The organism is Devosia sp. Root105 (genome assembly GCF_001424865.1).
Classification (GTDB): Bacteria; Pseudomonadota; Alphaproteobacteria; order Rhizobiales; family Devosiaceae; genus Devosia_A.
Genome location: NZ_LMCR01000016.1, coordinates 330,559 through 386,573, shown reverse-complemented (window position 1 = coordinate 386,573; position 56,015 = coordinate 330,559). Strand labels below are relative to the sequence as shown.

At 65.1% G+C, this 56,015-nt stretch carries 55 protein-coding genes (2 of these 55 only partly in view); 25 read left to right on the top strand and 30 right to left on the bottom strand.

What is annotated here, in order from left to right:
• Window positions 1–1,071 carry the 3' portion of a recombinase RecA gene (gene recA, locus ASC68_RS18045; RefSeq protein ID WP_082528255.1) on the top strand. Its footprint begins 6 nt before the window's first position, so only the last 1,071 of its 1,077 coding nucleotides appear in the window; the start codon falls outside the window, past its left edge; the stop codon is at window positions 1,069–1,071.
• Between the two features lie 446 nt (window positions 1,072–1,517).
• Entirely contained in the window at window positions 1,518–4,157 is a 2,640-nt protein-coding gene (gene alaS / locus ASC68_RS18040; protein ID WP_082528254.1) for an alanine--tRNA ligase, read from the top strand.
• Window positions 4,158–4,445: 288 nt separating this feature from the next.
• Here the strand turns inward: alaS and ASC68_RS18035 are convergent, their stop codons facing one another.
• From ASC68_RS18035 to ASC68_RS18000, 8 genes are all read right to left on the bottom strand, one after another.
• Window positions 4,446–5,405: a DMT family transporter gene (locus ASC68_RS18035; protein WP_055882269.1), complete on the bottom strand. Its 960-nt coding sequence runs from the start codon at window positions 5,403–5,405 to the stop codon at window positions 4,446–4,448.
• Window positions 5,406–6,389 (bottom strand): DMT family transporter, encoded by a 984-nt coding sequence (locus ASC68_RS18030; RefSeq protein WP_055882268.1) that lies wholly within the window; start codon window positions 6,387–6,389, stop codon window positions 5,406–5,408.
• Between the two features lie 110 nt (window positions 6,390–6,499).
• On the bottom strand, window positions 6,500–7,477 hold the full coding sequence (locus ASC68_RS18025) for a glycerophosphodiester phosphodiesterase family protein (protein ID WP_055882265.1): 978 nt from the start codon (window positions 7,475–7,477) through the stop codon (window positions 6,500–6,502).
• A 62-nt stretch (window positions 7,478–7,539) separates the two neighbouring features.
• Window positions 7,540–9,081, bottom strand: a complete 1,542-nt coding sequence (locus tag ASC68_RS18020) for a hypothetical protein (protein WP_055882262.1) — start codon at window positions 9,079–9,081, stop codon at window positions 7,540–7,542.
• 85 nt (window positions 9,082–9,166) lie between these two features.
• Window positions 9,167–9,568: a DUF6855 family protein gene (locus tag ASC68_RS18015; RefSeq protein ID WP_055882260.1), complete on the bottom strand. Its 402-nt coding sequence runs from the start codon at window positions 9,566–9,568 to the stop codon at window positions 9,167–9,169.
• Between the two features lie 106 nt (window positions 9,569–9,674).
• Window positions 9,675–10,889: an NADP-dependent isocitrate dehydrogenase gene (locus tag ASC68_RS18010; RefSeq protein WP_055882258.1), complete on the bottom strand. Its 1,215-nt coding sequence runs from the start codon at window positions 10,887–10,889 to the stop codon at window positions 9,675–9,677.
• 123 nt (window positions 10,890–11,012) lie between these two features.
• The gene (locus ASC68_RS18005; RefSeq protein WP_248310557.1) at window positions 11,013–11,486 is read right to left on the bottom strand and encodes a DUF2269 domain-containing protein; all 474 of its coding nucleotides are present in this window, start codon (window positions 11,484–11,486) and stop codon (window positions 11,013–11,015) included.
• Window positions 11,486–12,763 (bottom strand): SDR family oxidoreductase, encoded by a 1,278-nt coding sequence (locus ASC68_RS18000; protein WP_055882255.1) that lies wholly within the window; start codon window positions 12,761–12,763, stop codon window positions 11,486–11,488. Before ASC68_RS18000 ends, ASC68_RS18005 begins: the two co-directional genes overlap by 1 nt.
• Before the next feature lie 104 nt (window positions 12,764–12,867).
• Here ASC68_RS18000 and ASC68_RS17995 point away from each other — a divergent pair, with 104 nt between their 5' ends.
• The 3 genes from ASC68_RS17995 (at window position 12,868) to ASC68_RS17985 (ending at window position 15,678) form a co-directional block, all read left to right on the top strand.
• Entirely contained in the window at window positions 12,868–13,260 is a 393-nt protein-coding gene (locus ASC68_RS17995; RefSeq protein WP_162247960.1) for a MarR family transcriptional regulator, read from the top strand.
• Between the two features lie 63 nt (window positions 13,261–13,323).
• Complete coding sequence (gene fabF, locus ASC68_RS17990; RefSeq protein WP_055882251.1) at window positions 13,324–14,595, top strand: beta-ketoacyl-ACP synthase II; 1,272 nt, start codon at window positions 13,324–13,326, stop codon at window positions 14,593–14,595.
• Between the two features lie 351 nt (window positions 14,596–14,946).
• Window positions 14,947–15,678 carry a GntR family transcriptional regulator gene (locus ASC68_RS17985; protein ID WP_055882248.1) on the top strand — a complete coding sequence of 244 codons (732 nt, stop codon included), beginning with the start codon at window positions 14,947–14,949 and terminating at the stop codon, window positions 15,676–15,678.
• A 110-nt stretch (window positions 15,679–15,788) separates the two neighbouring features.
• On the opposite strand, the gene ASC68_RS17980 is transcribed toward ASC68_RS17985, so the two are convergent.
• Window positions 15,789–16,727, bottom strand: coding sequence for a dihydrodipicolinate synthase family protein (locus ASC68_RS17980; RefSeq protein ID WP_055882245.1), 939 nt, complete (start codon window positions 16,725–16,727; stop codon window positions 15,789–15,791).
• Window positions 16,728–16,880: 153 nt separating this feature from the next.
• On the opposite strand from ASC68_RS17980, the gene ASC68_RS17975 reads away from it, so the two are divergent.
• The 8 genes from ASC68_RS17975 to ASC68_RS17940 all read left to right on the top strand — a co-directional run bounded on the left by ASC68_RS17975 (window position 16,881) and on the right by ASC68_RS17940 (window position 27,577).
• Window positions 16,881–18,149, top strand: a complete 1,269-nt coding sequence (locus ASC68_RS17975) for an ArgE/DapE family deacylase (RefSeq protein ID WP_055882242.1) — start codon at window positions 16,881–16,883, stop codon at window positions 18,147–18,149.
• Between the two features lie 174 nt (window positions 18,150–18,323).
• Window positions 18,324–19,556 carry an amidohydrolase family protein gene (locus ASC68_RS17970; RefSeq protein WP_055882239.1) on the top strand — a complete coding sequence of 411 codons (1,233 nt, stop codon included), beginning with the start codon at window positions 18,324–18,326 and terminating at the stop codon, window positions 19,554–19,556.
• Entirely contained in the window at window positions 19,553–20,098 is a 546-nt protein-coding gene (locus tag ASC68_RS17965; RefSeq protein ID WP_055882236.1) for a GAF domain-containing protein, read from the top strand. Before ASC68_RS17970 ends, ASC68_RS17965 begins: the two co-directional genes overlap by 4 nt.
• Before the next feature lie 97 nt (window positions 20,099–20,195).
• Window positions 20,196–21,185: a sugar ABC transporter substrate-binding protein gene (locus tag ASC68_RS17960; protein WP_055882234.1), complete on the top strand. Its 990-nt coding sequence runs from the start codon at window positions 20,196–20,198 to the stop codon at window positions 21,183–21,185.
• A 73-nt stretch (window positions 21,186–21,258) separates the two neighbouring features.
• A complete protein-coding gene (locus ASC68_RS17955) occupies window positions 21,259–22,794 on the top strand; it encodes a sugar ABC transporter ATP-binding protein (protein WP_055882230.1) in 1,536 nt (511 codons plus the stop codon).
• On the top strand, window positions 22,794–23,768 hold the full coding sequence (locus tag ASC68_RS17950; protein WP_055882228.1) for an ABC transporter permease: 975 nt from the start codon (window positions 22,794–22,796) through the stop codon (window positions 23,766–23,768). The genes ASC68_RS17955 and ASC68_RS17950 overlap by 1 nt, the downstream gene beginning before the upstream one ends.
• A gap of 68 nt (window positions 23,769–23,836) precedes the next feature.
• Window positions 23,837–25,906: a hydantoinase/oxoprolinase family protein gene (locus tag ASC68_RS17945; protein ID WP_055882225.1), complete on the top strand. Its 2,070-nt coding sequence runs from the start codon at window positions 23,837–23,839 to the stop codon at window positions 25,904–25,906.
• A 6-nt stretch (window positions 25,907–25,912) separates the two neighbouring features.
• Window positions 25,913–27,577, top strand: coding sequence for a hydantoinase B/oxoprolinase family protein (locus ASC68_RS17940; protein ID WP_055882222.1), 1,665 nt, complete (start codon window positions 25,913–25,915; stop codon window positions 27,575–27,577).
• Window positions 27,578–27,605: 28 nt separating this feature from the next.
• On the opposite strand, the gene ASC68_RS17935 is transcribed toward ASC68_RS17940, so the two are convergent.
• The 3 genes from ASC68_RS17935 to ASC68_RS17925 are packed head-to-tail and all read right to left on the bottom strand — an operon-like array spanning window position 27,606 to window position 28,738.
• A complete protein-coding gene (locus ASC68_RS17935) occupies window positions 27,606–27,950 on the bottom strand; it encodes a TfoX/Sxy family protein (protein ID WP_055882220.1) in 345 nt (114 codons plus the stop codon).
• A 15-nt stretch (window positions 27,951–27,965) separates the two neighbouring features.
• The gene (locus ASC68_RS17930) at window positions 27,966–28,295 is read right to left on the bottom strand and encodes a TfoX/Sxy family protein (RefSeq protein ID WP_055882217.1); all 330 of its coding nucleotides are present in this window, start codon (window positions 28,293–28,295) and stop codon (window positions 27,966–27,968) included.
• Entirely contained in the window at window positions 28,292–28,738 is a 447-nt protein-coding gene (locus ASC68_RS17925) for a GFA family protein (RefSeq protein ID WP_055882214.1), read from the bottom strand. The genes ASC68_RS17930 and ASC68_RS17925 overlap by 4 nt, the downstream gene beginning before the upstream one ends.
• Window positions 28,739–28,818: 80 nt before the next feature.
• Here ASC68_RS17925 and ASC68_RS17920 point away from each other — a divergent pair, with 80 nt between their 5' ends.
• The 7 genes from ASC68_RS17920 (at window position 28,819) to rpsD (ending at window position 35,335) form a co-directional block, all read left to right on the top strand.
• On the top strand, window positions 28,819–29,388 hold the full coding sequence (locus ASC68_RS17920; RefSeq protein WP_055882212.1) for a GNAT family protein: 570 nt from the start codon (window positions 28,819–28,821) through the stop codon (window positions 29,386–29,388).
• Window positions 29,306–30,112 carry a GNAT family protein gene (locus ASC68_RS28395; RefSeq protein WP_082528251.1) on the top strand — a complete coding sequence of 269 codons (807 nt, stop codon included), beginning with the start codon at window positions 29,306–29,308 and terminating at the stop codon, window positions 30,110–30,112. Before ASC68_RS17920 ends, ASC68_RS28395 begins: the two co-directional genes overlap by 83 nt.
• 202 nt (window positions 30,113–30,314) lie before the next feature.
• A complete protein-coding gene (locus ASC68_RS17910; RefSeq protein WP_055882205.1) occupies window positions 30,315–31,772 on the top strand; it encodes a GGDEF domain-containing protein in 1,458 nt (485 codons plus the stop codon).
• Between the two features lie 16 nt (window positions 31,773–31,788).
• On the top strand, window positions 31,789–32,607 hold the full coding sequence (locus ASC68_RS17905; protein WP_055882201.1) for an RNA methyltransferase: 819 nt from the start codon (window positions 31,789–31,791) through the stop codon (window positions 32,605–32,607).
• A gap of 72 nt (window positions 32,608–32,679) precedes the next feature.
• Window positions 32,680–33,918, top strand: coding sequence for an MFS transporter (locus ASC68_RS17900; RefSeq protein WP_055882574.1), 1,239 nt, complete (start codon window positions 32,680–32,682; stop codon window positions 33,916–33,918).
• Between the two features lie 123 nt (window positions 33,919–34,041).
• Window positions 34,042–34,512, top strand: coding sequence for a hypothetical protein (locus ASC68_RS17895; protein WP_055882200.1), 471 nt, complete (start codon window positions 34,042–34,044; stop codon window positions 34,510–34,512).
• Window positions 34,513–34,717: 205 nt separating this feature from the next.
• The gene (rpsD, locus tag ASC68_RS17890) at window positions 34,718–35,335 is read left to right on the top strand and encodes a 30S ribosomal protein S4 (protein WP_055882197.1); all 618 of its coding nucleotides are present in this window, start codon (window positions 34,718–34,720) and stop codon (window positions 35,333–35,335) included.
• Window positions 35,336–35,428: 93 nt separating this feature from the next.
• Here the strand turns inward: rpsD and ASC68_RS17885 are convergent, their stop codons facing one another.
• On the bottom strand, window positions 35,429–36,802 hold the full coding sequence (locus ASC68_RS17885) for an SbmA/BacA-like family transporter (RefSeq protein ID WP_055882194.1): 1,374 nt from the start codon (window positions 36,800–36,802) through the stop codon (window positions 35,429–35,431).
• A 141-nt stretch (window positions 36,803–36,943) separates the two neighbouring features.
• Here ASC68_RS17885 and ttcA point away from each other — a divergent pair, with 141 nt between their 5' ends.
• Genes ttcA through ASC68_RS17870 form a run of 3 tightly spaced genes read left to right on the top strand, consistent with a single transcriptional unit; the run spans window position 36,944 to window position 39,425 of the window.
• Window positions 36,944–37,828: a tRNA 2-thiocytidine(32) synthetase TtcA gene (gene ttcA / locus ASC68_RS17880; protein WP_055882193.1), complete on the top strand. Its 885-nt coding sequence runs from the start codon at window positions 36,944–36,946 to the stop codon at window positions 37,826–37,828.
• A 23-nt stretch (window positions 37,829–37,851) separates the two neighbouring features.
• Complete coding sequence (locus ASC68_RS17875) at window positions 37,852–38,673, top strand: inositol monophosphatase family protein (protein WP_055882190.1); 822 nt, start codon at window positions 37,852–37,854, stop codon at window positions 38,671–38,673.
• Between the two features lie 32 nt (window positions 38,674–38,705).
• The gene (locus ASC68_RS17870) at window positions 38,706–39,425 is read left to right on the top strand and encodes a class I SAM-dependent methyltransferase (RefSeq protein ID WP_055882188.1); all 720 of its coding nucleotides are present in this window, start codon (window positions 38,706–38,708) and stop codon (window positions 39,423–39,425) included.
• A gap of 81 nt (window positions 39,426–39,506) precedes the next feature.
• On the opposite strand, the gene ASC68_RS17865 is transcribed toward ASC68_RS17870, so the two are convergent.
• Together ASC68_RS17865 and ASC68_RS17860 are read right to left on the bottom strand one after the other, a co-directional pair.
• Complete coding sequence (locus ASC68_RS17865) at window positions 39,507–40,760, bottom strand: multidrug effflux MFS transporter (RefSeq protein ID WP_055882186.1); 1,254 nt, start codon at window positions 40,758–40,760, stop codon at window positions 39,507–39,509.
• A 118-nt stretch (window positions 40,761–40,878) separates the two neighbouring features.
• Window positions 40,879–42,111, bottom strand: coding sequence for an MFS transporter (locus tag ASC68_RS17860; protein ID WP_055882182.1), 1,233 nt, complete (start codon window positions 42,109–42,111; stop codon window positions 40,879–40,881).
• A gap of 175 nt (window positions 42,112–42,286) precedes the next feature.
• On the opposite strand from ASC68_RS17860, the gene ASC68_RS17855 reads away from it, so the two are divergent.
• The gene (locus ASC68_RS17855) at window positions 42,287–42,601 is read left to right on the top strand and encodes a Dabb family protein (protein WP_055882179.1); all 315 of its coding nucleotides are present in this window, start codon (window positions 42,287–42,289) and stop codon (window positions 42,599–42,601) included.
• Between the two features lie 117 nt (window positions 42,602–42,718).
• A complete protein-coding gene (locus ASC68_RS17850; protein ID WP_055882176.1) occupies window positions 42,719–43,177 on the top strand; it encodes a hypothetical protein in 459 nt (152 codons plus the stop codon).
• A 55-nt stretch (window positions 43,178–43,232) separates the two neighbouring features.
• Here ASC68_RS17850 and grxD read toward each other — a convergent pair whose 3' ends face one another.
• The 15 genes from grxD to purC form a co-directional block, all read right to left on the bottom strand.
• Window positions 43,233–43,568 (bottom strand): Grx4 family monothiol glutaredoxin, encoded by a 336-nt coding sequence (gene grxD / locus ASC68_RS17845; RefSeq protein ID WP_055882173.1) that lies wholly within the window; start codon window positions 43,566–43,568, stop codon window positions 43,233–43,235.
• 86 nt (window positions 43,569–43,654) lie between these two features.
• Complete coding sequence (locus ASC68_RS17840; protein WP_055882170.1) at window positions 43,655–44,293, bottom strand: HAD-IA family hydrolase; 639 nt, start codon at window positions 44,291–44,293, stop codon at window positions 43,655–43,657.
• A 1-nt stretch (window position 44,294) separates the two neighbouring features.
• Window positions 44,295–44,696 carry an HIT domain-containing protein gene (locus ASC68_RS17835; protein WP_082528249.1) on the bottom strand — a complete coding sequence of 134 codons (402 nt, stop codon included), beginning with the start codon at window positions 44,694–44,696 and terminating at the stop codon, window positions 44,295–44,297.
• A gap of 26 nt (window positions 44,697–44,722) precedes the next feature.
• Complete coding sequence (locus ASC68_RS17830) at window positions 44,723–44,956, bottom strand: BolA family transcriptional regulator (protein WP_055882167.1); 234 nt, start codon at window positions 44,954–44,956, stop codon at window positions 44,723–44,725.
• A 113-nt stretch (window positions 44,957–45,069) separates the two neighbouring features.
• Window positions 45,070–45,582: a peptide-methionine (S)-S-oxide reductase MsrA gene (msrA, locus tag ASC68_RS17825; protein ID WP_055882164.1), complete on the bottom strand. Its 513-nt coding sequence runs from the start codon at window positions 45,580–45,582 to the stop codon at window positions 45,070–45,072.
• A 315-nt stretch (window positions 45,583–45,897) separates the two neighbouring features.
• Window positions 45,898–48,129 carry a phosphoribosylformylglycinamidine synthase subunit PurL gene (gene purL / locus ASC68_RS17820; protein WP_055882161.1) on the bottom strand — a complete coding sequence of 744 codons (2,232 nt, stop codon included), beginning with the start codon at window positions 48,127–48,129 and terminating at the stop codon, window positions 45,898–45,900.
• Between the two features lie 69 nt (window positions 48,130–48,198).
• Complete coding sequence (locus tag ASC68_RS17815; RefSeq protein WP_055882158.1) at window positions 48,199–48,666, bottom strand: CYTH domain-containing protein; 468 nt, start codon at window positions 48,664–48,666, stop codon at window positions 48,199–48,201.
• Window positions 48,666–49,541, bottom strand: a complete 876-nt coding sequence (locus ASC68_RS17810) for a CHAD domain-containing protein (protein WP_055882156.1) — start codon at window positions 49,539–49,541, stop codon at window positions 48,666–48,668. Before ASC68_RS17810 ends, ASC68_RS17815 begins: the two co-directional genes overlap by 1 nt.
• A gap of 78 nt (window positions 49,542–49,619) precedes the next feature.
• A complete protein-coding gene (locus ASC68_RS17805; RefSeq protein ID WP_055882154.1) occupies window positions 49,620–50,258 on the bottom strand; it encodes a Pr6Pr family membrane protein in 639 nt (212 codons plus the stop codon).
• Window positions 50,255–50,902, bottom strand: a complete 648-nt coding sequence (locus ASC68_RS17800; RefSeq protein WP_156387372.1) for a Pr6Pr family membrane protein — start codon at window positions 50,900–50,902, stop codon at window positions 50,255–50,257. The genes ASC68_RS17805 and ASC68_RS17800 overlap by 4 nt, the downstream gene beginning before the upstream one ends.
• A gap of 139 nt (window positions 50,903–51,041) precedes the next feature.
• Window positions 51,042–52,448: an RICIN domain-containing protein gene (locus ASC68_RS17795; RefSeq protein WP_055882147.1), complete on the bottom strand. Its 1,407-nt coding sequence runs from the start codon at window positions 52,446–52,448 to the stop codon at window positions 51,042–51,044.
• A gap of 99 nt (window positions 52,449–52,547) precedes the next feature.
• A complete protein-coding gene (gene purQ, locus ASC68_RS17790) occupies window positions 52,548–53,213 on the bottom strand; it encodes a phosphoribosylformylglycinamidine synthase subunit PurQ (protein WP_055882145.1) in 666 nt (221 codons plus the stop codon).
• Between the two features lie 95 nt (window positions 53,214–53,308).
• Complete coding sequence (locus tag ASC68_RS17785) at window positions 53,309–54,394, bottom strand: acyltransferase family protein (RefSeq protein ID WP_055882143.1); 1,086 nt, start codon at window positions 54,392–54,394, stop codon at window positions 53,309–53,311.
• 772 nt (window positions 54,395–55,166) lie between these two features.
• On the bottom strand, window positions 55,167–55,409 hold the full coding sequence (gene purS / locus ASC68_RS17780; protein WP_055882140.1) for a phosphoribosylformylglycinamidine synthase subunit PurS: 243 nt from the start codon (window positions 55,407–55,409) through the stop codon (window positions 55,167–55,169).
• A 104-nt stretch (window positions 55,410–55,513) separates the two neighbouring features.
• Window positions 55,514–56,015, bottom strand: the 3' portion of a protein-coding gene (gene purC, locus ASC68_RS17775) for a phosphoribosylaminoimidazolesuccinocarboxamide synthase (RefSeq protein ID WP_055882139.1). It continues 263 nt past the right edge of the window; 502 of the gene's 765 nt are visible here — the last part of the coding sequence; its start codon lies beyond the right edge, outside the window; its stop codon occupies window positions 55,514–55,516.

The following is a 56,015-nucleotide window of genomic DNA, read 5'->3' as shown; positions in this document are numbered from 1 at the left end:
GCTGTTGCGCCTCTACGAGTTATTGAGGGATCGATGGATAAGGAGAAGGCGCTGGCAGCAGCGCTGAGCCAGATCGAGCGGAATTTCGGCAAGGGCACGGTGATGCGCTTCGGCGAGGGCGCCATTGCCCAGGTCGAGGCGATTTCCACCGGCTCGCTCGGACTGGATATCGCACTGGGCATCGGTGGGTTGCCGCGCGGCCGCATCGTGGAAGTGTTCGGGCCGGAAAGCTCGGGCAAGACCACGCTGGCGCTGCATGTGGTGGCCGAGGCGCAGAAGAACGGTGGCATCGCCGCCTTCGTCGACGCCGAGCATGCGCTCGATCCGATCTACGCCAGGAAGCTCGGCGTGAAGGTCGATGAGCTGTTGATCTCGCAGCCCGATACCGGCGAGCAGGCGCTCGAGATCGCCGATACGCTGGTGCGCTCCGGCGCCGTCGACGTGCTGGTGGTCGACTCGGTGGCCGCACTGACCCCGAAAGCCGAACTCGAAGGCGAGATGGGCGATTCGATGCCGGGCCTGCAGGCGCGCCTGATGAGTCAGGCGATGCGCAAGCTGACCGGCTCGATTTCGAAGTCGAAGGCGATGGTGATCTTCATCAACCAGATCCGCATGAAGATCGGCGTGATGTACGGTTCGCCCGAAACCACGACCGGCGGCAATGCGCTGAAGTTCTACTCCTCGGTCCGCCTCGATATCCGCCGCATCGGCGCGATCAAGGAGCGTGAGGAAGTCATCGGCAACCAGACACGCGTCAAGGTGGTCAAGAACAAGCTGGCTCCGCCGTTCCGCCAGGTCGAGTTCGACATCATGTATGGTGAAGGCATCTCCAAGACCGGCGAACTGCTCGATCTCGGCGTGAAGTCGGGACTGGTCGAGAAGTCCGGCGCCTGGTTCTCCTATGACAGCCAGCGGCTGGGGCAGGGGCGTGAAAACTCCCGCCAGTTCCTCAAGGACAACCCGGCGATCGCCGACCAGATCGAAAAGGGCGTGCGCGAAAGCTCCGGCATCCTCGGCGAAGCGCTGTTGGCCGGGCCGGAAGGTGACGAGGGCGACGACGGGGACGCGTGATCGGACCCGCCGGGATGTGAAGAAGAGGGCGCCCAGGTGGCGCCCTTTCGTTTTGAGCGGTGGGTTGCGTTTCCACGATCGTGCCATTCACGCCGGCGCTGGTGGGTAAACTCAATTGTGCCCATCCACCGGCCGTCATCCCGGCGAATGCCGGGACCCACTGCTCGGACAATGGACTGGGTACGAACCCCGCCGGTCCGTCACAGCAAGGTCGGATGGGTCGACGTTGGCGGAATGTTTGTTGCACTGGGTCCCGGCGTTCGCCGGGATGACGGCCGGTGCTTGTTGCGGGACTGACGACAGTGCGATCTCCGCGTCCTACGCACCCAATCTGACACCTCTCCCCACCCTGCGCTGGACACAACCGCAAGCCCCGCGATAGAAGGCCTTTCCTGTTGTTCTTGGCGGGGCTCATGGCCTCGCCATTTGTCTGTAAGAGACCCGTCATGACGAGCGTGAACGATATCCGGTCGAGCTTTCTGAGCTACTTCGCGAACAATGGTCACGAAGAAGTCGCATCGAGCCCGCTGGTGCCGCGGAACGATCCGACCCTGATGTTCACCAATGCCGGCATGGTGCAGTTCAAGAACGTCTTCACCGGCGTCGAGAAGCGCGACTATGTGCGGGCGACCAGCTCGCAGAAATGCGTGCGCGCCGGCGGCAAGCACAACGACCTCGACAATGTCGGGTTCACGGCGCGCCACCACACCTTCTTCGAGATGCTCGGCAATTTCTCGTTCGGCGACTACTTCAAGGAGCACGCGATCGAGCTGGCCTGGAACCTGCTCACCAAGGAGTGGGGCCTGCCCAAGGAGAAGCTGACCGCGACGATCTACGAAGACGACGACGAGGCGATGGCGCTCTGGAAGAAGATCGCCGGCCTGCCCGAGGATCGCATCGTGCGGCTCGGGGCCAAGTCGAACTTCTGGCAGATGGGCGATACGGGCCCGTGCGGTCCGTGCTCGGAAATCTTCTACGATCACGGCGACAAGTACTGGGGCGGCCCGCCGGGTTCGCCTGAGGAAGACGGCGACCGCTTCGTCGAGATCTGGAACCTGGTGTTCATGCAGTTCGAGCAGTTTGCGGACGGCTCGCGCACCAGCCTGCCCAAGCCTTCGGTCGATACCGGCTCGGGCCTCGAGCGCGTCGCGGCGGTGATGCAGGGCACGAACAACAATTACGAGATCGACCTGTTCAAGTCGTTGGTTTCGTCGACCATGCACGCCACCAACTTCAATGGCGACCCGACGACGCCGAGCCTGCGCGTCATCTCCGACCACGTGCGCGCCATGAGCTTCCTCATTGCCGAAGGCGTGCTGCCGTCGAACGAAGGTCGCGGCTACGTGCTGCGCCGCATCATGCGTCGCGCCATGCGCCACGCGACCCTGCTCGGCGCCACCGACCCGGTGATCCACAAGATCGTGCCGACGCTGGTCAAGGAGATGGGCCAGGCCTATCCCGAGCTGGTCCGCGGCGAGCAGATGATCGAGGAGACGGTCCGGCTCGAGGAGCAGCGCTTCCTCAAGACGCTGAGCCGTGGTCTCGTCATCCTCGACGAAGCGACCGCCGATCTCAAGCAAGGCGACATGCTCGAGGGCGTCACGGCCTTCAAGCTCTACGACACCTACGGTTTCCCGCTCGACCTGACGCAGGATGCGCTGCGCACCCGCGGCATCAATGTGGATCTCTCGGGCTTCGAGGACGCGATGGCCCGCCAGCGCGCCGAGGCGCGCAAGAGCTGGGCCGGTTCGGGCGAAGCGAGCGAGGACAAGGTCTGGTTCGCGGTTGCCGACCAGGTCGGCCCGACCGAGTTCCTCGGCTACGAGACCGAGACCGCCGAAGGCGCGGTCACTGCGCTGGTCAAGGGCGGCGCCATCGTCGACGAGCTGAAAGCCGGCGACGAAGGCTATGTCGTGCTCAACCAGACGCCGTTCTACGGCGAAAGCGGCGGCCAGGTCGGCGACACCGGTTCGCTTACCGGCGAAGGTATCGCCGCGACCGTGACCGACACGGTCAAGAACAACGGCGTCTTCGGCCACAAGGTGAAGGTCACCGACGGCACCATCAAGGTCGGCTCACCGCTGGCGCTGATCGTCGATCACGACCGGCGCTCGGCCATTCGCGCCAACCACTCCGCGACGCATCTGCTGCACGAGGCGCTGCGCCTGGTGCTGGGCGATCACGTGGCGCAGAAGGGCTCATTGGTCTCGGCCGATCGGCTGCGCTTCGATTTCGTCCACACCAAGCCGATCACCCCGCAGGAACTGGCTCAGGTCGAAGAGATCGCCAACGATATCGTCTTGCAGAACTCGCCGGTCGAGACGCGCCTGATGGGCGTCGAGGAAGCCAAGGAGTCCGGGGCTCGCGCGCTGTTCGGCGAGAAGTACGGCGATGAAGTGCGCGTCGTCTCGATGGGCGATCCGACCGGTAACGCGGTCGGCTGGTCGGTCGAGCTCTGCGGCGGCACGCATGTGCGCCGCACCGGCGATATCGGGCTGATCACCATACTCGGCGATTCCGGCGTTGCCGCCGGCGTGCGCCGCCTCGAGGCGCTGACCGCCAAGGGCGCGCGCCAGCATGCGCGCACCAATGCCAACCTCGTTGCCGGCGTCGCCGACGCGCTGCATGTGGGGCCGCACGAGGTGTTCACCCGCATCGAGGCGCTGCAGGAAAACCTCAAGAAGGCGGAGCGCGCGCTCACTGACGCCAACAAGAAGCTGGCGCTCGGCGGGGGCGGTTCGGCGCCGGCTTCGGCTGACGAGACGGTCAATGGCGTTACCTATGTCGGCCGCGCCGTCGAAGGCATTTCGGCCAAGGACGTCAAGGGCCTGGTCGATACCGAAAAGAAGCGGATCGGTTCGGGTGTGGTTACGGTTGTGCTGAAAGGCGATGACGGCCGCGGCACCGTGGCGGTTGGCGTCACCGAGGATCTGACCGGCAAATATTCGGCCGGCGAGCTGATCAAGCTGGCGACCGCGGCCTTGGGCGGGCAGGGCGGTGGCGGCCGTCCCGACATGGCGCAGGGCGGCGGTCCGGATGGCGCCAGGGGCGCCGACGCAATCGCCGCGGTGCGCGGCGGGCTGTAGCATCTGGCGGTGAGCGGGCGCGTGCTGCCCCTCACCCTGACTTTCTTTCCAGTTGGCGCAGGCGCGTCGACCGGACGCGATGCCTCTCCCTTCTCCCCTCAGGGGAGAAGGTGGCCGAAGGCCGGTTGAGGGGTGAAGCCGCGCCATGCGCGCTCGTTGAGAAGCTGAACCCCTCACCCTAGTTCCGCTACGGACCTGACGGTCCTAGCTGCACTAGCCCTCTCCCCTCAGGGGCGAGGGGACAATGTGGGGCAGCCCGTGCCCTTCCCGCAGAACTTCCTGAGCGAACTAGACCGGGTCCGGGCCCGGACCCTTGAAATCGTCCGGCGAGGGATTGTCTCGCCGGGCGCGATATTCGGCCCAGCGTCCGGCGATGCGGGCGCGGGCGCCATCGGCGAAGATGTTGGCGAGCCCGGCGGCGACGATGACGCCAAGCCCGGCAAGGCTGATCGCATCGGGCACTTCGCTGAAGAACAAGGCCCCGAACAGCAGCGCCCAGATGATCTGGCTGTACTGCATCGGCGCCACCCGGCTCGCCGGAGCCAGGGCGACGCCCTTGAGCTGCAGCAGATAGCCGATGCCACCCAATACGCCGCAGGCCACCAGCCCGCCCAGCAGCAGCGGGCTCGGCCAGCTGAAGCCGACAATAAAGACGCCGACCAGGTTGACCACCAGGGTGAGCAGGCCGGGCAGGGCGAACAGGGTGACGCGCCGCTCGGCGCCGGAGATCAACCGGATGGTGGTGAGCGACACGGCAGCGGCGAGCGCGCAGATGAAGGCGGCGATGTGCCCGAGCTCGATCTCGCGAAAGCCGGGCCGCACCACCAGCAGCACGCCGAGGAAGCTGATGACCACCAGCGCCCAGCGATCGAGCGACACCTCCTCCTTGAGCACGACGACCGAGAGGATGGTCGCCAGCACCGGGATGAGGAAGACGAGGCAATAGGCTTCGGCCAGCGGGATGGTGACGAAGGCGTAGGTGATCAGCACGGCGCTCAGCGTCCGGCAGAACGCGACGAGGAGCATCAGCGCCGGGCGGTTGAGCTTGAAGGTGTCGCGCCAGCGCTCTTCGCGCGGCTTGGAGAACAGAGCCGGCAGGAACGAGAAGACGGTGGTGAACAGGCCAATCTCGAAGACGCTGAGTGAGCCGCCCAGCGCTTTGACCAGTGCATCGGCGGTCGAGAATGACGCCATGCCGCCCAGCACGCAGAGCACGCCGAGCGAAACCGGTGAGAGGGAGCGCAGCATCTACTTGCCTGGCGCCGCTTGCGCCTGGTCGTCGGCATCGCCGCGTCGCGGCAGCTTGGCGTCATCGCCGAGCGGCGGACTGACCTCGGAAACGGCACTGGCCGGACCGAAGACCGACAGGCGCGAGAAGATGCGGATGCGCGTTTCGTCCGACATCACGTTGAGGATGCCGCAGATGGCAACGACGACGAGCCCACAATAGGCGACGGTATCGGGATACTCGGCATAGAATATCGCGCCGAAGACGATGGCCCAGGCGATCTGGCTGTACTGGGCCGGCGCGATCATGCTTATCGGCGCGGTGCGGGTCGCGGTGATGAACAGGATGTTGCCGGTGCCGCCCAGAGCCCCGATCAGAACCAGGAAGGCGAATTCCTGCAGCGTCGGCCAATGGAACCCGGCGATGAGCATCAGGATGGAGTTGATCACGACAACGTAGCCCAGCGGCAGGCCGAGCAGGCTGACGCGCTTTTCGACCGGGGCGACCTTGCGCAGCGTGGTGGTGGCGATGCCGCCCATCACCGCGGCGCCGACCGCCATGAGATGGCCGAGTTGCAGTTCGCGGAAGCCCGGCCGGACGACGAGGAGCACACCGCAGAAGCTGGCGCCAAGGAACAGCCAGCGCTGCCAGGTCACGGTCTCGCCGAGGAAGCTCCGCGACAGCGCCACCACGAAGATCGGCGCCAGGAAGGCGATCGAGTAGGCCTCGGCCAGCGGAATATGGGTGAAGGCGTAGATGATGCAGAGGTTGCCGATCACCCCGGCAATGCTGCGCAAGTGCACCAGATAGGGGTGGCGCATGCGATGCAGGTGCCGCCAGTGCTCGCCCTTGGGCTTGGTGAAGATCGCGGGAATGAAGGAAAACAGCGCCGTCCAGAAGGCAATTTCGAAGACGGAGAGGCTGGTGCCGAACCCTTTGATGATGGCGTCGCAGCAGGAATAGAGGAGGTAGGCAAAAAGCGCGAAAGCGACGCCGGAGGGCATCTTCTGGGCATCCAAGAGGGGAGGGACGGCAACTGGTATGTTAGTCCTATACGATGGGCCGGCCGCACCGTCGATGGGCGGGAATGCCACAGGGCCTAATTATTTCGTCTCTACTTGAAGCGTTCACGCGCCAGCGGCCCGATGGTCTCGATTTTGTTGGTCCAGATGTAGCCGGCAAAGTTGTCGGGCACCTGAGCCAGCAGTTCGGGCGTATCGATGCCGGCAGTGCCGGGATCGCCGGAGCTGTAAGGGCCGAGCAGGATCACCTCCGAGCCGGCCTGCTGCAGGCGCTCGATGAAGAGGTTCGGCCAGCCCCAGACGAATGGCGCGACATTGATCGGCAGCATCACCTTGGTGTTGCGGCAAGCGTCCGGAACAAACCCGGTCCAGCCAAACCCCTCATATTGCAGCAGGCAATCGACCAGACCCTTGCGCGACCAGACATTGAGATCGCCGATCAGCTCGGCGGCGCGGTAGGTTGGCGGATCACCACCATAGGCGCCCCAGACGGCCGGCCGCCATTGCGGGTGCGACGACAGCAGCTCGGCCAGCATATCGCCCTCGCGTGCCTCGTTGCTCTTGAAGTTGACGAGGAAGCGCTCGGCGGGGAAGGCGGTGAGCACCTCCTTGAGTTCGGGCATCAGGCCGATGCCCTTGCCGCGAAACGGAAAGCTCGCGCCGCCATCGGCGGTGTAGCCGTAGCCGATATCGAGCAGCTTCAGCGACGCCATGTCGTGGCCACGAGTCTCGCCGCTGCCTTCGGTGCGGCAATCGACGGTCCAGTCATGCAGCACGGCGAACTGGCCATCGGTGGTCGGATGGACATCGAGCTCGACAATGTCAGCGCCCGCGGCGAAGGCCGCCTGCATCGAGGGGAGGGTATTTTCGAGGTAATCGTGCGTCGGCCGATCGATCCGCTCGGCGGTGCAGGTATCGTTGTTGAGGTCGGCGCGATCGAAGGTCTGGTGCACGCCGCGATGGGCGATCAGCTCGAGCTTTCCCTGAGGCAGCACGACGCGCCAGGACGCATTCCAGACGTAGACCGCGGCGACAATGACCGCGAGGCCGAGCAGAATCTTTTTGAACATCAATACCCCTCAATGCGGCTGACGCTCAGGTGGGTTCATGGCCCAAGTATGACCGGATGGCCTCAGCCGCAGTTGAGTTTGGAGCCTTGGAAATCGGCTTCGCACTGGATGCGCCGGAGGGTCGCCAGGTCCTCGTCGGTGGGGGCTTCGCCGTTGGGTTTCACCACGATGGCCTCCACCACGGCGCTGCTTTCGCCATTGAGGATGCCGAACCAGACAAAGGTCGCGGCCGTATCGACGAAGGCGCCTTCGCGCACGAAACCAGTGTCGCTGGTGACCTCGTTGGTGTAGGCGCGGCCCAACGCGCCCTGGGCGAAAGCGCTGTCATAGAGCTGGCGAGTGCCGACGCGTTCGAAGACGAAGACATCGCCCAAATGCGAGACGCGCGAGCTGGGCGTGCTGGCGTCGACGATGAGGTCGCTGGGCATGGTCGGCAGCAGCGGCGGCAGCGCCGTGTTGAAGCGGTTGGCGTCGATATCGGCTTCGCCGGGCAGGTCGAGGCCGTCGATATCGGCGTCGAGCGGCAAGAAGAAACTGTTGAGCGGCCCCTTGGCGAAAATGCGCTTCAGCGGGTCGCGCCCGACGCCGGCTGTGGACCAGCCGTGCTGGCGGTTGAAGAAACTGGTGCTCGCGGCATTGAGGCCGTCGAGGCCGGGGCTGAAGTAGAGCGCGATCTCGTAGTCGCCATCCGTCGCCATCGAGGCGTCGGTGGCCGAGCAGCTGCCGATATCGAGCAGCCGGTCGCCCAGCTTGTATCCGGAGATCGGTCCGGCCAATTCGGCTTTGCCGATGGCCGGCGTGTAGTCGGATACGAAGCGCCACTGCATGTCGTACGGGGCGGCGCGCTCGTCGATGGCGAGGAGGCGCAGGCAGGCCTCACGGATGGCGGAAGGCAGGTCGGTGATCCAACCGGAGGACGGTGTGGGCGGCAGGGTGACCCGGGCCAAATAGAGGTCTTCCGCGGTCACCAGGTTGTAGGTTTCCTCCGGGCCCATGCCGACCATTTTGAAGATCACCTCGGGATCGACGTTCCACTTCACCAGCTCCTTGACCATCAGGGCGAGTAAATCCCGCGTCTGGCCCTGCATAGCCATGGCGCCGCGCTCGTTGAGGGCATTGGTGAAGGACACTTCGTCGGAATAGGGGGCGTGGAAGCCGACGACGGATCCGGGCTCGACCATCCGGTCGACATAGGTGCCGACGCCGTCCTGGCTGGACCAGGCGGAACCGCCGAGGAAAGCGAAAGCGCAAGCGGAATAGCAGCCGCTGCCGCGCTCGACGACGGTGGCGATATGGTTGGCGCGGAGGAAGTCGGCGAGCGCCAGGCCCTCAAAATAGCTGCCGCCCGGCCCATTCAGGGTGAGCACCGCCGTTGCCCCTCCGTCGGGCTCGATGCACGACAGGCGGCATTTGACGAAGGTGTCGTACATGCTCTGCAGCGTTGCGACATCGCCGTCGGCGGTATCGCCGTCATAGTGCAGGTGCGGCACCGGGTGCGCGGCGGAATACTGCATTGAGACGATGGAAATAGTTGCGGCCGATGCGTTGATCGGCAAGGCGACGAAGATCGACAGCAGAGCGGTCGCGAAGGCGAGAAGACGCATGCGAAAATTCCCCCGAGAACTGTAGTTCTAGGAGCTTTGACGCGCGCCGTTCAAGCGTCCTTGGGGTGGGTCGAGACGGAAACTGCTAGAGGGCCCGGACGCGGTTGTTGCGCGGCCCGTGTTCCAGTTCGACGAGACCCAGGAGCTCGAGCACCGGCGTCACGTAGTTGGCGAAGCGGCCGCGAAATCCCTTCCGGATGCCATACCACCCACCCACCGGGTTGTCGGGAGAGCGGGCCCAGGCTTCGACCGTACCAGGCTTGGCGTCCTTCTGCTCATCGGCATTGCCGAGTTCCACCCAGTCGCCGTGCTGCTTCAGCATCTGGTGCAGGTCTTCGATGGCCCTGAGGTGGTAGCGCAACTCGGTGCCGGCGGCGACGCAGATAAGGGCAGGCGGCGAGGCATCGGGAGCACGGTAAAGCGTGATGTCGCTGCTGCCCGGCGGGGTCTTGAGCAACCACGGATCGTCTCTGGTACCTGCTGCCATCGTTCGCTCCTCATCTGGTGGGGCGAACTATAGACCGGCCAGATAACGGAGGCACTAGAGAGGGCGCGGGCGGCGATGTGGTCGCCGCCTGCTATCGGGTCGGACGTCAGGCAGCCATGGCCTTCTTCAGGTTGGCGTCGATAGCGTCGAGGAAGCCAAGGGTCGAGAGCCACTTCTGGTCCGGGCCGACGAGCAAGGCGAGGTCCTTGGTCATCTGGCCGGCTTCGACGGTCTCGACACAGACCTTCTCGAGGGTCAGGGCGAACTTCGCCAGTTCGGCATTGTTGTCGAGCTTGGCGCGGTGCTGCAGGCCACGCGTCCAGGCGAAGATCGAGGCGATGGAGTTGGTCGAGGTCTCCTTGCCCTGCTGGTGCTGGCGGTAGTGACGGGTGACGGTGCCGTGCGCCGCTTCGGCCTCGACGATCTTGCCATCGGGGGTCATAAGCACCGAGGTCATCAGGCCGAGCGAGCCAAAGCCCTGGGCGACGATGTCGGACTGCACGTCGCCGTCATAGTTCTTGCAGGCCCAGACATAGCCGCCGGACCACTTCAGCGCCGAGGCGACCATGTCGTCGATCAGCCGGTGCTCGTACCAGATCTTCAGCTCGTCGAACTTCTGCTTGTAGTGCTCCTCGAAGATCTCCTGGAAGATATCCTTGAAGCGACCGTCATAGGCCTTGAGGATGGTGTTCTTGGTCGACAGGTAGCACGGCACCTTGCGGTTGATGGCGTAGTTGAACGAGGCGTGGGCGAAATCGCGGATCGACTCGTCGAGGTTGTACATGGCGAGCGCCACGCCGGCGCCCGGCGCCTGGTAGACTTCGTGCTCGATAACCTGGCCGTCTTCGCCGGCGAACTTGATGGTCAGCGTGCCCTTGCCCGGGAAGCGGAAATCGGTAGCTCGGTACTGGTCGCCGAAGGCATGGCGGCCGACGATGATCGGCTGGGTCCAGCCCGGTACGAGGCGTGGCACGTTCGAGCAGATGATCGGCTCGCGGAAAATCACGCCGCCCAGGATGTTGCGGATGGTGCCGTTGGGCGACTTCCACATCTTCTTGAGCTTGAACTCTTCGACGCGCTGCTCATCGGGGGTGATGGTGGCGCACTTGATGCCGACGCCGTGCTTCTTGATGGCGTTGGCGGCGTCGACCGTCACCTGGTCGTTGGTGGCGTCGCGGTTCTCGACCGAGAGGTCGTAGTATTCGATATCAAGATCGAGATAGGGAAGGATCAGCTTGTCCTTGATCGCCTGCCAGATGATGCGGGTCATCTCATCGCCGTCGAGATCGACGACAGGGTTGGCAACTTTGATCTTGGCCATGCGTAAGCTCCTCAGCGGCGCGGAAAATCTGATGCCGGGGCTAATAGCATGAAATCGGCCGAGCGAAAGCGCCCGACGGGGACTGGTTCGCGGAGTTTTCTAAGGGTGGCCGAATGGCGTGGCTCACCAGAGCTGCGGTTTTGCGACCATCAGCCAGTACACCGCCAGCAGCGCCGTGAATGCCGGCCAGCCGAGCCAGAACCACAACCGCATGGCGCTGAAATAGGCGGGCGGGAGTGGGGTCGCCGAGCGGGCGGCCTCGGCGGCAAGCCGCGTGGCGCGGATCTGCAGCCCGACCACTGGCGCCCAGCAGGCGAAGGCAAGGGCATAGAGCCCGTAGCTGACGATCAGCCAGCTTTCGCCGAGGCTGTAGCCCGCAACCGAAGCGAGCATGACGCCGGACACCGGCTGCAGGATGCCGCTCGATCCGGTGAAGATCCAATCGGCGCGGACCACCATCTTACCCACCTTGGCGATGGTCGCCGGCTCGCGGGTCAGGTGCGCCGACCAGAAGGAGTAGGCAGTGCCGGCCCCGAAGCCGAACAGCACGGTCGAGCTCAGGATGTGCACCCATTTAAGCAGCAGGTACGGGTCCATCAGCGGCTGTCCGAGAGCACGGCGTTGATCATGATGAGCGCGAGGATCGGGATGTTCTTGACGAGCGGGCCGAACGGGTCGCCCCAGAGCCCCGGCATCACCAGGGTCAGGCCGGCGGTGTAGCCGAGCACCAGTGCCAGCTGCAGGGCGAGGGCCCAGCGGCCGCGCCGTTCGAACAACAGCAAGCCGGCAGCCACCAGATCCAGCAGACAGGTGACGAGCACCAGCGGTTGGGCGACTGCGGCCGGGAGCCCAAGGCTCGCGACGAAACTGGCCGCCATTTGCTGGCCGGACAGCAGGCCGGCCACGGCCGAGGCGAGCCAGATGAAGATCAGGCTGAGCTTGGCAGCAATGCCGAGGAGGAACAGCCGGGAGTGCCAGCGGTCCTGAACGTCGGCCGGCTCGCGTTCGAGCATGGTTGCCAGGCTCATTGGTGAAAAGCCGATGGCGGCGGCGAAGCCGGTTCCGTCGGCCGCGTTGCCGGCCGCGAGCTGCCGCAGCGTCGTGGTCGATAGCGGTCCGCCGCCGAACCAATCGCCCAGCCGGGCGGCGGCCCAGGCGAAGGGGGCTGGGATGGCGAGTTCCGGCGCCGGTGAAAGGCCGAGCCAGCGACGATAGGCGCGCACCAGTTCCGGCAGGCGAAGCGTATCAGGGCCAGCCGGCTCCAGGGTACGGTTGGCAAAGCTCTGGTCGGTGGCGACACGGAGGACCGTCTGGGCGAGGTCGCGGGCGTGGATCGGAGAGAAACTGCCGTCGCCGATCGCGATAACCGGGGTGACGAGCGGCGATCCGGCGACGCCGCGCAGCAGTGACGAGCCGCCGAAACTGCCCTTCGCCACCACCATTGATGGCCTGAGGATGGTCCAGGGGACTGAGCTTTGCCGCAGCACCGCCTCGCCGCGCAGTTTGGTGGCAGAGTAAGGAGTGTCGACGTCTTCCCGTGCGCTGATGGCCGAGATGAGGATGATGCGAGCGATGCCGGCGGCTGCTGCGGCTCGGTAGAGTGCCTCGGGACCCGCGACGTGCACGCGTTCGAGGTCGGGGCCAGAGAGTTGTCCCGCGGCGTTGACGATCACGTCGACGCCGGCAAGGCGGGATGCAACATCGCTCGGCAGTGACTCAATCAGGTCGAGGCGAATCGCCTCTGCGCTTGGAAAGGTCCGCGCGACCATTGCCGGGCTGCGGGCAGCAGCCGTCACGCGATGACCGCTCTCAAGCAGCTTCGCGACAATATGGCGTCCGATGAAGCCACCGGCGCCGAGAACCAGAAAGTGCATAACGCCCCCTTGCGCCGCCCGATCCACTGTAGCGAACACCGCTCTCCGTTGACACCGTGCATATACACACTATCTATCGGCGCATGGATGATTTCAGCCGGTGCATGGTTTCGAATACGCGGATGGCGGCGCGGGCGATCACGCGGCGCTATGATGCCTATACGCGGCCGTTCGGCATCACCTCGACGCAGTACTCGGTGCTCGGGCTGATCGTGGCCTCCGGCGAGCGGAACGTCAGCGAGCTGGCCGAACAGCGCGGCTTCGAGCGGACGACACTGACGCGGAACCTCGATCGGCTGGAGAAGATGGGGCTGATCGCGTCGCGCCCGGCCGAGCATGGCAATGGCCGGATCTGTTCGCTCACCCCGAGGGGACGCGACCTGGTCAACGAGTTGCTGCCGCTGTGGCGCAAGGCGCAGGCTGAGATCCGCGCCGAGCTCGGCGCCGACGGCTTTGAAGATACCCTGATGAAACTGCAGCGGCTCGCCACCATCTGAAGCGATGCGGCAGCCTGCTGACCTCGAGCCGACCCGTGTAACTACACATAAGGAAGAATTCCCATGGCAACTCAGTCCGATCCGATCGTCGTCACCGGCATGGGCGTGGTCAGCCCACTGGGCACCGGCGTCGAAACCGTGTGGTCACGGCTCATCGCCGGCAAGAGCGGCATTGTCCGGAACACCCGCTTCGACGTGACCAACTATACGGCCAAGGTGGCCGGGCTGGTGCCGACGAGCGAAACGGACCCTGAGGGATTCGATCCGCTGGTGGCGATCGACCCGAAGGACATCAAGAAGATGGACCTGTTCATCCAGTACGGGCTGGTCGCCGCGCAGGAGGCGATCGCCCAGTCCGGCTGGGCGCCTCAGACCGAGGACGAAAAGGCCCGTACCGCCACGGTGATCGGCACCGGGGTCGGCGGCTCGCCGGTTATGGCGCATGCGGTCGAGACGATCATCGAGAAGGGGCCGCGGCGGCTGTCGCCGTTCACCGTGCCGAGCTTTCTCGCCAACCTCGCGGCCGGCTGGATCTCCATCCGCTACGGCTTCAAGGGGCCGATCGGCGCGCCGGTGACCGCCTGCGCGGCGTCGGGCCAGGCGATCGGCGACGGCATGCGGCTGATCCTTACGGGCGAAGCGGACGTGGCTGTTGTCGGCGGGGCCGAGGGCTCGGTCGACCCGATTTCGGTCGGCGGGTTCGGCGCGGCGCGAGCGCTGGCGACGGCGTTCAACGACGACCCCGAGGGCGCCTCGCGGCCGTTCGACCGCAAGCGCGACGGGTTCGTGCTGGCCGAGGGCGCCGCAGTGCTGGTGATCGAGCGGCTGAGTCACGCCAAGGCCCGAGGCGCGACGCCGCTCGCGATACTTTCCGGTTACGGGACATCGGCCGATGCCTATCACCTGACGGCCGGCGAGCCGGGCGGCGCCGGAGCGCAGGCAGCGATGCGCGGCGCTTTGCGGATGGCCGGACTGTCGCCGGGTGAGATCGACTACATCAACGCCCACTCGACCTCGACGCAGGTCGGCGATGCGGCGGAGCTGGCCGGGATCGGCGCGGTGTTCGCCAATCGCGGCAAGGACCTCGCAATCTCTTCGACCAAGTCGGCGACCGGGCACCTGATGGGCGCAGCGGGCGCCATCGAGGCGCTGTTCTCGATCCTCGCGATCCGCAACGGCATCGTGCCGCCGACGCGCAACCTCGAGGATCCGGATGTGGGCGAGCAATTCAACCTGGTGCCGAAGGTGGCGCAGCAAAAGACCGTGCGGCATGCGCTGTCGAACGCCTTCGGCTTCGGCGGGGTGAACGCCACGCTGGTGTTCTCGGCGATTTAGGCGTTGACGCGGCTCGGCGACGATCTTGCCCTCGTCCCGGGCCCGGCCACACACGATTGCACTGCGGCGCGGCAGGAACGCTGGCGCGCCCGGCCGGTGAGACGTCGCCTGTGCGCGTGCGGGCCAATGCAGCGCAGATACCGATAGCCAGAATCATCGAGGCCACAAAACAAGGCATGCAACGTCAGGCTCGGACCAAGGAGCAATCCCGAAGGTCCGAGCCTGCCGGCAACTGCATATTGCGGCAGTAACGCTCGGGGGAAGTAATCAAGGCGGCGCGCCGTCTGGCAATCCGGTGATACTTTATCTATGAAGCCTGTCCCGACGGTTTGGTGGAATCGAGGTTTGGGAATGGCGAAGAAGCCGCGGCCGACTGCAGAGACGAGTACGCCGGTTCGCAAGCGCGGCCATGGCGTGCAGAAGGTCTACGAGAAGCTGCGGCAATCGATCCTCGATCTCAGCCTGCCACCGGGCAGTCCGCTTGATGAGATGCGGCTGGCGGAAGAGTTCGATCTGTCGCGCACCCCGATCCGCGAGGCCATGGTGCGGCTGGCGGCGGAGGGGCTGCTGACGACCTTGCCGAACCGCAACACCATTGTCGCGCCGATCGATTTCATCAACCTGCCGGTCTATTTCGAGGCATTGACGTTGATGTATCGCGTCACCACGCGCGCCGCAGCGGTACATCGGCGCCCTGAGCACCTGGTGCGCATCCGGGCCTTCGAGGCGGCTTATGCCGATGCCGTGCGACGCCGTGATGCGTTGGGGATGATCGCGATCAACCGCGATTTCCATGTCGCGGTGGCCGAGGCGGGGGGCAATGTCTATTTCACGCAGTTGTTCGCCCGGCTGCTCGACGAAGGGCGGCGGGTGATGCGGGTCTTCTATTACTCGTTCGACGACGACCTGCCGCGCCAGTATGTCGATGAGCACGCCGACATGGTTGCCGCCATCGAGGCGCGCGACGCAGACCGCGCCGACGCGCTGGCTGCGACACATGCTGCCCAGATCGTGCGACAGATCCAGGCCTATGTGGCGCGCGACACCACGAGCCGCATCGACCTGGCGCTACAGGAGCGGTGAGCGGGGGCCGCAGGGCCCGGGGGGCTGGAGGGCACGATGGCTCGGCCGCCCCCTCCCATCGGGAGAGGACCGCCGACTGCGTGTTCGGCGCCCCTAGCAGGGCGTTCAGCTTACGCCGCCTCGGACCATGCGGAGTACCAGGTGCGGAAGCGCTGGAGCGACTGTTCGGCGAAGCGCCGCTGCGCCGGGCTCAGGGCATCGGATTGGTTGAAGTGAAGCTCGTATTCCTTCTCGCCGTTGAGCGCGAGCAGGTATTTGAAGAACAGCACCAGGTCCGGACCGGCGTCCCAGGTGGAGAGGGTGATCAGCGCCTCTTCGAGTTCCCTGGCGCGGCGGCGCGCCACGGGGTCCCCCTGCTGGCCTTTGATGCACAAATCCACAAGGTGCAGCACTTCGCGCGGCAGGCAGTTGCCGATGCCGGTGATGGCGCCGGCGGCGCCGCACTGGATGAAGCCGTGATAAACGGCGGTATCGACGCCCACCATCAGCGTCAGGTTCGGGTCGGCTGAGGTGATGTGCTCGGCGGCATAGGAGAGGTCAGCCTCGCCGCCGAATTCTTTGAAGCCCACCAGGTTCTTATGCTCGGCGCGCAGCGCGAAGAACAGCTCGGCGCGGGTGGCAAAGCCATAGTAGGGGCTGTTGTAGATCACCGCCGGCAGGTCCGGCGCGGCCGAGAGCAGGGCCTTGAAATGCGCGTGCTGCGCAGCGGCCGACGAGCCGCGGGAGAGGACCCGCGGGATCAGCATCAGGCCTGCGGCGCCCACCTGCTGTGCATGAGCGGCATGGGCGGCAGCCGCCTTGGTGTTGACCGCGCCGGTGCCGACGATCACCGGGATGCCGGCCTTGACCAGCCGCTCGACGCCTTCCATGCGCTCAGCGTCGGTAAGCAGCGGCCAATCGCCCATCGATCCGCAATAGACGACGCCCGACATGCCGAGCCCGATCAGCTCGTTCGCCTTGCGCACCAGCGCATCGAAATCCGGCGTCCGGTCGGCGCGGCACGGGGTCATCAGGGCGGGAATGCACCCGGTGAACGGGCTCTTTTCCATGGGGTCTGCTCCAGCGGCTAAAGGCGATCAAGCGGCTCATCAAAGCATATTGCGCTTCGTTGTGATCTCCCTATAGGGTTCAGCCGACAGTTTGTCGACAGGGGAAATCCAGTCTCGCACGTGGGGTGCCGATTGGAGCCGAGGAGTGGCACGATGATCGATCCGACAGCGCTCCGCGCGGCGGTGGCAGAAGGGTTTGGCCGGCAGACCGAATGGCTGGCCAAGCTCGCCTCGTTCGACAGCACGCGCGGTAACGAGGCCCCGTGCCAGGATTGGCTGGCCGGCGAATTCGCGGCGCGCGGCTGGGCGGTCGACAGGTACACGATCGACGAAGTGGAGATCGCCGGCCTGCCGGGGTACTCGCCGGTGGTTGACGCCGATTACTCCAAAGCCGTGCAGGTGGTGGCGACGCACCAGGTCGAAGCGCCGGTCGGGCGAAGCCTGATCCTGATGGGGCATATTGACGTGGTGCCGGTCGGGGCGACCGAGCTTTGGTCGCAGGATCCGTTCAGGCCCGAAGTGCGCGATGGCTGGATGCATGGCCGCGGCACTGGCGACATGAAGGCAGGTGTCTCGGCCATGGTCTTCGCCCTCGATGCGCTGCGCCGGCTCGGCTATGTGCCGGGCTCACGCGTGCATATCGAGACGGTGAGCGAAGAGGAGTGCACCGGCAATGGCGCGCTTTCGACGCTGGCGCGGGGCTATCGCGCGGATGCGGCGTTCATCCCTGAAAGCATGGGGCACCAGATCATCCGCGCCGAACTGGGCTCGGTGTGGTTCCGGCTGCGCATCCTTGGCCGGCCGGGCCATGTGTACGCAGGCGTATCCACCGGTTCGCACGCCATTCTCGCGGCCATGGCCTATATCGAGGCGCTCAAGGGCCTGACGGCCGAGATCAATGCCGAGGCGGTGACGCACCCATATTTCGGCGCCATTGCCGACCCGGTGAAGTTCAACCCCGGCAAGATCCGGGGCGGGGACTGGCTGGGCTCGGTCCCGTCATGGTGCGAACTCGAGTGCCGGCTGTCGGTGCTGCCGGGGCATAGCCTCGCCGATGTGCGCGAGCGTGTCAGCGAGGCCGTTCGCCGTTGCGCCGCCGCGCTAGAAGCCGAGATGCCGGCGCTGAGCTGGATCGGCTTCCAGGCAGATGGCCACGTCTTTGCTCCGGGCACCGAGGCCGAGGCGCTGCTGGCCGGTATCCACGCCGAACTGCTCGGCCGGGAGCTCGAGCCGCTCAGCATGACGGCCACCAGCGATACCCGGTTCTACGACCTCTATTGCGGCATTCCGGCGCTTTGCTACGGCGGCAACGCCCGCGGCATGCACGCACCGTCGGAGGCGGTCGAACTCGCCAGCTTACAGACAACCACCGAGGTGATTGCCCGTTTCGTAGCCAGATGGTGCGGCCTGAAGGCAGCATGACCGCCAAAGTTTGGGCAGAATCCGGCTCAGAATCCATCTTGTCGACAAACTAAATATTCGCTCATACTGACATGAAAGCGTCGCAAGCAGGACCTCAATGCGCCTCACCGAGCAGAGCCAGATGCCCCATCGACGGCGCGACGCCGCCCCGCGTGACCTGGCGGTGGCTGGCCGATGAGCGCTGCGCTGAGCTTCACCAACGCCCGTCTGGTCGACCTCGACAGGCAGACGCTGAGCCCGTCGACCACTGTGTCGGTGCGTGACGGCAGGATCATCGGCGTCGGTGCAACGGCGTTGCCCGGGGACGAGGTGATCGACCTCGGCGGCCTGACGCTGATGCCGGGCTTCATCGACTGCCATTTCCATGTCGTGGCCTGGTCGCTCGACCTATGGGCGAATGCCATCGCGCCCGACAGCCTTGCAGCGGTGCGCGCCGTCAAGGTGATGGAAGAACTGCTGGCCGACGGATTCACCACGGTGCGGGATCTCGGCGGCGCCGACTACGGGCTCGTGCGCGGCGTCAACGAAGGGCTGATTGCCGGGCCGGACCTGGTCATCTGCGGCAAGGGGCTGTCGATGACCGGCGGGCATACGGACCTGCGTCAGCGCACCGACAGCCGCCCCGACACCCTGGGCTGGCGCGTCGGCAACATGGGCGTGCTGGTCGACGGCGTCGACGAAGTGCGTCGCGCCTGCCGCAAGATGATCAAGGAAGGTGCCCGCTTCATCAAGGTGATGGCCAATGGCGGTGTCTCCTCGCCGAACGATCCGATCGACGGCCTGCAGTATTCGGACGACGAGATCCGGGCGATGGTCGAGGAGGCTGGCAACGCCAACACCTATGTGTCGGCACATGTCTATTCCGATGCCTCGATCCGCCGCTGTGTGAAGCTGGGCGTCAAGTCGCTCGAGCACTGCAACCTGATCGCCGCCGAGACGGCGGCAATGGCGGCTGAAGCGGGCTGCATCGCCATCCCGACATTGGCGGCCTATGAGGGCCTCAAGCTCGAGGGGGCGCAGCTCGGCCTCGGCGAGGCTGAGCAACTGAAGCTGGACGTGGTACGCGATGGCGGCCGAAACTCGCTCGGCATCATGCGCAGGGCAGGCCTGCCCATGGCCTTCGGCACGGACCTGTTGGGCCAGTTGCGCAAATATGGCGGGCTCGAGTTTTCGCTGCTCGCCGAGGTGCTGACGCCGAAGGAAATCCTCAGCGGCATGTGGGACGCCGGCGCACGGCTTTGCCGCATGGAGGGCGAGATCGGCACCATGGCGGCCGGGGCGCGCGCCAACCTGGTGGCCTTCGACGTCGACCCATTCACCGACATCGCGGCGCTGGGGCGTCCGGCCGAGCACCTGAAGCTGGTGGTCAAGGACGGCGTGGTGGCGCATGACCGGAGGCGCGCATGACGCCTGACTTCGCGCACGCCTTCAGATTGGCCGCCGGCGAGCACGCCGCCGAGGCGGTGTTCGCCTATGCCCGGGCGGGTATCCACCAGGCGGCCGGCTCGCTCCTCACCACCGCTTCGGTCTACGATCTCAAGCAGATGCGCTCACGCCGGGTGTGGACCGACGATGCGGCAGCCTACCCGACGGGCAATTTCAAGCGGCTCGACCGCAACCGCTACTTCGAGACGGTGATCGAAGGCCGCCGCCCGTTCTCCTCGACGAGCATCGAGGAGATCGCCACGGTGTTCTTCGACTGGCGGAAAATCCAGCAGCTGGGGTTCGAATCCAACATGAACCTGCCGGCGATCGCCGATGGCCGCGTGATCGGCACCATCAACCTCCTGCACCGCAAGGGACATTTCACCGCCGACCGGGTGGCGCTGGCGCTTGCCTGGCAACCGGTGGCGACACTCGCCTTTCTTTTGCTCGACCTTGCTGGGTCGGAAGGCGCCAACTTCCACGGAACCGACACCGCCGGCGCGGTGGCGGCAATGGAGGGATAACTCGCTGCCTCGCAGGCGGCGCATTACGTGGTCCGGTCATCACGGGCCCAAGGGAACGCAACAGGAGCGGGACAGCCGTCCCGACAGGAGAGAACGCATGCATAAACTCATCGCCGCGGCATTGCTGGCCACGTGCCTCATCCCCGCCACCGCCATGGCCCAGGAGCCGATCCGCCTGGCCTTCCTCGCCGCATCGAGCCAGAACGGCTACAATGATGCGACCTGGCAGGGCGTGAAGGCTGCCGCAGAGAAGGCCGGCGGGGTCGAGGTCGAAATCTTCGACGGCGAGTTCAATGCCGCCACCCAGTACAAGCAGGTGGAAGACATCATCGCCGGGGGTCGCTTCGACGGCATCATCATCGCTCCCAACGATACGGTCGGCATCGCCACCGCGCTCGAAGAAGCGACCAAGGAAGGCCTGCTTGTCGCCTCGACGCTGTTCCCGGTCGGCCCGGAACTGACGGTGATGACCCCGCAGGTCGCCGGCCTCACCACCACGGTTGCCTCCAACCCGGTGGACGGCGCCACGGCCCAGGCCGAGGAAGTGGTGAAGTTCTGCGCCGACAAGGATCCCTGCAACGTGGTGATCATGATCGGCCAGTTGCAGTTTCCGTTCGACAACCTGCGCTACAAGAGCTTCGAGACTGTGCTGAGCCAGCACGCCAACATCAAGGTCGTCGCCACCGGCGAAGGCAGCTACAGCCCTGATGCGTCGCTGACTGCGTTCCAGGACATCATCCAGGCGAACCCCAAGATCGACGTAGTGCTCTCGAACGCCGACCAGCACCTTCTGGGTGTCGAGATCGCGCTTGCCGATGCCGGCATCCCGATCGAGCCGATCTACCTGATCGGCGGCGGCCTCAACCAGATCACCGTCGACAAGATCAAGGCTGGCGTGTTTGACGCGACGCTTTCCGGTTACCCGTACTCGGAGGGGTTCTACGCCGCCGATGCGCTGATCCGGGCCAAGAAGGGCGAGACGGTCGAGAACTGGATCGACCCGGCCACCAAGGCCACCAACCCGCTGCTCGTCACCAAGGAATGGCTCGACGCCAACCCCGACTTCAAGGCCGAGTGGGAGGGCTGATCGCCACGGCGACATTCCTGTCGGGGGCGCAAGCGTCCCCGGCCACCTGCATCGAGCCGTTCTGGAGACGCCCATGACCACGCCAAGCATCGCCGTTCGGGTGCGCGGAGTCGCCAAGAGCTTTGGCGGGACGCGCATCCTCGAGGGCATCGACGTCGAGATCGCCGCGGGCACCGTGCACGCGCTGGTCGGCGAGAATGGCGCCGGCAAATCGAGCCTCGGCAAGATCATCGGTGGCTATTACATGCCGGACGAGGGGGAGGTTGAAATCCTGGGCGCCCGGGTGGCGCGCTTTTCGCCGCGCGACGCGTTGGGTCTTGGCGTCGCCATGATCCACCAGGAGCTGCAGCTCGCGCCCGAGCTCAACGTGGTGCAGAACGTGTTTCTCGGCCGCGAGAGCCAGCGCGCCGGCATCCTCGTCGGCGGCGACACCGCCCGTTTCGCGGCGTTGGAGAAGGCCTGCGATTTCGGCATCGATCCGCTCGCCAAGGTGGCGACGCTACGCATCGCCGAGCGGCAGAAGGTCGAGATCATGCGCGCCATCGCCCGCGATGCGCAGGTCATCATCATGGACGAGCCGACTTCGTCGCTGACGGAGGACGAGGCCGACCGCCTGCATGAGGTGATCCGGCGGCTGAAGGGGCAGGGCAAGACTGTGATCTATGTCAGCCACTTCCTCGACCACATCCTGGCCAATTGCGACAACGTCACCATCATGCGCGACGGCAAGGTGGTGCGTACCTCGCCGATGACGGGCGAGACCAAACAGACGCTGGTCGATTCCATGCTCGGACAGGCGGCCGAAATCCTCTGGCCGGCGCTGCCCGCCGCCCCGGCCGAAACGCTGCCGCCGATAGCCGAGCTGCGCGGGGTCAGCACCGGCACGGGGCTCTCCGATGTTTCCCTAGTTATCCGCCCGGGCGAGATCGTCGGGCTGGTCGGCCTGGTCGGTTCGGGCCGCACCGAGGTGGCGCGCGCCCTGTTCGGCGCCGATCGGATCACCGGCGGCGAGTATCTGATCGAGGGCGCGCCGGCGCGCGGCCGCTTCACGGTCCACGACGCCATCGCCGCCGGTGTGGCGCTGGTGCCGGAGGACCGGCGCAAACAAGGCCTGGTGCTGACGCAGCCAACCCGCTTCAACATAAGCCTTGGCACGCTCGGCCGGATCAGCCGCTTCGGCATCCTCGACCGCGGCGCCGAGATCAGGCAGACGCGCGAGATGATCGGTCATTTCGGCATCGTGCCGGGCGCGATCGACGGTCGGGTGGCCCGCTATTCGGGCGGCAACCAGCAGAAAGTGCTGCTGTCCAAATGGGCGGTTGCCAAGCCCAAGCTGCTGATCCTCGACGAGCCCTCGCGTGGCGTCGATATCGGCGCGCGGCGGCGCATTCACGATTTCATCGTCGAGATGGCGAGGCAGGGTGTCGGCGTACTGCTGATTTCATCCGAGCTCGAGGAAGTCATCAACCTCTCCCATCGCTGCTACCTGCTCAGCGAAGGTCGGATCTTCGCCGAGGAGCCCGCCGCCGCGCTGACGGTGGAGGCGGCGCTGACCCGCGTCTTTCTCGAACAGAACAGCCAACGCAATCGCCAGGAGGCTGCCAGCTGATGGCCGACACCACCCTCACCAAGACACCCAGCGCCGTGCGCCGGCGCTTCGATATCGGCGACTTCGTGCGCCAGTATGGTGTGCTCATCATCATCGCGGTGATGCTGCTCGCTCTCACCATGCTGTCGCCGTCGTTCCTGACGCCGCGGAACCTGTTCAACATCCTCAACCAGTCGACGCCGCTGTTCATCATCGCCTGCGCGCTCACCCTGGTGATCATCGGCGGCGGGTTCGATCTCTCCACCGGCGCCATTTTCGGCGTCGCCTCAGTGAGTGCGGCGTATCTCGCCGTCAATGTCGACCCGCTGGTGGCCATCATCGCGGCGCCGCTGATCGGGCTCCTGCTGGGCTCGATCAACGGCATCATCATCACCGCCTTCAACGTCCACTCGTTTCTCGTGACGCTGGCAACCAGCCTCGTCTATCGCGGCATGGCCATCCTCATCACCAACGGCAAGCTGATCCCGGTGCGGGTCGAGGAATTCGCCTGGCTGGGCCGCGCCAAGCTCGACCTCGTCAATGTCGCCGTGCTGGTGATGCTGGCGTTCATGGCGCTGATGATGTTCATGCTCAACCGCACGACGCTGGGCCGCGCCATCTTCGCGGTGGGCGGCAACGAGGAAGCGGCGCTGCTTTCGGGCATCCGCACCAACCTGGTCAAGATCATCACCTTCGCGGTTTCCGGTGGCGCAGCGGGCCTGGCCGGAGTGATCACCGTGTCGCGCCTCTCCATGGGCGAGCCGCAGGCCGGCACCGGCTACGAGTTCGAGGCGATCGCAGCGGTGATCCTGGGCGGCACCTCGATCATGGGCGGCGCGGGCGCCATCTGGCGCTCGATGGCCGGCGTGCTGCTGATGGCGCTGATCGGCAACGGCTTCAACATCCTCAACGTGAACCCGTTCTTCAAGGACCTGACCACCGGTGTGATCATCGTGCTCGCCGTCGCGCTCGCCGCGACCGGCAACAAGCGATGAGCGTGCGCCACCCCCAGGATACTGCGCCGTCGGCCCCCGACCGCGGCGCGCAAACGAGAGACTGAGATATGTCCGACAAGATTACCCGCGTGGCCACCGATGTCGGCGGCACGTTCACCGACCTCGTGTATTTCGAAACCGACACGCGCACTGGCGCGCAGAGCGTGCGCACCGAAAAGTCGGACACCACTCCGCCCGAGTTCGAGAAGGGCGTGCTCGATGTGCTGGCCAAGGCGGGCGTCGCGCTCGATAGCCTCGATTTCCTGGCTCATGGCACCACCGTGGTGATCAACTCGCTGACCGAGCGCAAAGGCGCCAAGGTTGGCCTGATCACCACGAGAGGGTTCCGCGACGTCCTGGAAATCGGCCGCGGCAACCGCCCGGATTTCTTCAACCTCAAGTACAAGAAGCCCGAACCCTTCGTCGCGCGTTACCTGCGCCGGGAGCTCGCCGGCCGCATCGATTTCCATGGCAACGAGCAGGTACCGCTCGACCTGGCAGACCTCGCGCCGATCGTTGCCGACTTCAAGGCCGATGGCGTTACGGCCGTGGCCATCTGCTTTATCCACGCCTATGCCAATCCGTCACATGAAGAGGCGGCGCTGGCCGAGCTGCGCCGGCTGTGGCCGGAGGTGATCGCCGTCGCCTCGCACCAGATCACCCGCGAATGGCGTGAATACGAGCGCACCTCGACGACGATCCTGTCGGCCTATGTACAGCCGGCGGCGCAACGCTATCTCGAGCGGCTGGAAACGGGCCTTCGCGACCAGGGCTATGCCGGCGGGCTCTATGTCATGCAGTCCAACTGCGGCGTTGATACCGTGGACTCGATCAAGCAGACACCGATCACCATGGTCGAATCCGGCCCGGCCTCGGGCTTCTGGGGTGCGGCCGAGCTCGGCCGCATTATCGGCGAGCCTGACGTGCTGGCGCTCGATATCGGCGGCACCACCGCCAAATGCTCGCTGATCAAGGGCGGCCATGTCACCATCAAGACCGACTACTGGATCGAGCGCGACCGCAAGTCGGCCGGCTACCCGATCATGGTGCCGGTGGTCGACCTGGTCGAGATCGGCAATGGCGGCGGCTCCATCGCCTGGGTCGACGAGTTCGACAAGCTGCATGTCGGCCCCCGCTCGGCCGGCGCGGTGCCGGGCCCGGCCGCCTATGGCCGCGGCGGCGTGAACGCCACCACCACGGACGCCAACCTGGCGCTCGGCCGCATCAACAAGGACTACTTCGTCGGCGGCAACGTCGTCGCGGACATGGAGGCGCTGAACGGCGCGCTGGCCGAGCTCGGCGGCAAGCTCAAGATGAGCAACATCGAGGTGGCGCGCGGCATCGTGCGCATCGCCAATTCGAACATGGTCAACGCGCTGAAGCTGGTGTCGGTCAACCGCGGGTACGATCCGCGCGATTTCACCATGGTGGTGTTTGGCGGTGGCGGTCCGATGCACGGCGCCGAGCTTGGCAAGGAACTGGGCGTCAAGAAGGTCGTGGTGCCGCGTGGCGCTTCGGTGTTCTCGGCCTGGGGCATGCTGATGTCGGACCTCAGGCGCGATTATTTCGTCACCCAGCTGATGGATGCTGACGACCACCAGAGCCTGTCTGGCCTGCTGAACCGCACCCGCGAGCGTGCCATCGCGGATTTCGCGCGCGGCAACGTGCCGGCCGACAAGGTGAGCATCACCGGTCTCGTCCGCGTGCGCTACCAGAACCAGGAGTTCGCCGTCGAAGTGCCGCTGCCGGCGGGCGAGCCGAGCCCGGTCTCCATGGCCGAACTGATCGCCAACTTCCACGATGCCTATGAGCGCGAATACACCTATCGGCTCGACGCCGGCGTCGAGATCATCGGGCTGCACCTGGTGGCGGCCTCGGAGGTCGGCAAGCTCGAGATCACCAGACTGGAGCGGACCGGCGCCAGCCTTGAGGCCGCGATCAAGGGCCGCCGCGAGGTCGACTACGCGACCGACGGCGTCCATGAGGCCACCATTTACGACGGCACGAGGCTTGAGCCCGGCATGAGCTTTGCCGGCCCGGCGGTGATCGAGGATCCGGGCACCACGGTGGTCATCCAGCCGGGCAACCGTGTCAGCATCGACGACTACGGCAACATCCACATCGCGATTGAGGGCTGAAGCGACATGAGCAAGCACGACCCCGTCACCTTCGACATCATCCAGAACGCCCTCGAAGCGATCGCCGACGAAATGTTCGTGGCGCAGCGCAAGGCGTCGATGTCGGCCATCATCTACGAAGTGCTCGACCTCTCGTCGTCGATCCTCGATCCAGTCGGCGATATCGCCGCGGCCGGCGCCGGCATTCCGGCCTTCATCGGCGTGCTCGACAAGGCGGTCAAAGGCATCCTCAAGAAGTTTCCGCTGGAGAGCGTCCGGCCGGGCGACCTCTATGCTTCCAACGACCCCTATTACGGCGGCGTAACGCACCTCAACGACATGGTGCTGACCTCGCCGGTGTTTTCAGGCGACCGGATCGTCGCCTGGGTCGCCAACATCGCACACTGGAACGATGTGGGCGGGAACGTCCCCGGTTCGATGTCGGCCGACGCCACCGAGATTTTTCAGGAAGGCGTGCGCATCCCGGCGGTCAAGCTGTTCGACCAGGGCGTCGCGAACCAGGCGGTGTTCGACATCCTCTACGTCAACACCCGGCTGCCCGATTTCCTCAAGGGCGACCTGTGGGCCGGCATTGCGGGGCTGCGCATCGGTGAGCGCCGCGTGCAGGAACTGCTCGCCAAATACGGCGCCGATACCTACCTCGCCGCTGTGGCTGACTACATGGACCTGGGCGAGCGCCGGGCGCTGGCGGCGCTCGGGCAGATGCCGGCTGGCACCTACGACTATTCGGAAACCCAGGACGATGGCGCGGTGCATAATGTTCGCCTCGTCATCACGCCGGAAAAGTTCACCGTCGACCTGCGCGGTAACCCCAAGCAATCAGGCTCCAAGAACTCCTCGCGCGAGGGCTCCGAGATCGCCCTGCAGCTGGCCTTCAAGGATTTCACCGATCCGGACGGCCCGGGCAATGGCGGCTGCTTCCGTCCGCTCGAGGTGATCACCGAGCCCGGCACTATCTTCCACGTCGTCGAACCGGGCGCGCTCGGCTACTATTCCGAGGTCGAGATCCGCTTGTTCGACATGACGCTCAGGGCGCTGGCGCACCATTTCGGCGGCATCGTGCCGGCCGGCAACTTCGCCTCGATCTGCGGCACCGTGATGGGCGGCAAGCACCCCGATACCGGCCGCCACTACACCATCGTCGAGCCACAGGTGGGTGGCTGGGGCGGTTGGGACGGCAATGACGGCAATTCGGGACAGTTCTCCGGCTTCCACGGCGAAACCTTTAACTGCCCGGCCGAGATCGCCGAAGCCCGCTATGGCATGTTCGTCGACCAGGTGGCGCTCAATGCCGAGCCTGGCGGCGAGGGGCAGTGGCGTGGCGGCAAGGGCATCGAGGTGCATTACCGGGTGCGTGGCGACAACAACTTCCTGTCGCTCGGCTATACCCGCTCCACCATACCCCCATGGGGCGTCGCCGGTGGCCTCGACGGCTCGCTCAACTATGTCGAGTTGCGCCGCACCGATGGACGCAGTGAGCGCTATGCGTTCGCAACGAACGTGGTGGTGAACACCGGCGACGTGATCCGCATCGTCACCGCCAATGGTGGCGGCTATGGCGATCCCAGGGATCGCAGCAACGACGCGATCGCCCGCGATATCCGCGATGGCTATCTGACGCGAGAACGTGCGCTGGAGGTCTACGGCACTGAGGGCAGGCTCGGGGGCTGAACCTTCTGAAGGGGCCCGCGGCGGCTCTCTATTTCGGTGGCATGGCGGCGACCCAGCGCTCGGCGGTTTCGACCCAGTCGCGTAGGTCGTCGTCTTCCTCGATCGCTTCGGCATCGACCCAGATGAAGCCGCGCATCGCCTTGTCGCCGTGGATCATCTGGGTGGCGCCGGGGCGACCAAGGGCGGCCTCGTTATTGTCCTTGCCGACGCTGAGCAGGATGCGCCCATCTTTCTTGCAGCCGACCAGGATGTGGCCGTTGAGCAGGAAGGTGAGCCCGCCGAACATGGTCTTTTCGGTGATGCGCGGGTCGCCGTCGAGGATGTCGCGGATGCGCTCGGCGAGGTGCGTCATGGTGGTGGAAGCGGACTTCATTTCGGGGGCAGGGGCCTATTTTGGGGGAAGGGTTTTGGTATAGCTGAGGGCGTAGGCGATCCAGCGGCCGAGCGCCGCGTCGTCGGGCGTGCCGCCGGCCGCTACCGCGATGAAGCCGGTCATCGGGCGGGCGCCCATGTGCATCTGGTAGGCACCGGGCATGGCGAGCGCCTCGGCCTGCTTTCCGGGATCGATGCGGACCAGCAGTTCGCCCTTGGCGGTGGTGCCGATGGCCATGTTGCCACCGAGCATGAAGCCGAGGCCGCCGAACATTTTCTTTTCGATGAGGCCGGCGGGCAGCAGCGGCCGAAGGCGGTCGCCCATGGTGTCGGAGGCGCTGCTCATCGGGGTGTCTCCGGATCGCGGTAGGTGTCGTGCTGCGGGAGGCCATCGGGCAGGGCGTCCCACTCGTGATGGCTGCGGGCGAAGATCAGCTGGTTGGGTGCGAACCAATCGGCGCTGCAACCGAAGAGGCCGACCGGCAGCATCAGGAGGTCTGGGGCGCGGCTCGACTGGGCGTAAAGCGGCGTGCCGCAGGCGGGGCAGAACCAGCGGGTCAGCGTGGCGCCGGAATGGGCCGGCCGGGCGAAGCTGGCGGTAGGGCCGGTGACGGTGACGTCGGCGGGGCGGGCCAGGGCGACGGTGGAATGCCCGGTGCCGGTGGCGCGCTGGCAATCCTCGCATGAGCACATGAACATCGAACGGATGCGGCCCGCTACCGACAGCGTAACCTCGCCGCAGGCGCAGTTGGCGCGGAGCTCGATCTCGGGTTTGGCGTTCGTGGTCATGCGCGCATGCTGACACCGAGGATTTGCCATCCGCAAGGCGTCTGCTTGATCGCCGATGGCGCTGGCTTTAGACGAACGCCATGGTCTACGCGCCTCACTATCCGATCGAAACCGAGCGGCTGCGGCTGCGCCCGTTCACGCGCGGCGATGTCGACGCGGTGTTCGCGTACCGGCAGCGCGAGGATGTGGCGCAGTATCTGTTCGACGGCCCGATGAGTCACGAGAGCGTCACCGAAGTGGTGCAGCAGCGGATCGGGCAATACGAGCTCACCAACGAGGGAGACAAGGTCTTCCTCGCGGCCGAGCTCAGGGCGTCGCCGCGAGTCATCGGCGAGGTGTCGCTGATCCTGCGCGACGGGCCGGCGCGGCAGGCCGAGATCGGCTACATTTTCCACCCCGAGTTCCATGGGCGAGGCTATGCCACCGAGGCGGCCCGCATGCTGCTGCAGATGGGATTCGAGGGCGCCGGGATGCATCGGATCTACGCGCGCTGCGACGCCCGCAACGCCGGATCGTGGAAGGTGATGGAGCGGCTGGGCATGCGGCGGGAAGCGCATTTCCGCGAGCATGCGCTGTTCAAGGGCGCCTGGGACGAGGAGTTCGTCTACGCCCTGCTCGAAGGCGAATGGCACGACCGCTCCGAGCGCTAAGTCCTGCCAAGGACTTGGCTATTCCCGCTCGACTGAGTGGATTTGGCAAGATATTTCAACGACTAAGGCGGAACCGCCATCAACCCGTCGCGTTGCTGGAGTAAGCAGCACCATGAGGGGAGGAGCGGAGATGGCGATGCCTGACTTTCCGATTGAGACAGAGAGACTTACTCTCAGGAACTTCCACAAATCCGACCTGGACGCCGTCATGGCGTACCATGCCTTGCCCGAGGTGCAACGTTACCTCGACTGGAAAGCGCGCGACCGGGTGGAGGTGAAAGCCGCCCTCGATGCGATGTGCGCGCAGCACCGGCTGACCCGGCCGGGCGATGCGCTGACCCTGGCAGTAGTACGCAAGGCCGACGATATGCTGATCGGGCAGATTTCGTTGCGCTGGACCGACGCAACGGCGGGGCAGGCCGAGTTGCGCTTCATTCTCAGCCCCGCCCAGCGGCGGCAGGGCTATGCGCGGGAATCGGTCCGCGCCATGCTGGATCTCGGCTTCAACGAGCTCGGGCTGCACCGGATCTATGCCCGGTGCTCGGGGCGGAACCAGGCTTCGGCCAAGCTGCTAAAGGATATCGGCATGCGGCTCGAGGCGCATTTCCGTGAGCATGCGCTGTTCCAGGGCGAATGGGACGAGGAGCTGCATTTCGCCATTCTCGATCGCGAATGGCTGCGCGGCAGCAAGGTGAAGGAACTGAGCCACCACATGGTGGCCTGATTTCACGCGCGCGTTATGGTAGAGCCAAGGCGGCTGGGCGTCGACTTGGTAAAGCCGCATGGCTGGCATGCAAACTGCCTGACGCCTGCCAGGCCGCGTGGTCTACTTGTTGCTGCTGAGGCATCGCGTTTCGGCAGAATGCTGATTGAGGGGTCAGGCGTTCGGCGCGATGTCGCGAATGGACGCACGCATAGAGGACCCCATGGACTTGACGCCCGCGGCCGGGGGCAGCCGCACCCCCAGCTTTCTATCGTTTCACGCCCGCGACGTGCTGATCGTCGCCACCCTCATCTTCCTTGCCGCCATCGCCGGTAGCCTGTCGCGACCGATCGGGTTCCTTGCGGCATTCTGGCCCGCCAACGCGGTGCTCGCCGGTGTGCTGGTGCGCTCGCAACGGCTGCGCACGTTGCCGGTGATTCTCGGCGCCGCCGCCGGATACCTCGCGGCGGCAGTGGTGATAGGCGACAGCCTGCGCCTCGCCCTGGTGCTGACCGGCGGCAACCTGCTGGGCGTGCTCGCCTTCATGCTGCTGTTCGGTTCGCTCGAGCCGGAAGACCGGGCGCTGTCGCGACCGCAGGGCGTGATCTCGCTGCTGCTGATGGCATGCGCCGCGTCGGCGGCCGCCGGCATTGTCGGCGGGGTGGCGCTGAGCGAGATCACCGGCCTCAGCTATTTCGAGGCGTGGGCCGGATGGTTCGCAGCCGAGCTGGTGAACTATCTGGCGTTCCTGCCGGTGCTGCTGACGGTGCCGCCGCCATCGAAGTGGTTGCCGCTGCCCAAGCTGCGGGCAGGCCGGGCGTGGCCGCTGCTGCTGCCGGTTGTGGTGCTTGGCGCGGCGATCGGTTTGTCGCTGCTGGTGGCGCATCCGGTCGCCATCGTGTTTCCGGTGCCGGCGCTGATCTGGTGCGCGCTGGCGCTGCCGTTGGCCGCCACGGCGGTGCTGGTGATGATCTACTCCGGGCTTGCGATGATCGGCATCAAGCTCGGACTGTTCGACCTGGGGCTCGGCGCCGATGTGACGGGCGATGCGATCACCGCAGTACACATGGCCGTGGCACTGGTGGCGTTGGGGCCGATGGTTATCGCCAGCGTCAATGCGGAACGCCGCCGCCGGATCGAGCAACTGGAGCGGCTGGCGCGCCACGATTCACTGACCGATGCGCTGACCCGCAGCACCTTCATGGACGAAGGGATCCGGCTGCTGTCGCAACTGCTTGAAGAACAGGCGGCGGTCGCGGTGCTGGTGCTCGATGCCGACCATTTCAAGCAGATCAACGACGTGCACGGCCACCCCTCCGGGGATCGGGTGCTGGTGGCGGTGGCAGCGGCGATCCGCACCGCCATCCGACAGGGCGATCTGTTCGGCCGGATCGGCGGAGAGGAGTTTGCGCTGGTGCTGCCGCGGGTGACGCGGCGCGAAGCCCAGGCGGTGGCGGAGCGGATGCGCAAGGCCGTCGCCAACCTCGCGGTGGTACTGGAAAGCGGCAACCTGCAGCGGATCACCGTCAGTATCGGGGTGGCATTCGACGTCGCAAGCAGCGGCGGGCTCTCCGAAATGGTTTCGCTCGCCGACCGCGCGATGTATGAGGCCAAGCGGGCAGGGCGCGACCAGGTGGTGGTCTCAGACCTCGATGGATCGGAACGCCCGCCGATGCACTGAAAGGATATCAGGGCCGATGGCCGGAACCGATAAATCGCAGGAGTTCACCTTCCGGCCAAGCCCGGCGATCATCCTGTGCGAACCGCAACTGGGCGAGAATATCGGTACGGCGGCGCGGGCAATGGCGAATTTCGGGCTGTGGGACCTCAGGATCGTCAACCCGCGTGACCCGTGGCCGAACGAGCGGGCCATCGCCGCGGCATCGCGGGCCGACCACGTCATCGACAAGGTGCGCGTGTTCGCGACGGTCGAAGAGGCGATTGCCGACCTGCAACTGGTCTTCGCCACCACCGCCCGACGGCGCGATATGCAGAAGCCGGTCTATGGCCCCGAGGAAGGGGCGCAGCGGATGATTTCGCACATCGCCGGCGGTGAGAAGGCCGGGCTGCTGTTCGGGCGGGAGAAATGGGGCCTCTATAACGAGGAAGTGGCGCTCGCCGACGCCATCGTAACCTTCCCGGTCGAGGCGGCGTTTGCCTCGCTCAACATCGCGCAGGCGGTGCTGCTGATGGCGTATGAGTGGCGTCAGCAGGCGGACAAGGGCGAGGTGCTGCCGTTCAGCGGCGGGCTCGACCCGACCGCACCGCGCGAGGAACTGATCGGGCTGTTTCTGCATCTCGAGGAAACGCTGGATCGTACCGGCTTCTTCAAGACCGAGGACAAGCGACCGACCATGGTGGATAACCTGCGCGCCGCATTTGCCCGGGCGCAACTCTCGACCCAGGAAATCCGGACGCTGCGCGGCGTGATTTCGTCGATCGACCGGGCGCATCTGCGGCAGGGGCGGAAGGCGCGAGAGGCCGAGGCGGCAAAGGCGGCGAAGTCCGAGGACTGACCTCCGGGCAGCCGAACAACGCCCAAAGTATGCTTTGACGCCTTGTCGGTGCGCGTGGCATCACCCATCACCATGTCTTCTCCCCCCGCCGCCGAGCCCTCCAAGCTCGCCTTCAGTTACCGGAACTTCCGCTTCTTCTGGCTGACCACCCTGCTGGTCAGCTTTGCGGTGCAGATCATGTCGGTGTCGATCGCCTGGCAGATCTACGACGTGACCGGCGAGGCGTTCCTGCTCGGGTTGGTGGGGCTGTCGCTGTTCCTGCCGGCGCTGGTGCTGATCCTGATTACCGGGCTCACCGCCGATCGCTTCAACCGGCGGATGATCATGGCGATCTGCCTCGGGGTGGAATTGCTCTGCGCGCTGGGCTTCCTGGCCTTCGTCAATGCCGAGGCGCACGAGGTGTGGCCGATCTTCGGCATTCTCGTCGTGCTGGGCACGGCGCGGGCGTTCTGGAGCCCCGCCGCGCAATCGCTGGCGCCCAACCTCGTGCCGCCGGAAGCGCTGGCCAACGCCATCACCACCAATATGTCGGCCTGGCAGTTCGCCTCGATCGCCGGACCGGCGGTGGGTGGGTTGCTCTATGGTATCGCGCCGTCGGTGGCCTTCGGTACCGGCGCGGTGCTGCTGGTCATCGCCATGGGTTCGGTGCTGATGATTTCGAAGCCGCAGCATCGGGAGTCGCACCAGGCGACCAGCCTCGAGACCATGCTGGCGGGCTTTCGCTACATCTTTTCCAACAAGGTGGTGCTGGGGGCGATCTCGCTCGACATGTTCGCCGTGCTGATGGGCGGCGCCGTGGCGCTGCTGCCGATTTATGCCAAGGACATCCTCCATGCCGGTCCGCAGGAGCTCGGGTTCCTGCGCGCCGCACCGGGCATCGGCGCCATCGCCATGGCGCTGCTCCTGACCCGTTTCCCGATCCGCGACCATGCGGGGAAGCTGTTGTTCCTGTTCGTCGGGCTGTTCGGCGCCTTTACCGTGCTGTTCGGCTTTTCGACCACGGTGTGGATCTCGGTGCCGGCGCTGGCGCTGGTGGGCGCCTCCGACATGGTGAGCGTCACCATCCGCGAGACCATCATGCAGCTCTGGACCCCTGAAGAGGTGCGCGGCCGGGTGAACGCCGTGAACTCGGTGTTTATCGGCGCCTCGAACGAACTGGGCGAGTTCCGCGCCGGCACGGTGGCGCATCTGATCGGGCCGGTGCCAGCGGTGGTGATTGGCGGCTTCGGCTCGATCGCTATCGCGGTGCTGTGGAGCCGGCTGTTCCCGGGGCTGAGAAACCAGCGCACCCTCGACCGGAAAATGGTGTAGCCCGCTACGGGTTGACACGAGTTGAAATAATCTGTGTCCAGAACTTAAAGCGCCGAACAAGTGAGCGCGGGCTAATTCTGCCCTGCAGGCCGGAGCGTCCGGCCGCATGCAAGGGAGGAAAGGATGCCTCAACACACGGACAACTACGAACTCAAGTGCCCGGAAAAGCTGGGCAGCAGACCACCCAAGAACAACCAGCCGAACATGACGGCGACCGACGTGCATATCAACCAGACGGACGCGAGCGTCGAGGTGCTCGGGATCGGCGGGATTGATCCCAACAGCCCGGTCAGTCCGCATGGTGTCGGCATCGACGCCAACGGCGTGATCGACATCACCGGGATCAACGTGAAACCGGGTGACACGATCGTCGTGCGCCTGAAGCACAAGAAGAGCAACGCCAGGCTGCCGCTGGTCTACCATTGGACCTATCCGGTGGTGGGCGGTGGCAACGGGGAAGACCAGACGCTCACGATGCTCGACGAGGAAGGGCCGGCCACTGGCGTCGCGAGCGCCGAGTTGCAGCCGCTTCTCGAAGCCCTGCTCGAGGCAATCGGGCCACTCGAAGGCAGGACGCGCCGCAAGGAACGCTAAGCGTCCGAAGCGCCGCCGGCACGCCCGAATGGCCCGCGGCGCTTGACTCCTGCGGCTTCCGCCTCTATCACGCGCCCACTTGTCGAGCCCTCGGGCTCCTCGAGCGCACCCGGGATTCCCTGAATTCAGAGAATCTGTCGGTCCGTTCCGCAAGGACGGGCAGAGGAGGGCGCAATCACTTTCGACGATCTATGAAAGGATTCCGATGTCGAAGCGCGATTCAGTTAAGCACAAGATCGACCGCCGTCTTGGCGAAAACCTGTGGGGTCGTCCGAAGTCCCCGCTCAACAACCGTGCCTATGGCCCCGGCCAGCACGGCCAGCGCCGCAAGGGCAAGACCTCCGACTACGGTCTGCAGCTGCGCGCCAAGCAGAAGCTCAAGGGCTATTACGGTTCGATCACCGAGAAGGCCTTCAAGAAGCTCTACACCGAAGCTTCGCGCGTCAAGGGCGACACCGGCGAGCGCCTGATCGGCCTGCTCGAGAGCCGTCTCGACGCCATCGTCTACCGCGCCAAGTTCGTGCCGACCGTGTTCGCGGCCCGTCAGTTCGTGTCGCATGGCCACATCCTAGTCAACGGCAAGCGCGTCAACATCCCATCCTACCAGGTCAAGGTCGGCGACAAGGTTGAGGTGCGCGAGCGCTCCAAGCAGCTCGGCATCGTGCTCGAAGCCAACCAGCTCGCCGAGCGCGACGTTCCCGAATACGTGGAAGTCGATCACGGTAAGCAGACCGCCGTCTACGTCCGCGTCCCGGCTTTGTCGGACGTGCCGTACCCGGTGCAGATGGAACCGAACCTGGTGGTGGAATTCTACTCGCGCTAATCGCGCGACACACCGCGGAATTGGAAAGGGCCGCCCCGATGGGGCGGCCCTTTTGTTTTGGGGCGATAGCCGCCCTTGGGCGGCCTACCCCCGCTATTGAGCCGGCGCGCCGGAGAGGGATTCCTTGATGGGTTCCTGATCGCTCGGGATGAAGCCCTCGAACTGGTGCAGGCGCTGGTAGACCGACAGCAGGTTCACAATGGTTGTCCAGGCTCGAGCGAAGAACTGGAACGACGAGGAGACCTGGCTGAACGCCGTCGAAATCTGCTGGTAGAGACCTAATGTCAGCGTTCCGGCGAGGATGGACGGCGACATGGCGAGGAGGGGTACATAGCCGACCAGGTTAAGGTACGCGTACCGCGCCAGGTTGAAGTAGGTGTAGTGGAAGTACAGCCGGAAATAGTTCTTCTGCACGTTGGCGAACAGTTGCCGCGCCGTTACCGGCTCCGCGCGATCGGCGTTGTCCTCGCCATAGACCAGCTCCTTACGATAGGCAGCCTCGACCCGCTGGTTGGCGAAGTTGAGGCCCGGAAGCTTGATGCCAACGAGGGCCAGCATCGCGGTACCGAGGGCCGCGGCGACCAATGCTACCCAAACGAGGCTACCAGGCACGGCACCCAGAATCGGGAGTTCGGTGATGTGCTGGGAGAAGCCCCAGAGCAGCGGCAGGAATACCACCAGCGTGATGAGTGAGGAGAAGAAGCTTGTGCCGAGGTCTTCCACTGTGTCGGCAAACCGCATCGTGTCTTCCTGGACGCGCTGTGCTGCGCCCTCGGTAGTGCGGATCGATGGCCAGTAGGCCATGTAGTAGGAGTTCATCGCCTTGCGCCAACGGAACACGTAGTGCGACGTGTAGAAATTGAGCAGCACCAGAACGAGGATGTTCGGCATCAGCACGGCGAAGAGGATGAATACCTGACCGTAAAACGTGGCCGGCTCCACCGATCTTGGCTGGCTGAGGGCCTGCTGCACCATATTGAAAAAGGTGCCGGACCAATCGTTGATCCAGGCATCGACCTGGACGTTGAAATAGAGAACCAGAAGGATCGCCGTCGACGAAACGACCGACCACCAGTACCACTCGTTGCGCTTGTAGAAGTACCAGAACACGCAGAACGCGATCGCGACCATCAGGACGAACTGATACTCCCAGAGCTTCGCGCCGTTGAGGAAGTTAGTATCCTCGGCGACGCAGTTGGCCGGTGTGGCGACAGGGGCGCTGCCGTCGGTCGCGGCCGGCGCGTTAGGGTTGGCAGCGCTCTGCGTTGCCGGCGCTTCATTGCTGGGCGCTGTGGAATCGGCCGTGGCTGGCGCCGGCGCGCAAATCGCCGGAGCCAGGAAACGATCAAGGCCGACTAGGGAACGGATCGGCCCACCGGCGACGAAGAAGATCACGGTGGCAAGGACCATCCAGATCACGGCCGATGAGAAGAACAGCTTGGGTTCGGGGAAAAATGAGCGGAACAAGGGAGACTCCTTGGGGTTCCGTGAGGTCGGGGTCATCTAACTGACTAAATCCGCGACCGGCAACAAATCCGGTGGAACCTTGCCGCGAGTTAAAATTGCCGCAAGCTTCCGGTAAGGCGCCGGGTTTGCTACAGCAGCGCCATGAACCAGATCGTCAGCCCAGCCGTACTCGAAGCAGATGCCGAGGACCTCTCCGGCACGCATCCGCTGTTTGCCGCGGCGCCGCGCAGCGTCGAGTTCAACAAGCTCAGGAAGCGCCTGGTCCGCAATATGCGCGAGGCGATCGAGAAGTTCGGCATGGCGCGGGCCGGCGAGAAGTGGCTGGTGGCCATTTCGGGCGGCAAGGACAGCTACGGCATGCTGGCGCTGCTGCTCGATTTGAAGTGGCGCGGGCTGCTGCCGGTGGAGCTGATCGCCTGCAACCTCGACCAGGGGCAGCCGAACTTTCCCAAGCACATCCTGCCGGAGTGGCTGACCCAGAACGGCATCACGCACCGCATCGAGTATCGGGACACCTATTCGGTGGTGACCAGCACGCTGCCGCAGGGCGCGACCTATTGTTCGCTCTGCTCGCGACTGCGGCGCGGCAATCTCTATCGCATCGCGCGCGAAGAGGGGTGCTCGGCGCTGGTGCTGGGGCATCACCGCGAGGACAGCCTCGAGACGTTCTTCATGAACCTGTTCCATGGCGGCAAGCTCGCGGCGATGCCGCCGCGGCTGATGAACGATGACGGCGATGTCGAGGTGCTGCGGCCGATGATCTACTGCGCCGAGCCGGACCTCGAGAAATTCGCCGAGCACATGGCGTTCCCGATTATTCCCTGCGACCTCTGCGGCTCGCAGGAGGGGCTGGAGCGCAACGCCATGAAGGCGATGCTCAACGACATCGAGAAGCGGATGCCGGGGCGCAAGGACATCATGATCCGCGCCTTGGGCAACGTGCGGCCGAGCCATCTGCTCGACCCGAAACTGTTCGACTTCCTTGGCCTCAGCGGCGCGCCGAAGGATGGCGCTTCCGGCGCCTGACCCCGATTACACCGAGAGTGACCATGTCCAACTTCGATATCGACCGCCTTGCCGTCATCCTGCGTGATGCGGCCAAGGCAGAAATCCTGCCGCGCTTCCGGCACCTCGACGCAGGGATGGTGCGGCAGAAGACCGATGCGATTGACCTCGTGACCGAGGCGGACGAGCAGGCGGAGCGGCGGATCAAGGCAGCAGTAGAGGCGGCCTGGCCCGAGGCGCTGTTCGTCGGCGAGGAATCGGTGGCGGCCAATCCGGCGCTGCTCGACGAACTGGATCGGGCCGCGTTCGCCATCGTCGTCGATCCGGTCGACGGCACGGCCAACTTCGCGGCGGGGCTGCCGCTGTTTGCGACGATGGCGGCGGTAGTGCGGAATGGCGAGACCATTGCCGGGATCATCTACGACCCGATGGGCGACGACTGGGTGCTGGCGGAGCAGGGCGGTGGCGCCTGGCAGCGGCGGCCGGACGGCACGCAATGGCGGCTCAAGGTGGCGACGGCGCCGGGGCTGGCCGACCTGGTCGGCCACGTGTCGATCACCTTCCTGCCGGCCGAGAGCAAGCCCACGGTGCTGGCCAACCTCGCCAAAATCAAAGTGGCGGCGAACTACCGTGTCGCCGGGCACGACTACCGGACATTCGCGACCGGCTTCTCGCACTTCGTGATGTTCAACAAGCTGATGCCGTGGGATCACCTGGGCGGAACGCTGATTTCGCAGGAGGCCGGTGGCCATGTGGCCCGGTTCGACGGCTCGGCCTATCTGCCGGCCCATCGCGACGGTGGGCTACTAATTGCGAGTGATCGCGATACCTGGAATTTACTGCGCTCAGAAGTGTTTACGCTATAGTGAGGGTCTGATCCGTCGAGGGGAGACGCGGTTTGGACCAGCTGAACTACTGGGCGATCGCCGATCGCGAAGTCGAAATCCAGAACCCGATTACCGATCGGAAGCTGCGGTTGCTCGACGATTACTGTTCCATCCGCGATGGGATGAGTGTCCTCGACATGGGCTGCGGCAAGGCCTGGCTGATGCGGCACTGGGCGGAGAAATTCGCCATCCAGGGCGTCGGCATCGACATCAACGCGCGGTTTCTCGAAGCGGCGCGCCGGAAGACCCCGGCCCGCGGCCAGCTGACCTTCCACAATGCGTCGGTAAAGGGTTTCAAGATCGAGCCGGCGTCCTACGACGTGGTGCTTTGCCTCGGCGCGGCAGCCTCGCTCGGCGACGTGCCGGCGGCGCTCGAATGGATGGCCACCGCCGCGAAACCCGGTGGGTCTCTGGTGCTCGGAACGACCGTCCTCAGGCATCCACCGGCGGTGCCGAAGGGCGATATCCTGCCGCCCGACACGGTCAGCATGATGGGGGTGATGGAGCGCCACGGCGCCGAGGTCTCAGCAACGATCAGCGCTTCGGACGCCGACTACGAGCGCTACCAGAGCCACCAGCGGCACGCGACGCTGATGTGGGCGCGCGACAACCCGAACCACCGGGACCACGCCGAGGTGCTGCAGAAGAGCCGCGACGACTGGATGCACTACCAGCGGATCATTCGGCCGATGCTCGGCTGGACCATCTTCGTGGGGCGTAAGAACGGCTGAGTGCAGGCCAGTTTTGATTCCCTCCTCGCAAGGGGAGGGGAGCGCAAGGCTTGTGCAGACGGCTCGGCAGAAAGCGCTAGACTAGTGCCCGCCGTCGTCGTGATGCGTCTCGTATTGCGGGCTGACGCCGAACAGCTTGCCCTTCTCGGCGACGAGGATTGAGACCAGCACCAGGGCGCCCATGGTGGCGTAGCCGAGCGCGTTGGGGACGATCGTGCCGTTGAAATGCTGGCCGATATAGGTGCCGATCAAGGCGCCGCCGACCGTCTGGGTGAAACCGAAGACCGAGGCGGCGGTGCCGGCGACGTTGCCGAGCGGCTCCATCGACAGCGAGTTCATGTTCGACGCGGCCCAGCCGAAGAAGAACTGGATCACCATCAGCAGCCCGAAGAACACCGGGAACGGCACCGGGCCCATCAGCGCCACGGCCACCAGGATGGCGGCGGCGCCGAGATAGACCAGCGCCGCGGTGTGGCTGAGGCGACGCATGCCGAAGCGGCGCACGACGCGCGAGTTGATGAACTGGGCGACGGCGATGGTGCCGGCCATTGCGGCAAAGGCCACCGGGAAGTACGGCCCGAGGCCATAGATCTCGACGAAGATCTGCTGGCTCGCTGAGATGAAGCCGAACATGGCGCCGAACAGGAAGGTGCCGGCGAGGCCATAGAACAGCGCCACCCGGTTGGTGACGACGATGCGGAAACCGTCGACGATCGAGCCGAAGCTGAGCGGGCGCCGGTATTCGGGGTGCATGGTCTCGGGCAGGCGGAAGAAGGCCCAGAGGCTGATCGCCGTCGCGAGGCCGCCCATGAACAGGAAGATATACTGCCAGGGGCCGGCCAGGAGGATCAGTTGCCCGATGCCCGGCGCAAGGATCGGGATGGCCATGAACACCATGAAGGTCAGCGACATGATCTCGGCCATCTCGCGGCCGGAGAACTTGTCGCGCACCACGGCCGTGGCGATGACGCGGGTGCCGGCAGCGCCCATGCCCTGGACGAAGCGCAGCGCCAGCAGCGCCCCGAAAGTGGGGGCGAAGGTCGCGGCAAAGGCGCAGATCAGGTAGATGGCGAGGCCGACCAGCAGCGGACCGCGGCGGCCGAAGCGGTCGGTAAGTGGGCCGAAGGCGAGCTGGGCAATGCCGAAGCCGAACATGTAGACGCCGACGACGAACTGCCGCTCGTTCTCGTGGCTGATACCGAATGCTTCGCCCATATAGGGCAGCGCCGGCAGCATGACGTCGATGGCCAGCGCGTTGAGCGCCATCAGCCCTGCAACAAGGATAATGAATTCAACGCGGGAGAGGTCCCGCGTGGTCGGCGATGTATCGGACATTGTTTGCTCAGAAATGGCCGGGGGAGGGCCGGAAAGGCCGGCAAGATGCGCGCATCTCCGGCCTTTGGCAACCCGCGGGCGATCAATACTTTCGAGAGGCTGAGGCTATTGCCGAGTCTTAGCTGGAAGGAGCTTGCCTCAGCTGGAACGACTGGGCGCCGAGTTCGCGGATCGGCAGGTGAATGGCCGCCGACGCGAGCCCGAGGAGGATCCCCAGGTACCATACGATGCTGTAGGAGCCGGTGTGATCGTAGACGAAGCCACCCAGCCACACCCCGACGAACGAGCCCAGCTGGTGGCTGAAGAACGCAACGCCATAGAGCATCCCCATGTAGCGGGCGCCGAAGAACAGCGTCACCAGCCCGGCCGTCAGCGGCACGGTGGAGAGCCACAGCAGGCCCATCGCGGCGGCGAAGATGTAGGCGCTGACCTCGGTGACCGGGAACAGCACGAACAGGCCAATGGCCACGGCGCGGCTGAAGTAGATCGAGGCGAGCAGCAGCTGCTTGGGGAGACGACCGCCCAGATAGCCGGCGGTGAGCGAGCCGACGATATTGAACAGCCCGATCACCGCGATGGCCCAACTGCCGACTTCCGGAGACAGGCCGCACTGCACCAGATAGGCGGGCATGTGGACGTTGACGAAGGCGAGGTGGAAGCCGCAGACGAAAAAGCCGATGACCAGGAGGCGGTAGGACCCGAAACCCCAGGCGCGGCTCAGCGCTTCCATGAACTTGAGATCGGCCTGTCCGGCGGCGCGCTCGGTGCGGCCGCGTAGCGCGAAGGTCAGCGGGATCACCAGCGCCAGGATGGCGGCGGCGTAAATAAGAGCGCTCTGCCAGCCGAAATTGCTGATGAAGGCCTGTCCGATCGGCGCGAAGGCGAACTGGCCGAATGATGAGGCCGCGGTGGCGACGCCGAAAACCAGGCTGCGCTTTTCCTGCGGCACGCGGCGACCGAAGGCGATCATCACGATGGAGAAGGACGAGGTGGCGATGCCAACCCCGGTGATCACGCCCGCCGTGAGGTTGAGCATCGAGCCGGTGGGCGAGACCACCATCAGCGCCAGACCTGCCGCATAGATCAACAGGCCGCCGATGATCACCTTGGCCGTGCCGTAACGATCGGCGAGACCGCCGGCGAACGGCTGGGCGACACCCCAGGCGAGGTTCTGGATGGCCATCGCCATGCCCCAGGCTTCGCGGGTCAGGCCGAGGTCCGACGTCATCGGCAGGGTCAGAAGACCAAAGCTGGTGCGGATGCCATTGGTCACGGCCGCGATGATGCAGCCACAGACGATCAGCGCAATCAACGGCGTCGCCACGGAACGGGAGGCGGTGATCGAGGACATGGCGGGGACTCGGGAAATCCGGGAAGGAAGACCGTGTACTTACACTTGGGCGCCGAATGCGGGAAACGCATTTCGGTTATGCCAGCCATCACGTTGCGTGATCGTGGCCTCATGCCGCAGTTGTCACGCGATCGGGGAGGATTATATGCGATGGCAGCAACGGAGCCCTCGCCGCGTGATCCGCCATATCGTCTTCTTCACCGCCAAGCCCGCCAACCTCGACGCCGTTGTCGAGGGCCTGAATCTCCTGGGCCAGATCCCGCACGCGCTGCATTTCGAGGTGACGCGGAACGCCAAGGTCGACCAGTTCGGCAACGACGTCGATGTGGTGGTCTATGCCGAGTTCGCTGACGAAGCGGCCCTGGCTGCCTACAAGGCGCACCCGATCTATGCCGAAGCCACCCGTCGCGTGCGGCCGCTGCGTGAACTGCGGTTCGCGGCGGATGTTCCGGCGCACGAGGCGAGTGTGGTGCTGCGCCGTTCGGCCTGAACGCAAGACTATTTCTTTCCCGCCATCGGATTAGCACTCGAGCGGAAGGATTTTCCAGCATTCGGCTTGCCGGGAAACTGAGCGCGCATCAGCTTTGCCGCGACCGGGAGGGCGATGATGGACATCAAGGAAACCGAAGCAATGGTGGTGCTGAGCACCAGCCGGCGGCTCACTATTGCAGCGATCACGCAGGTCAGCCCAGAGATCACCGGGCAGCTCGATGCCGAAATCGCGCGCAGCGGGCTGGAGATCGCCGGGCCGTGGGTATTCGTGGCGCGCAATCTGCCCAGGGACAGCAAGACCGAGTTCGAGCTTCGCTTCTGCCGCCCGGTACGCCGCGCCGATGGCTATGATGGGCCGTTCGCGGTTGCGCACCTTGAACCGATCATGGTGGCGAGCGCGATGCATCAGGGCTCGATGCGGACGTTGTTCACTGAGGGGTACGCGCCGCTGGTGGCGGCGATCGAGGCATCCCGACACGTCTTCTCCGGGGAAAGCCGCGAGATCTACCACCAGTGGGCCGGGCAGGGCGGGAGCTACCACCGGATCGAGATCCAGTTCGGGCTGGACTACTGAACGCAAAAAGGCCGCGTCCGAAGACGCGGCCTTTGCTATCGATCGGTGACTGGCGTCAGGCGGTCTGCTTGACCGCGATGCCCTTATCGGCGAGGTGCGATTGCAGTTCGCCCGCCTGGAACATCTCGGTGACGATGTCGGCGCCGCCGACGAACTCGCCCTTGATGTAGAGCTGCGGGATGGTCGGCCAGTTGGCGTAGGCCTTGATGCCCTCGCGCAGGTCCTGGTTCTCCAGCACATTGGCGCTCTGATAGTCGACGCCGAGATAGCCGAGAATCTGCACCACGCGGCCGGAGAAGCCGCACATCGGGAAATCCGGCGTGCCCTTCATATAGAGGAACACGTCGTTGTTCTTCACCTGCTCGTCGATCAGTGCGTTGATGTCGCTCATATGCATGCCTTTCAGGCCGGGGAGGATGCCGGCTCCGCTCTCTGGTTAAATAGTCCTGCAATGCGGCGCTGTCGAGGTGCTCATCGTCATTTGACGATGCTTAGCCGCTGCGCGATCCAGGGGTGGCCAGTGACATCCTCGAGTTCTTCGTACTGCACCGCCTCCCAGCCGTGGGCGCGGGCGGCCTTCACGATGTCCTCGCGGTCGTCGAAAAACAGCGGCGGCTCGGCCTGTCGGCCGAGGCGGTTGCTTACCCAGTCGAAATAGGGTTTTGCCGGCTTGGCGTGGCCGATCCGGGCGGAGTGGAACATGTCCTCGAACAGCTCGCCGAACTTCAGCTGCTGCCATAGCCACTGGGCCCGCATGTGTTCCTGGTTGGTGGCGAGGTAAAGCGTCGTGCCGGCGGTCTTCAGTTGCGCCACCACATCGAGCAGCGGCTGGTTGACGTTGCTGTCATGGCTCAGCCAGTAGCCAGCAAAGGCCATGCTGGGGCCGCGATAGCCGAGGCTGGGCAGGGTGCGATCCAGCGCCTCGAGCAGCGACATCTGCCCGACGATCACCTTCTTGATGAAGATGTCGTAGATGAACTCGCTCTTGAACCGCTCGGGGTCGACACCGAGGTCGGCGAGCAGGTTCTCATCCCAACGGATCTGCTTTTCCGGGCGAGCATGATAGCCGTGCACGAGCACGCCATCGACGTCGAAGAGGACGATGCGTTCCGACATATCAGGGACCCGGCCGGCGATTGATGGGCTGTTTCAGGTGATGCCGAAGCCCCTGGCCGGCGAGCGGCTCGTCAGCAAAGCGGGCGATAATGTGCAGGTGGGCATGGTCCACCGTCTGGCCACCCACACGACCGACGTTCCAGCCCAGCGTGTAGCCGTCTGGCATGTGGACATCGAGATGGGTCTTGGCCTGTGCAAGCAGAGCGAATGTGTCGCTCCACTCCGCTTCGGTCAGTTCAAACGGCGCGGTGACGTGACGATGCGGGATGATCATGCCGCCACGCTGCAGGACCGGATCTGCACTCGTCAGAAAATAGCAGGTGCCGTTGCCGAACAGGGGCTCGTCATCGAGCAAGCCGTTGTCGAGGCAGAATCGGCAGCCGGGTTCGACGTCGGATGCCATCGCATGTCCCTATCGCTGAACCAGCGTCAATCCGGCGCTTTCGTCTGTAGCGCCAGAGAATGCAGCACCGTCCCCATGTCTTCGCCAAACGCGGCGTTGACCATCTGGTGCTGCTGGACGCGGGTCTTGCCGCGGAAGGCTTCGGAGGTGACCGTTGCGGCGTAGTGATCGCCGTCGCCGGCGAGATCGCGAATCTCGACGATGGCGTCCGGAAGGGCCTTGAGGATGCGGCGTTCGATTTCGTTAGCGGCCATGCCCATGACATGTCTCCCGGTAGTTGAGCCCACCTGAGATATGGCATGCGGCAGAGGGGCGTTCAACGAGACGGGCGCCGGTTTCCCGGCGCGCGTTTGGTTTTCTGAGATCGTTCCGGTCAGGCCGCCTGGCGCTTGGGCAGCTTCCAGTTGGGCCGCACCCAGTGGCAGGTGTAACCGTTGGGGATGCGCTGCAGATAGTCCTGATGCTCGGGCTCGGCCTCCCAGAACGGGCCGACCGGCTGCAACTCGGTCACGACCTTGCCAGGCCACAGGCCGGAGGCGTCGACGTCCTTGATGGTGTCCTCGGCCACGGCCTTCTGCTCGGCGTTCTCATAGAAGATCGCAGAACGATAGGCGCGACCGACATCGTTGCCCTGCCGGTTCCTGGTCGAGGGATCGTGGATCTGGAAGAAGAACTCCAGGATGTCGCGATAGCTGATGCGGCTGGGATCGAAGTTGATCTCGACCGCCTCGGCATGGTCACCGTGGCTGCGATAGGTGGCGTTGGCGAAGCCGTCATCGCCCGAGTAGCCGACACGGGTGGAGATAATCCCGTCCTTGTGGCGCAGCAGCTCCTGCGCGCCCCAGAAACACCCGCCAGCCAGAACCGCCCGCTCAGTGGTCGTCATGATGGTCTCCATTATTTGGGATGCGCTCTATATACGCACGGACGAGGCGGAATGTTACACCCGGTCACGAATTTGGCATTGCGCGTCGTTGAGGCAGACGGCCCCCTCCTTTGCCATTCGAGCGCAGCTTCTCTTGGCCTTCTCGCCTCAAATCGCTCCACTGGAGCGATTTGCCCTACGGGACGGTTCGAAGTCCCCCATAAAGGGGGAGGTGCCGCGCCGGCGTCTTTGGCGCGATCGAAGACAGAGCCTCGACTCTTCACCTCCCCCTTGATGGGGGAGGCCGGGAGGGGGCCGTCTCGATCAGTCGGGTGCCTAGACTTCGGCGATCTCGCCCGCCATGAACTCCGGGAACCAGCCTTCGTGCGCCGCCTTGAGGTCGGCGATCGAGACCGGGCGGGCTTCGCCCAGGGTCAGCGAGGTGCCGCCGGTATTGCCGATCCAGGGGGCGAACACGCCGGCATAGGGGTAGACCTCGGCGTAGAACTTATCGAGGTTGGCCCGGCTCATGGTGACGAGGTAGCGGCCCTGGTCTTCGCCGTAGAACAGCGGCAGCGGGTCGCCGCCATCGAGCTGGTTGACGGTGGCGCCGATGCCCGAAGCCATCGCCATTTCGGCGAGACCGACCGCGAGGCCACCATCGGAAAGATCGTGCACCGCTGTCGCGATGCCATCGCGGATCAGGATGCGGACGAGGTCGCCGACTTTGCGCTCATGCGCGAGATCGACCGGCGGCGGGGTGCCGTCCTTGCGGTTGAACAGCTCGCGAAGGTAGATCGATTGGCCCAGATGCGTACCCCACCAATCCGGTGCGCCGAACAAGAGGATTGCTTCGCCTTCGGCAGCGAAGGCGGCGCGGGCCATCTTCGACCAGTCGGGGATCAGGCCGACGCCGCCAATGGTCGGGGTCGGCAGGATGCCGCGGCCGTTGGTCTCGTTGTAGAGCGAGACGTTTCCCGAGACGATCGGGAAGCCGAGCGCACGGCAGGCATCGCCGATGCCCTTCACCGCATGCACCAGCTGGCCCATGATCTCGGGGCGTTCCGGGTTGCCGAAGTTCAGGTTGTCGGTGGCGGCCAGTGGGTCGGCACCGGTAGCCGTGAGGTTACGCCAGCACTCGGCGACAGCCTGCTTTCCACCTTCGTAGGCGTCGGCCTCGCAGTAACGCGGGGTGACGTCGGAGGTGAAGGCGAGCGCCTTGGTGGGATGACCATCGACGCGGATGACGCCGGCATCGCCGCCGGGGCGCTGCAGCGAGTTGCCCTGGATCAGCGTGTCGTACTGCTCGTACACCCAGCGGCGCGACGAGAGCGCCGGCGAGCCGAGCAGCTTCAGCAGCGCATCGGCGATGTCCATCTGCGGAATGTCGTCGGCGGCGAGCGCCGGAGGCACCACCGGCGCGGTCCACGGGCGGTCGTATTCCGGCGCTTCGTCGCCGAGCTGCTTGATCGGCAGGTTGGCGACTTCCTCGCCCTGCCACATGACGCGGAAGCGGAGGTCGTCGGTGGTCACGCCGACGGTAGCGAAGTCGAGCTCCCACTTTTCGAAGACGGCGCGGGCCTCAGCTTCCTTCTCGGGATGCAGCACCATGAGCATGCGCTCCTGGCTTTCCGACAGCATCATCTCGTAGGGCGTCATCGCATCTTCGCGCACCGGCACCATGTCGAGGTTGAGCTCGACGCCGAGGTCGCCCTTGGCGCCCATTTCCACGGCCGAGCAGGTGAGCCCGGCGGCGCCCATGTCCTGGATGGCGATCACCGCACCGGTGGCCATCAGCTCGAGGCAGGCCTCGAGCAGGCGTTTTTCAGTGAAGGGGTCGCCGACCTGCACGGTGGGGCGTTTCTCCTCGATGTCGTCGCCGAACTCGGCCGAGGCCATGGTGGCGCCGCCGACGCCGTCGCGGCCGGTCTTGGCGCCGAGATAGACGACAGGCAGGCCGACGCCTTCGGCCTTGGAATAGAAAATCTTGTCGGTATCGGCGAGGCCGGCGGCGAAGGCATTGACCAGGATATTGCCGTTATAGCGCTCGTCGAATTCGACCTCGCCGCCAACGGTGGGGACGCCGAAGGAGTTGCCGTAGCCGCCGACGCCGGCGACGACACCGGAGACAAGGTGCTTGGTCTTTTCGTGCTTGGGATCACCGAAACGCAGCGCGTTCATCGCCGCAACGGGCCGCGCCCCCATGGTGAAGACGTCGCGCAGGATGCCGCCCACGCCGGTCGCTGCGCCCTGGTAGGGCTCGATGTAGCTGGGGTGGTTGTGCGATTCCATCTTGAAGACGATAGCCTGGCCATCGCCGATATCGACGACGCCGGCATTTTCGCCCGGCCCCTGGATCACCAACTGGCCTGATGTCGGCAGGGTCCGCAGCCATTTCTTCGAGCTCTTGTACGAGCAGTGCTCGTTCCACATCGCCGAGAAGATGCCGAGCTCGGTATAGGTCGGCGTGCGGCCGATCAGCTGCAGGATCTTCTGGTACTCGTCGAGCTTAAGTCCATGGTCGGCAACAAGCTCTGGCGTGATGGTGATGTGGTTGTTGAAGGTCATCCGATTCCGGCCCTGATCCGCTGGCGTTCGCTATAGCGGATACGACTCGCGGGGGACACCACAAATGCCTCAGATTTCCCCGCCGACCAGCATGGCAAGGCTGGAATTGTAGTATTGCGGGTCGCCGGTGACCTCGTCGCCGAGCCAGTCGGGCAGGTCGAGCTTGCCGGTCGGGGATTCGAGCTCGACTTCGGCGATCAGCAGGCCGGCGTGCCGGCCCTGGAATTCATCGACCACCCAATCACCGCCGGGCAGGTCGAGGAGATGTCGCAGCTTCTCGATCTGCGCGCCGCGGACGTAACCCAGCATCTGCCGTGCGTCGGCGATCGGCACTTCGTACTCGAACTCGGCGCGGGCGAGAGCCGAGCCGCCGCTCTTGATGGTGATGTAGCCGAGCCGGTCATCGACGGTCCGGACGCGTACGGTGACGCCGCTGCCGGCGGTGAGGTAGCCCTGGCGCAGCAGTTGGGTGGCGGTCACAAGGTCGCGCCAGCCGGCACTGGCGATGAGGTATTTCCGCTCGATCTCGATGCCCATTACTCAGCCGCCTCGCGTCTCATCCAGCCCTCGAGATAGGCGGAGAAGCGCGCCTTGAGGGCTTTGGGCTTTTCGGCGAAGACCTGCCGGCCGAGGGTTGCGATCCTCGCTTCGATCTCGGCTTGGCGCCGGTCGGCCGCATCGGTTGCGAACGCCACATCGATACCCGGACCGAGGTCGGCCGGCGAAGTGTTCAGCAGGTCCTGCAGCACCGCCAGGTCGTGATGCAGGCCCAACTGGTCGGCGAGATCGCCGGCACATTTATGGGCAGAGGGCAGGATCTCCTGGGCGCAGCCCTCGAGCAGCCCCAGTTGGTTCCAATGGTACTTGCTGTACTTGCGCCACTCGTGGAAGGCCTCGTCGGTACGGCGTCGATTGGCTTCCCGGCCGGTGTGGCAACCACGGCCGTAAGTGTGCTTGAGGCCGCTGGCGAGGGTATCGAGATCGATTCGCTGGACATGCCAATCGCCGCTGCGCTCATCGAGGTTGCGCATCTGTTTGGCAAAACTGCGCAGGGCTGCCACTTCGCCGTCATGGTCGGCCGTGTCGGACGGCAGAGGCGGCGCCGGCCGGTGGGCCCACGCCATCAGTTCGATGTATGTCTGCTGGGTAACCCGCATGTCGCGGGCGGCGGCGAGGCTGCGCGACGCATCGCGCACGAAGGCATCTTCGGCAGCGTAAGCAGCGAAGCCCGGGCGGACCAGGCGGAACAGGGCGCGCAGTTTCTTACAGCGCCGGCGGGCCTCGTGCACCCGCCTTTCGGGCGACTCCTGGCCGTTCTCGGCGCCGGCGATGGCCTTGCCGATCTGCTCACGCGCTATACGCAGGAACCCGTCACCCACGGTGACATCGTCCCGCGACCACTCGAAACTCATGGACTTACCGCCCCGATGAAAGGGCGAGCTTAGGGGCGAGCGAGTGTCACAAACAAGGCGTCAGACTCGAGCCAGGCATCAGACTCGCGCCAGCTGCCGGCGGCCGAGCCAGCGGTCGACGGCGACGGTCAGCGCATAGATCGCGACGAAGCCGATCAGCATGCCGAGGCAGCCGATGGCGACCTGGCCGTAACCCAGCTGGTCGACGTTGAGAACGGGGTAGGGGTACTCGTGCACCAGCGCGCCGCGGAGCATCACCACGATGACGTAGAGGAGGGGATAAAGCAGCATCTTCGGCACGTCGGCGAAGCGCAGCGCGCCGTGCTCGGGCGTCAGCAGCCACCACAGCACGAACAGCCATGGCGCCAGGTAGTGCATGTAGATGTTGAGGACGTTGTCGATGCCGGTGAAGGACTCGAGGCCCGACAGAAAGAAGATGTAGTAGACCGACACCATGACGATCGAGCCGACCGTCAGCCCGCGGGCGAAGGGACGGTTCCACCAGCCGAGCCAACCCCAGCTGGTCACCGCCGCAACGTAGCAGAGCGCCATCATCAGGTTGGTGAGCACGGTGAAGAAGGTGAAGAGAAAGGCCAGCGCCCCGACCAGGTTGTCGCCGCTCTCGAGCCGGCTGGTCAGTGTCAGCCAGGTGCGCGCCAGCAGGGTAATCGGCCCGGCGATGGCGCCGAACCACAGCAACACCGTTCGTAGCGTCATGCCGGTTTCCCCCTCTGCGCCAAAACGCGATCGCCCCAGACAATGATCACGGAAAAGATGCTGACGGCAACCAGCAGCACGGCAACGCCGATCGCCACCCCGCCATAGCCGAACTTGCCGGCATCGAGGATATCATAGGGGTACTCGTGGACCACGGCGCCGCGCAGCAGAACCCAGGCCACATAACCGATGCCCGGCAGCAGCATCAGCCCGATATGCTGGAAGCGCAGCACGCCATGCGGCGCGAACAGGGCCCACCAGACGAGGTAGAGGATCGGCGCGACATAGTGGAGCAACCAGGTGGCGATGCCGAGCGCCCCTTCGAGCTGCAGCGTCGGGGCCAGCATGAAGTGGTAGTAGAGCATTACCAGCGTGATGAAGGCGGCCGCCGAGGCCATGATCACCGGCCGGCGGAACCAGCCAAGCCAGTTCCAGCCTGACAGCACGGCGGCGTAGGTCAGCAGCAGCCACAGGTTGGTCAGGTGGGTGAAGTAGGTCCAGAAGTAGATGAACGCGTCGGGGAACGACCGCGCCACCAGATTGGTCGTCGAAACGGTCATCACTGACGGGAAGATGGCCGACCAGTCGAGCGCAAGGCCGGCAGCGCCGGCAAGGATCGCGGCCCAGGCGAGCAATATCCGCAATTGGCAATCTCAGCAGAAATCGTTGCAATGAGCTGAGACTAGAGCGCGTCGCGGCGATCCGCCATCGCAAGTTGGACCGCGGTCGCGAGGGTAGGGCGCGCCCCGGCGCTATCGCCAGAGCGCCCGAGCAGTTTTTCCGCTAGCGCAGCAGCCACCAGTCGGCGCTCAACCAATCCTGCCCGATCGGGCTGATCGCCAGCGCGCCGCTTTCGACATTGAGGTAGGCGTCGGCCTGCCAGACGTTGCGGAAGCGCACGTAGTAGCCACCGCCGCTCGGCTCCATCTGCCACATCGCCGATTGCCACTCGGGCTGGATCGGCCCCACCGCGAGATAGCCGTTCTCGACATGCAGGTACTCGTCGGGCTTCCAGACGCTATGGATACGGACATAGCCGCCCTCCACCGGATCAAGGGTCCAGCGGGCACTCAGCCAGTCGAGCAGGATGGTGGTGCTGGTGGGCTGGCCGGTCTCATTGTTGAGGAACGCGCTGGCGATCCACCGGCTGCCGATCCGCACTTCCTGACCCACGCCGCCCAGCTGGCCGCCGCCCTTGCCGACCACGTTGAAGTTGAGCAGCAGGTTGACCGGCTGCAATCCCTTCTGCTGCACGATCACCGGGATACTGGCCGGGCCCGGCACGGCGACGTTGTTGTAGCAGTTCGCTCCGATGTTGGGTGCCTGGCAGGCATAGACGAAGAAGCCCCAGCTATAGGTCCCGACCCAGTTGAACACATCCTGCGCGCCGTCGAGATCGACGACCTGGATGCCGTTGGCGTGGTTGCCGAACTGGTCGAGCATGTTGGGGACCAGCACCTCGACGGGATCGGCGGTGTTGCGACGGTAGCCGCTGATCAGCAGGTGGCAGTTGAGGCTGGGCAGCTGCCCGATGACGATCTCGGTCGGGCAATCGACGGTGACCATCAGCGGGCCTTCATCCGGACCGCCTCCTCCACCGCCTCCGCCGCCGCCACCACCGCCCGTGTCGGTCGCCGAGACGCGATAGCGATAGGTGACGCCATAGCCGTAAAACGCTCCGATTCTGAGCTCGATGGTCGAACCGTCGGCGAGTGTCGGCGACGGCGTAACATGGACCGAAATCGAGTTCGTCCGGCTTTCGGACCCGCCCTGTTGTGCGTCGGGCACCGACACGTCGGCGCTGGCCGGGTCCTTGTCGAACTCAAAGCCACCCGTGGGGCTGTTCATGCCGATGCCCGCATAGATGCGATTCGGCGTTGCCTTGCCCTCGATGGTCATGTTGACCGTAAAGCCGGCGCCGTCGCTGGTGCGTGGTGGCGGCGTCCAGGTGTAGTCGGCCTGATAAGTCTTGTACTGAGCGTCCTCGATCGAGATGTGCCCGTCTGCGACGCCCCAGCGCGGATCGTTGCCGGGGTCATCCGGCACGATCTCGATCATCTCGAGATACGGCCCCTGGGCCGAGGCGCTGCCGGCGAAAACAAAAAGGACGGCTAGGCCGCCCATCATCATCGCCAGAAAGAAGGACAAGACCGCCGGCGCCAGGCCAGCCTCTCCCAGTCGCCAACGCATCGTCCCTCTCCCGGGCTCGAGCCAGCGCCGCAACGAGACGATTCCTCGCACTGGAGTGCAAGGCGATCAAGTCAACATTCGTGACCTGTGGGTTACCGCTTAGGCAGCTTCGAGCAACGCCGCGAACAGTTGCCTGCCGTCCGTGCCGCCATGCGCGGTCTCGATCAGGTTCTCGGGGTGCGGCATCAGGCCGAGGACGTTCTTCTTATCGTTGAACACGCCGGCGATATCGTTGAGCGAGCCGTTCGGGTTGGTGCCCTCGGCATAGCGGAACGCCACCTGGCCATTGCCTTCGACGGCAGCCAGCGTCTCGGCGTCGGCGAAGTAGTTGCCATCGTGGTGGGCGACCGGGCAGCGGATCACCTGGCCCTGGGCGTAGCCGCTGGTGAAAGCGGTGGTGGCATTCTCGACCGAGAGCTTCACTTCGCGACAGACGAACTTCAGCGAGGCGTTGCGCATCAGCACGCCCGGAACGAGGCCGGCCTCGCTGAGGATCTGGAAGCCGTTGCAGACGCCCATCACCTTGACGCCCTGTGCCGCCCGCTCGCGGATGGTATCCATGGCCGGGGAGCGCGCCGCAATGGCGCCGACGCGCAGGTAGTCGCCATAAGAGAAGCCGCCGGGGATGACGATCAGGTCGACCTTGGGGATCTCCGCATCCTTGTGCCAGACGATCGCCGGCGCCTCGCCGCCGATCTTGGTGAGGGCCGCGATCATGTCGCGATCACGGTTGAGACCGGGGAACACGACGACGGCGGCTTTCATCGGCAGCAGCTCCAGATGCGGGATGCCGATCCTTTGGTCAGGTCTTGGTGGCAAAAGCAAGGGCGGAACCGCAGTTCCGCCCGATCGGCTGTGGCTTACTCGGCCGGGAGCACCGCAGCCGGCTTGATGGTGCTGCGGCTGCCGGGCGTGCCGGGGATGTGGGCCCAGGCCGGGCGCTCGAACAGGAACCTGCCCCAGCCGGTCTTCTCGATCAGCCAGTGGAGCACCAGCGGCGACAGCAGGGCGATGGTCATCACGATGACGCTGACGGTGCTGACGTCGGGGATCAGGCCGGTGCTCTCCAGCAGGGTGCGGCTCGCGGCCATCGGGATCGAGAAGCTGAGATAGACGACGATCGAGTGCTCGCCGAGCCAGCGCAGCCAGCCCATCCATGGCAGCCTGATCAACAGCGCCGCGGTGAGGCAGACCGCGAGCGAGCCGACGAAACCGAGCGCCAGGTGCAGCACGGGCAGGGCGGCATAGCCCATGGTGATGCCGCGCGGGTGCAGTTCCGAGCCGCCGCCGAACACCAGGAAGCCCTCGATGAAGGCATAGGCCACGAGCGCCAGCGCAGCCCAGAGCACCTGCCCCTGCGCCGCGGCAATGATGCGGAACACCAGCGGCGCGAAGGCATAGCCGGCGTAGAAGTAGACGAAATAGGCCGCGAAGTGGTCGACGAGGGCGATGCCTGTCGTGACCGGGAAGATCTGCAGCCCGGCGGCTGCAGCAAGCGCCAGCCAGTGCGGCACCTTGCAGCTGAAGAGCAGCTTGGTCACCAGCGAGTAGACCGCCAGCATGTAGATGAACCACAGAACGCCGTAGGGTTCGACGATGGCCCAGAGGATCTGGCTGCCGACGGCAGCGAAGTCGCCGGTGCCGAGACCGACCTTGAAGACGATCTGCAGCACGGCCCAGAGCGCATAGAAATAGAGATAGTGGACAATCCGGCGATCGGCATAGGCGGCCCAGGGACGTGCGATCACCTGCCCGAGGAACAGGCCGGAGATCAGGAAAAACTCCGGCATGCGGAACGGGGTGGCCCAGCCGATGATGTAATGCAGGACGCCGGTGCCGTTCAGGTCTTCGCCGACGCCGTAGGCCGAATGCATCATCACCACGAGGATGATGGAGAGGCCCTTGGCGGCATCTACCCAATCGAGACGGTTGGCTGCAGTCGGCATTCTCTGGGGCTCCCGGGGCGCGTCCCGCGCGTTGTAACGCCTGGGATCGCATCTGGGACGAAATGCCTGCACTTAGGCTTAAGCCAAGTGCTTAATAACTAAAGATTTATCGAGCTGCGGGCCCGCCGGCCCGCCGCGCTGCCAGTGTCAGAGCGGCAGCGACAGGTGGGTGGCGAGCAGGACGCCGATGGTCATGAAGAACAGGGCAGAGAGCGAGAAGGTCTTGATCATTTTCGATATCGGTCGGCAGCGCGAAACTGCGCTTAGGTCAGGGCGGTGTTTAGGTCGGTTCGCGGGACCGGAATAGTCACGGCCCGTGCATGGCTCCAATGCGCCCCTATGGCTGAATGGAGTCTGAACCAGCACGGTTAATTGGAGGGTGTGATGCGACGGTGCGCCTATTCGGTGAGCGCGGGGCGGCGAAAAAGTGGCGGCGGCCACGTTGTGGCATCCGCGTCACGCGACCAAAGTCTAAGCCGGTCTGCCTATGCCGATATGGGGCACGCCTGGTGCCCATCCGCCGATGACACCGAGTGGAAGGCGGCGGCAGCGCGCCGCCGCAAGCGCTCTCGATGGTACGAGGCGAGCCGCGGCGCTGCCGAAAAACGCTAAGGCTTACGCCTCAGACGGGGACCGACGCGTAGGCGGCGAAAAGCAGGCCGAGCGCGAGGAAGAAGGCAATCGACAGGGAGAATGTCTTGAGCATCGGGGCGGTCTTTTACTGGTACAGGCTCAGGGTTACGCGAGCGGCCCGTACCATAAGCGGTGAATCTTAAGGCGTGATTTCTATCGTGTAGTTTTCGATGACGGTGTTCGCCAAGAGCTTCTCGCACATCGCCCGGACATTAGCCTCGGCCTGTGACAAATCGGATTCACCCAGCTCGACGTCGAACACTTTTCCCTGCCGTACGGCACCGACGCCGGAAAAGCCGAGGCTCTTCAGCGAGCCCTGGATGGCCTGACCCTGGGGGTCGAGGACGCCGGATTTGAGCGTGACGGTGACGCGGGCTTTCATCGAAAATTCCCGAAACAGGGCAGGGGGTAATACCCTGCATTTTCAGTGGTCGCGCGGTCGAACCGGAAAGGTTTGCAACCTTTCCTGGCCACGCTCCGGGGCGGCTATTGCACGAGTCGCGGGCCGGTGGTCAACGCGTTGTCGGTTTCCACAAGAATACCGAGGCGCTGCGCCACTTCGCGGTAGGCATCGACCAGCCCGCCGAGGTTCTCGCGGAAGCGATCCTTGTCGAGCTTGTTGCGGGTCTTGATGTCCCACAGGCGGCAGTTGTCCGGGCTGATCTCGTCGGCCAGGACGACCCGCATCAGGTCGCCGTCATAGAGGCGGCCACACTCGATCTTGAAGTCGACGAGTTGGATGCCGACGCCCATGAACAGGCCGGTGAGGAAGTCGTTGACGCGGATGGCCAGCGCCATGATGTCGTCGAGCTCCTGCGGCGTCGCCCAGCCGAAAGCGGTGATGTGCTCTTCCGACACCATCGGGTCGCCGAGCGCGTCGTCCTTGTAGCAGAACTCGATGATCGAGCGCGGCAGCTGGGTGCCCGGCTCGAGGCCGAGGCGCTTCACCAGCGAACCGGCCGCGACATTGCGCACGATGATCTCGAGC

Bases quoted from the DNA above. Each gene is read 5' to 3' on its own strand.
- alaS (WP_082528254.1), top strand. From the start codon at position 1,518: ATGACGAGCGTGAACGATATCCGGTCGAGCTTTCTGAGCTACTTCGCG.
- ASC68_RS18035 (WP_055882269.1), bottom strand. From the start codon at position 5,405: ATGCTGCGCTCCCTCTCACCGGTTTCGCTCGGCGTGCTCTGCGTGCTG.
- ASC68_RS18030 (WP_055882268.1), bottom strand. From the start codon at position 6,389: ATGCCCTCCGGCGTCGCTTTCGCGCTTTTTGCCTACCTCCTCTATTCC.
- ASC68_RS18025 (WP_055882265.1), bottom strand. From the start codon at position 7,477: ATGTTCAAAAAGATTCTGCTCGGCCTCGCGGTCATTGTCGCCGCGGTC.
- ASC68_RS18020 (WP_055882262.1), bottom strand. From the start codon at position 9,081: ATGCGTCTTCTCGCCTTCGCGACCGCTCTGCTGTCGATCTTCGTCGCC.
- ASC68_RS18015 (WP_055882260.1), bottom strand. From the start codon at position 9,568: ATGGCAGCAGGTACCAGAGACGATCCGTGGTTGCTCAAGACCCCGCCG.
- ASC68_RS18010 (WP_055882258.1), bottom strand. From the start codon at position 10,889: ATGGCCAAGATCAAAGTTGCCAACCCTGTCGTCGATCTCGACGGCGAT.
- ASC68_RS18005 (WP_248310557.1), bottom strand. From the start codon at position 11,486: ATGGACCCGTACCTGCTGCTTAAATGGGTGCACATCCTGAGCTCGACC.
- ASC68_RS18000 (WP_055882255.1), bottom strand. From the start codon at position 12,763: ATGCACTTTCTGGTTCTCGGCGCCGGTGGCTTCATCGGACGCCATATT.
- ASC68_RS17995 (WP_162247960.1), top strand. From the start codon at position 12,868: ATGGTTTCGAATACGCGGATGGCGGCGCGGGCGATCACGCGGCGCTAT.
- fabF (WP_055882251.1), top strand. From the start codon at position 13,324: ATGGCAACTCAGTCCGATCCGATCGTCGTCACCGGCATGGGCGTGGTC.
- ASC68_RS17985 (WP_055882248.1), top strand. From the start codon at position 14,947: ATGGCGAAGAAGCCGCGGCCGACTGCAGAGACGAGTACGCCGGTTCGC.
- ASC68_RS17980 (WP_055882245.1), bottom strand. From the start codon at position 16,727: ATGGAAAAGAGCCCGTTCACCGGGTGCATTCCCGCCCTGATGACCCCG.
- ASC68_RS17975 (WP_055882242.1), top strand. From the start codon at position 16,881: ATGATCGATCCGACAGCGCTCCGCGCGGCGGTGGCAGAAGGGTTTGGC.
- ASC68_RS17970 (WP_055882239.1), top strand. From the start codon at position 18,324: ATGAGCGCTGCGCTGAGCTTCACCAACGCCCGTCTGGTCGACCTCGAC.
- ASC68_RS17965 (WP_055882236.1), top strand. From the start codon at position 19,553: ATGACGCCTGACTTCGCGCACGCCTTCAGATTGGCCGCCGGCGAGCAC.
- ASC68_RS17960 (WP_055882234.1), top strand. From the start codon at position 20,196: ATGCATAAACTCATCGCCGCGGCATTGCTGGCCACGTGCCTCATCCCC.
- ASC68_RS17955 (WP_055882230.1), top strand. From the start codon at position 21,259: ATGACCACGCCAAGCATCGCCGTTCGGGTGCGCGGAGTCGCCAAGAGC.
- ASC68_RS17950 (WP_055882228.1), top strand. From the start codon at position 22,794: ATGGCCGACACCACCCTCACCAAGACACCCAGCGCCGTGCGCCGGCGC.
- ASC68_RS17945 (WP_055882225.1), top strand. From the start codon at position 23,837: ATGTCCGACAAGATTACCCGCGTGGCCACCGATGTCGGCGGCACGTTC.
- ASC68_RS17940 (WP_055882222.1), top strand. From the start codon at position 25,913: ATGAGCAAGCACGACCCCGTCACCTTCGACATCATCCAGAACGCCCTC.
- ASC68_RS17935 (WP_055882220.1), bottom strand. From the start codon at position 27,950: ATGAAGTCCGCTTCCACCACCATGACGCACCTCGCCGAGCGCATCCGC.
- ASC68_RS17930 (WP_055882217.1), bottom strand. From the start codon at position 28,295: ATGAGCAGCGCCTCCGACACCATGGGCGACCGCCTTCGGCCGCTGCTG.
- ASC68_RS17925 (WP_055882214.1), bottom strand. From the start codon at position 28,738: ATGACCACGAACGCCAAACCCGAGATCGAGCTCCGCGCCAACTGCGCC.
- ASC68_RS17920 (WP_055882212.1), top strand. From the start codon at position 28,819: ATGGTCTACGCGCCTCACTATCCGATCGAAACCGAGCGGCTGCGGCTG.
- ASC68_RS28395 (WP_082528251.1), top strand. From the start codon at position 29,306: ATGCGCTGTTCAAGGGCGCCTGGGACGAGGAGTTCGTCTACGCCCTGC.
- ASC68_RS17910 (WP_055882205.1), top strand. From the start codon at position 30,315: ATGGACTTGACGCCCGCGGCCGGGGGCAGCCGCACCCCCAGCTTTCTA.
- ASC68_RS17905 (WP_055882201.1), top strand. From the start codon at position 31,789: ATGGCCGGAACCGATAAATCGCAGGAGTTCACCTTCCGGCCAAGCCCG.
- ASC68_RS17900 (WP_055882574.1), top strand. From the start codon at position 32,680: ATGTCTTCTCCCCCCGCCGCCGAGCCCTCCAAGCTCGCCTTCAGTTAC.
- ASC68_RS17895 (WP_055882200.1), top strand. From the start codon at position 34,042: ATGCCTCAACACACGGACAACTACGAACTCAAGTGCCCGGAAAAGCTG.
- rpsD (WP_055882197.1), top strand. From the start codon at position 34,718: ATGTCGAAGCGCGATTCAGTTAAGCACAAGATCGACCGCCGTCTTGGC.
- ttcA (WP_055882193.1), top strand. From the start codon at position 36,944: ATGAACCAGATCGTCAGCCCAGCCGTACTCGAAGCAGATGCCGAGGAC.
- ASC68_RS17875 (WP_055882190.1), top strand. From the start codon at position 37,852: ATGTCCAACTTCGATATCGACCGCCTTGCCGTCATCCTGCGTGATGCG.
- ASC68_RS17865 (WP_055882186.1), bottom strand. From the start codon at position 40,760: ATGTCCGATACATCGCCGACCACGCGGGACCTCTCCCGCGTTGAATTC.
- ASC68_RS17860 (WP_055882182.1), bottom strand. From the start codon at position 42,111: ATGTCCTCGATCACCGCCTCCCGTTCCGTGGCGACGCCGTTGATTGCG.
- ASC68_RS17850 (WP_055882176.1), top strand. From the start codon at position 42,719: ATGGACATCAAGGAAACCGAAGCAATGGTGGTGCTGAGCACCAGCCGG.
- grxD (WP_055882173.1), bottom strand. From the start codon at position 43,568: ATGAGCGACATCAACGCACTGATCGACGAGCAGGTGAAGAACAACGAC.
- ASC68_RS17840 (WP_055882170.1), bottom strand. From the start codon at position 44,293: ATGTCGGAACGCATCGTCCTCTTCGACGTCGATGGCGTGCTCGTGCAC.
- ASC68_RS17835 (WP_082528249.1), bottom strand. From the start codon at position 44,696: ATGGCATCCGACGTCGAACCCGGCTGCCGATTCTGCCTCGACAACGGC.
- ASC68_RS17830 (WP_055882167.1), bottom strand. From the start codon at position 44,956: ATGGGCATGGCCGCTAACGAAATCGAACGCCGCATCCTCAAGGCCCTT.
- msrA (WP_055882164.1), bottom strand. From the start codon at position 45,582: ATGACGACCACTGAGCGGGCGGTTCTGGCTGGCGGGTGTTTCTGGGGC.
- purL (WP_055882161.1), bottom strand. From the start codon at position 48,129: ATGACCTTCAACAACCACATCACCATCACGCCAGAGCTTGTTGCCGAC.
- ASC68_RS17815 (WP_055882158.1), bottom strand. From the start codon at position 48,666: ATGGGCATCGAGATCGAGCGGAAATACCTCATCGCCAGTGCCGGCTGG.
- ASC68_RS17810 (WP_055882156.1), bottom strand. From the start codon at position 49,541: ATGAGTTTCGAGTGGTCGCGGGACGATGTCACCGTGGGTGACGGGTTC.
- ASC68_RS17805 (WP_055882154.1), bottom strand. From the start codon at position 50,258: ATGACGCTACGAACGGTGTTGCTGTGGTTCGGCGCCATCGCCGGGCCG.
- ASC68_RS17795 (WP_055882147.1), bottom strand. From the start codon at position 52,448: ATGCGTTGGCGACTGGGAGAGGCTGGCCTGGCGCCGGCGGTCTTGTCC.
- purQ (WP_055882145.1), bottom strand. From the start codon at position 53,213: ATGAAAGCCGCCGTCGTCGTGTTCCCCGGTCTCAACCGTGATCGCGAC.
- ASC68_RS17785 (WP_055882143.1), bottom strand. From the start codon at position 54,394: ATGCCGACTGCAGCCAACCGTCTCGATTGGGTAGATGCCGCCAAGGGC.
- purS (WP_055882140.1), bottom strand. From the start codon at position 55,409: ATGAAAGCCCGCGTCACCGTCACGCTCAAATCCGGCGTCCTCGACCCC.